Genomic DNA, 57,671 nt, shown 5'->3' with positions numbered 1-57,671 from the left:
TTGGCCTCCATCACCCACTGGAAACCCACCGGGTGCGCCTCGGCCATGTTCGAGCCCTGGATGACGATCACGTCGGAGTGCGCCAGGTCCTGCTGGTACTGGGTGGCGCCGCCGCGACCGAAGCTGGTCCCCAGACCGGGGACGGTGGCGGAGTGTCAAATACGGGCCTGGTTCTCGATCTGGAGTGCCCCCATCGCGGTGAACAACTTCTTGATGAGGTAGTTCTCCTCGTTGTCCAGCGTCGCCCCACCCAGGCTGGAGATACCCAGCGTCCGGTTCAGCGGCCGGCCCTGCGCGTCGACGTCCTCCCACGTCTCGTCCCGGGCCGCCAACACCCGGTCGGCGATCATGTTCATCGCCGTGTCGAGATCGAGGTCCTCCCACTCGGTGCCGTACGGCCGGCGGTAGCGGACCGTCGTCTGCCGCAGCGGGCTGTTCACGAGGCTCTTGCTGGCCGCGCCCTTCGGGCAGAGCCGACCCCGCGAGATCGGGCTGTCCGGGTCGCCCTCGATCTGGGTGACCTGGCCGTCCTTGACGAACACCCGCTGACCGCAACCCACCGCGCAGTACGGGCAGACGGACCGGGCCATCGAGTCGGCCGTCTCGGTGCGGGCGGTGAGTGACAGCGAGCCGGCGGACTTGGCCGCGGCACCCCGACCGAGCGGGTCGGTGCCGGTGAGCTGACGGTAGAGCGGCCAGCTTTCGACCCAGCGCCGCACCCCCATTGCCGCACCTTCCCGACGAAAGCGACTAAATGTGAACAGCCTGACACTAGACGAGGCGCCGTCCGGCCCGCAGCGGATCCCGCGGCAACCACGCGATCAAATCCGTTGCCGGCACCGAGGTCCCGGCCCTAGGTTCGTGGGGCACCTCCCGGTGCGCAGGCAACGGCTACTTCCGCTTCCAACGGGGAGACGTGGGTTCGAATCCCACCGCCACCTTCCCGGTGGCGTCGACCAGCGGCCCAGGTCACCTTGGCCCGCGAGGGCCGGTCGCCGTCGCCGCTCCGGCCTCGGGAGGTGCACTCACGCCGCACGCCCGGTGCGACGGACACGGCTACTTCTTGGTGAAGGCCCTGCAAGGGCCCCGCGGTTCGAGCCCGCAAAACGCCGTGTCCACTCTTGATCTCGGGTGTGCGGCGTGACGTGTCTCCTCCTGATCACGAGATCGCAAACTCCGTTGCCCGGCCGTCGCCGCCGCCGCTACGGTCGTGACCGCACTTCCCGGTGCGCAGGCGACGGTTACATCTGGAGGGGTTCACACCCCGGTGAAGGACCATCCGTCACCGACTCCGATCTCGGGAAGCGCGACCACGCCACACACCCGGTGCGCAGGCAACGGTTACTTCAGGGTTCCGCAGATGGGGGTTCGAGTCCCCCGACACCTCCGGGTGGATGGTTCAACGGACAGAACGGCGGACTAGTCCGTGTCCGATTCTGATCTCGGGTGTGTGGTGCGGTGGCGCCTTCCCGACCGACCGACGTGGGGGACGTCATGGCCAAGTTCAACCTCAAGCTCCGCAAGAGCCAGCGCCGACCGGTGACCGCCGAGGGCGCACCCGGCTTCGCGCGCGAGCCGCGCCTCGAGCTGTTCCTGCTGGGCGTGTCCACCATGGTCGGTGAGGACACCTTCTACGAGGGGGCCACCGACCGGGACGCGCGATTCCGGGACCTGGTCGCGGCCGTCGCCGTGGCCGACCCCGACTGGTTCGCCCGCTTCGTGCCGTGGCTACGGACCGGCGCGATGATGCGGTCGGCGTCCGTCGTCGCGGCGCTGGAGGGCGCCCGCGCCCAGGTTGCCGCGACGATTCCGGGGTCCCGGGCGGTCGTGGACGTCGCCCTGCAGCGTGCGGACGAGCCGGGCGAGGCTCTCGCGTACTGGCTGGGTCGCCATGGCCGGGCGCTGCCCAAGCCGGTGAAGCGGGGCATCGCCGACGCGGCCGTCCGGCTGTACACCGAGCGGAGCCTGCTCAAGTACGACTCCGTCGGGAGCCCGGTGCGGTTCGGCGACGTCATCGACCTGACCCATCCCACCGCGAAGGACGAGCGGCAGGGGGACCTGTTCCGGCACGCGCTGGATCGGCGGCACCAGCGGGACAACCCGCTGCCGGCCTCGCTCCGGATGCTGGCCGCGCGGGATGCGCTCATGGCGCTGCCGGTCGAGCAGCGGCGGGAGGTCACCGATCCGGCGGTGCTGAGTGCGGCCGGTATGACGTGGGAGGCCCTGGCCGGGTGGCGACAGAACGCGATGGACGCCGCGGCGTGGGAGTCGATCATCCCGACCATGGGCTATCTGGCGCTGCTGCGCAACCTACGCAACTTCGACCGTGCGGGAGTGAGCGACGCCGTCGCCGAGACGGTGGCCGCCCGGCTCTCCGACCCGGCGGAGGTCGCCACCTCGCGGGTGCTGCCGATGCGGTTCCTGTCGGCGTACAACGCGGCACCGAACCTGCGGTGGGCGTACCCCTTGGAAAGGGCGTTGCAGGCCGCCCTGGCGAACGTGCCGGTCCTGGACGGACGGACCCTGGTCCTCGTCGACACGTCCGGTTCGATGCAGAGTTCGTTCAGCAAGGACGGCTCGCTGCGCTGCTGGGACGCCGCCACGGTGTTCGGCCTCGCGCTGGCCGCCCGGGCACGGGCTGCCACGGTGGTGTCGTTCTCCAACGCCAGCCGGGTGTTCCCGGCGGTGGCGGGCGAGTCGGTCCTGGCGGCCGTGCGCCGGTTCAAGGACGGCGGCTACTTCTACGGCATGGGAACGGACACCGAGAAGGCGGTACGGGAGCACTACGACCGGCACGACCGGGTGGTCATCCTCACCGATGAGCAGGCCCACTGGCACGGCTCGGCGGACGTCGCCGCAGCGGTGCCCGCGGAGGTGCCGGTGTACACCTGGAACCTGGCCGGGTACCGGGTCGGCCACACGCCGACGGTTGCCAACCGGCACACCTTCGGTGGCCTGTCCGACGCCGCCTTCGCGATGATTCCGCTCATCGAGGCCGGATCCCACGACCGTTGGCCCTTCTGAGCGGCGGGGCACCGACGCACGCTGGTCCCGGTCGACGACGACCGGGACCGGCGGGTGGCGGTGTCAGGAGGCGGCGATGCCCGCGGCCTGCGGGTCAGGGTGGGTGCTACCGCTGCCAGGCGTCGATGGCCTGCACGCCGTCGCGCACGACCCGGTCCAGGATGGTGGGGTTGCCGCTGCTGCCCTCCCAGCCCTGGTCGTGGAAAACGGTCACGGCGTCGTCGACGCGCGCCACCGCGATCTGGCTGGACGCGTCGCGGCCGGTGCGTTCGCCGTTCAGGCTCTCCTCGGCCCACGTCCGGGTCAGCAGCAACGCCTCGTCGCCGACGCCCGGCAGGGCCCGGCTCTCGACCTTGACGGGGTCTCCACCCTGGTCCTTGTAGGACGGGCACCCCTGGACAGCACCCTGGAGTCGTCGCAGGTAGGCCGCCGCGCCGTCGCCGTCGAAGGTGAAGATCGTCTGGTGGATCATGCCCTGCGGGACGTTGCTGTCGGGATCCTCGGGCTTCTTGTAGGTGAGCGTCATCGCGGCGCTCGCGGTGACCTGTCGACCTCCGGTGCCGAACTCGTTGTCACACAGGGTCGGCAGGGCGTCCGCGACGGGCGTCGCCCGTCGCGGTGACTTGCGCAGCTCGGGCGGCAGGTCGACGAAGGCCGACGTCGGGATGGTCACCCGGGCGCTCGCGGTCGCGGACGGCTCGTTCACCTGAGGTGTCGGCGCGGGTGCGGTCGTCGGTGGGGTGGTCGACGGAGCCGGACCGGCCCCGTCCCCACCGGCGGTGCAGGCAGTCAGCGAGACGGTGCCGAGCAACGGCAGGATCAGTGCGAGCGCCGTTCGCACCCGGGCCGTCGGTAGTGGCGTGTGGTCGCTCATCATCACCTCTTCGCGTCCACCCCGAAGTGCCCTGCGACGCTCCGACCGAAACGAGCACCGCCGACGGACCTCAGGTCGCGTCCGGCAACCACGACCCGAGCACGGCGGGGTCGGCGACCGCGGCGAGCACCCGCGCACGCTCCTCCGCCGTCAGGGGCAACTGCTGGAGCCGGCTCCCCCAGTCCGGTACGCGCTCCGGCTCGTTCAGCGCGACCGACAGTTCGATCAGCCCGGCGAGCGCCAGTCCCTGTTCGATCGCCGGTGCGTCGTCGCCGTGCCGGCGCAACCCCGAGTTGAGGGCCCGGAAGGCCGCCCGGTCGTCCATCTTGAACTCGCGCAGGATCCGCGCGTTGTCGAGCACCCGGGCCAGCCCCTGCAGGTCCTTGGAACCGCCGTACTCCACCTCGGCCGGCTCGTCCCGCTGGATGAAGATGATGGTGTTGCCCGACGGGTCGACGATGCTGAACCGCGACGCACCGGCGCGGTAGCGAGTCATCCGGGGCAGTCCCTTGACGAGCACCTTGCCGTAGGTCCGGCGCATCGCCTCGGTGAACGCCGCGTGGTACGCCGCGACCGAGTCGACCATCACCAGGCACCCGCCGGTGGTCTCCGCCGACGGGTCCAGGCCCTTCGGCGCGCGGGCGTAGTGCAGGTCGAATCCACTCCAGTGGAAGGCCAGGTACACGTAGGGCCTGGTCTGCTCGTAGGTCACCGCGAAGCCCAGCGCACGCCAGAACGCCAGGGTCTCCTCCGGTGACACGCAGTGCAGCAGCGGCACGGTGGTCTCGTTCGGCAGGACACGGACCTCGTCGATCGTCATGGCCACTTCCGATCCCGTAGACAGGCCGGCCATTGTGCCAGCGTCCGCGACGGCCCACGACGAATTGTGTCTCCTACCAAGGGAGGAGGCCGGCTCCGACCGCGGGCCGCAAGCGGGGCTCCCGGTCGGACGCGGTCGGCGGACGTCGCCACCAGTGTCTAAGGCATGACTATCGCGCTGCGCCGGGCGGCACACTGGCACCGCCCACTCATGGTTTTCGTCGCCGCGATGGCGGTGCTCGCCGTCGTCGCCGCGGTCGGCATCGTCGTCGACTCGCGCGTCCTCACCGGATCGCCGATCTGGCTCAAGCCGCTCAAGTTCGCCGTGTCCTTCGTGGCGTACGGCACGACCCTCGCCTGGATGCTCTCCCTGCTGCCGCGCCGCAGCCAGATCGCCGAGTGGGCCGCAACGATCATCGTCGCGATGGCGGTCATCGAGATGACGGTTATCGTCGGACAGGTGATGCGCGGCACGACGAGCCACTTCAATGCGACCAGCCCGCTGAACGGCGCGCTCTTCACGGTGATGGGCGCGGCGATCATGGTGCTGTTCGTCGCGCACTTCGTCGTCGGGATCGTCGTGCTGCAACGGCGGATCCCCGATCGGGTCGCCGCCCGCGCGGTCGGCTGGGGGCTCGGCCTGTCCCTGCTGGGCATGCTGGCGGCGGTGCCGATGACGCTGCCCGGTCAGGACCCGGGGATCGAGGGGGTCAGCGGGGCGCACGCCGTCGGCGTACCCGACGGTGGGCCGGGGTTGCCACTGGTCGGCTGGAGCACCACCGGTGGGGATTTGCGGATCGGGCACTTCGTGGGGCTGCACGCCCTGCAGGCGCTGCCGATCCTGGCGATCCTGCTGACCCGGTTCCTCGGCACGCGGCTGGACGAGCGCACCCGGGCACGGCTGGTGGTCGTGGTGGGTGCGGCGTACGGCGTACTCACGGTGTTGTTGACCTGGCAGGCCCTGCGCGGGCAGCCGCTGCTGCGCCCGGACACGCTCACGCTGGCCGCCTTCGCGGCCCTGCTGGTCGCGACGGCGACCGCCGCCGGCCTGGTGGTGGCTCCCCGGCGCAGCCCGGACCTGGTGGTGGCCGCATGACGGCGACGCTGTTCACCCTGACGTTCGCGGTGGCCGCGCCGTTCTGGGCGCTGATGATCCTGCTGCCGAACTGGTCGTGGACCGCCCGGATCATCTCGTCTCCGCTGATCGTGCTGCCGGTCGTGCTGATCTATGCGCTGCTGGTGGTCCCGGCGTTCGGCGAGGTGCTGCCGGCCGTGGCATCGCCGACTCTGGAAGGCGTACGCGACCTGCTCGGCACGGCCGACGGCGCGGCGGCGGGCTGGGCACACATGATCGCGTTCGACCTGTTCGTCGGCCGGTGGGCGTGGCTCGACAGCCGGGAACGGGGGGTGCCGGCGCTGGTCATGGCTCCGGTGCTGGTGCTGACGATCCTGCTCGGACCGCTCGGCCTGGCCGCGTACCTCGGCGTCCGGGCCCGGTGGCCGCGGTCGGCGGTCGTCGCCCCCGAGCCGCAGCGCCTAGGCTGACCTCCGTGGGGTGGGCGGGGCGACTGTTCGACACGCGGGACACGCTCGTGCGGATGGTGCTGCTCGACCTCAGTGGTGTGGGCTACCTGGTCTTCGGGACCCAGGCCGGGCGCACGCCGACCGCCACGCAGTGGGTCCTCGCGGCCGTCGCATTCGCCCTTGCGCCGGTGTTCCACCGCCGGCCGCTGGTCAATTTCGTGGCGCAGGCCGGGCTGCTGGCGATCGCGATCCCCCTTGTCGAGGACATCACGATCAACCAGGTGGGCGCCAGCTGGGCGTTGCTGGAAGTGACCATGCGGGCGCGTCGAGGACGCACCATCGGGCTGGCCTGCGGGTTGCTGGCCGTGGTCGACCTGACCGACTCGATCGGCGACCCGGTCGGCCAGGTCGCCTCCGGCGTGTTCGGGCTGACCCTGGAGGTCGGCGTGCCGCTGCTGCTCGGCCTGGTCATCCGGACCAACCGGGAGCTCGGCCGGCAGGCCGTGGAGCGGGCGGCGGCGGAGCAGCGCCGCCGCGAGTCGGAGAGCCGCGCCGCGCGCGCCGACGAGCGCAGCGCCATCGCCCGCGAGCTGCACGACGTCGTCGCGCACCACGTGGCGTCGATGGTGCTGCGGGTCGGTGTGGCGCGACACGTGCTCACCGACCTGGACCCCCGGGTGGGCGAGGTGTTCGACGACGTGCACGACACGGGGACCGCCGCCCTGGCGGAGCTGCGCGGGCTGGTCGCGCTCCTACGCGACCCCGACGGGGTACGCCCCGACGCGGCGCTGACCGCCATCGAGCCGTCGGCGCTTCCGGCGGCGCTCGGTGCGACGGTCGACCGGGCCCGCCAGGCCGGTGTCACGGTGGACGCCGACATCGACCCGGCCGTCGGTGCGCTCGACGCGGTGCGCGGCCTGGCCGTCCTGCGACTGACCCAGGAGGCGCTGACCAACGTGGCCAAGCACGCCGGATCGTCCGCGCTGGCGCACCTCGTGGTCGCCGTCGAGGACGGGGCCGTCCACTGGGAGGTCTCGGACGACGGCGGCGGCGCGGTGTCGGCGGCGGTCCCGTCCGGCGGCGGTCACGGCATCACGGGCATGCGTGAGCGCGTCGACGTCCTCGGTGGCCGGTTGGAGGCCGGCCCCACCAGCACGGGGTGGCGGGTGCGTACGGTCCTCCCGGCCGTGCCCGCGCCGGCCGCATCGGTGCCCCGTGACCGCGAGGCCCCGGTCGGTTCGCCCGCGCCGGAGCGGGCATGATCCGCGTCCTGCTGGTCGACGACCAGCACCTCATCCGGGCGGGCCTGCGCATGCTCTGCGACGCCCAACCCGACATCGAGGTCGTCGGCGAGGCCGACAACGGCCGCGACGCCATCCCGCTCGCCGCGCGGCTCATCCCCGACGTCGTCGTCATGGACCTGCGCATGCCGGGCGTCGACGGGATCACCGCGACCAGCCGGATTCTCGCCGAGCGCCCCGCCACCCGCGTCCTGGTGCTGACCACCTTCGGCGACGACGACCATCTCTACCCCGCCCTGACCGCCGGCGCCTGCGGGTTCCTGCTGAAGGACGCACCGCCCACCGACCTGCTCGACGGCATCCGTCGGGCCGCCGTGGGTGACAGCCCGTTCAGTCCCGACGTGCTGCAACGCCTGGTCCAGCGCGCGGTGCACGCCCGCGCCGAGGCGCCACGGCCGGTGCGGGGGCTGACCGCCCGCGAGCAGGACGTGCTGAACCTGGTCGCCGAGGGCCTGTCCAACACCGAGATCGCCGACCGGCTGCACATCGGCGTCACCACGGTCAAGACGCACATCACCAGCCTGATGACCAAGACCGACAGCCCCAACCGCGTACGGCTGGCCCTGTTCGCGCGCGGTGGCTGACCGCCGGGGTTCGGTTACGCCCTCATCCGCCAGGACACGGCGATGACGAGCACGAGCGGCACGATCAGCAGCGCCGGAGCCAGGGCCGGCAGGTGCAGGGCGACCAGGGCGCCGACCGCCGCGCCGGTCATCAGCGCCAGCAGGACCTGGACCTTGGGCCGCAGGCTGCGCCACGGGCTGCGGGCCGCCACGCCGGCGATGAGGCTGGTCAGAGTGCCGGTCAGGTACGTGGAGGACAGGCCCGGTACGCCGAATCGTTGAATGGCGCTGCTCTGCACGCCCAGCGCCACGGCGGAGAGCATCAGGAGCGCGAGGTGGACATGCTCGTCGTGGGTGGGGAGGCTGATCTCCCAGACGACGAGGAACACGACGAACACCAGGAGTTCCAGGCCGAGCGCCCAGGTGACCCGCCGGGGCCAGACGGGATCGTCCGGCCGCGCCGAGCCGACGAGGCGGGCGCCCGCGAGGACGCCGACGATGAAGCTGATGATGGCGCAGCCCGACGTCAGGGCGAGGTCGGCCTCTCCCCTGCCCGCCGAGAGTCCGAGCAGGACCATGTTGCCGGTCATGACGCTGGCGAAGGCCCCGCCGAGGGCGAGGAAGCCGAGGGCGTCGGCGCTTCCGGTCAGGAAGGTGAGGACGACGACGAGGGCCTGCCGTCGCCGCAGGAGGTGTTCGCTCTGCTGCGTCGTGGTGTGGGGGCGAGTGACGCGGGGCACTGTGCTCGACACTGTCGGCCACCTCCATAGATTGTTCTTCGTATACACTTTGTCCGGACGGATCACGGAGAGGCGATCAGGTTGGCTGAAGACCTGCGGGACAAGCTCGGCGCTCAACACCTGCCGCTACGCGACCAGGTCCTCGCCGCACTGCGCACCGCCATCATCGACGGCGACTACCTCCCCGGAGAGCGGCTGACCGAGGACCGGTTGGCCGAAGACTTCGGCGTCTCCCGCAACCCCGTCCGGGAGGCGCTGCGCGTCGCGGAGGCCGAGGGCTTCGTCGTGATCCTCCCCCGCCGCGGCGCGGTCGTCGCCTCACCCAGCAGCGGGACCATCGCGGACATGTTCGCCGTCCGTGAGCGCCTGGAGGCGCTCGCCGCCCGGCTGGCGGCCGAGCGGGCGAGCGCGGCGGACGTGGCGGCCCTGCGCGCGCTGCTCGACCAGGGCCGGGAGGCCACGCAGCGGCAGGACCTGCCCCGGGTCGCCGAGCTGAACAGCGCCCTGCACCTGCGGATCCTCCAGATCAGCGGAAACCCCTGGCTGTCGTCGATCGCCAAGTCGCTGTACCTCCATGTCCAGTGGGTCTTCCGGCTGGGCGCCGCGGAACGCGCACCACACTCGTGGGCCGAGCACATCCAACTGGTCGACGCCATCGAGTCAGGTGACGGCGACCGCGCCGAACAGGCCGCACTCGCCCATCTCGACGCCGCGTCCGCGGCCGCGTACGAGAACGCCGAGGGTGGGTACGGGGCGGCCCACTAGCGACCGCACGCGTAGCCCTGCATGCCCCGTGGGTTCGCTCCGGCGGCCAGCACGCCCGTGCCCGGGTCGCGGGTCACCGCGCACAGCCGGCCAAGACTCCAGGCGTCGGAGACCCGCACCTCGTGCCCGTACGACCGCAGGGCCACCAGCGTGTCCTCGTCGAGCCGGTCCTCCACCACCAGGACACCGGGCTCCATGTCCCGCGGGTAGAACGAGCCCGGCAGGCTGACGGTGTGCCACGCGGGCGCGTCGATGGCCTCCTGCAGGGGCTGGCCGCCGACGAGATGGCGGAGCAGGAACGGCAGCTGCCACTGGTCCTGCTGGTCGCCGCCGGGTGTGCCGCACGCCAGCACCGGCTCGCCGTCGCGGTGCACCATGGTCGGGCTCAGCGTGGTACGCGGTCGCCGGCCCGGGGCCAGCGACGAGGCGAGCCCCTCCTCCAGCCAGAACATCTGCAACCGGCTGCCCAGCGGGAAGCCCAGCTCGGGAATGGTGGGCGAACTCTGCAACCAGCCGCCACTGGGCGTCGCGGAGATCATGTTGCCCCAGCGGTCGACCACGTCCACATGGCAGGTGTCACCGCGCGTCACCCCGTCCGACTGCACGGTCGGCTCCCCGGTCGTGGCATCCGTCGGGTCGGCGCGACGTCCCGCGCCCGGCTGGACGTGAGCCGGCAGTCGAGGCTCGGCCCCGTCGGGACGCCCCGGTCGCAGCTCCGCTGACGCCCGGTCGCCGATCAGGGCGGCCCGCTCCCGCGCGTACTCCCGGGAGAGCAGCGCCTTGGCGGGGACGTCGGCACCGTCGCCGTACCACGCCTCGCGGTCGGCGAAGGCGAGCTTGAGCGCCTCGACCTGGGCGTGGATGCCGGCCGCGGTCGCCGGGTCGTACGCGCCGGGGTCGTCGAGCGCGTCGAGGACGGCCAGCGACTCCAGCAGCACCGGGCCCTGGCCCCAGAAGCTCGTCTTCGCCACCGAGTAGCCACGCCAGTCGAGGGTGGCCGGGGCCTCCCAGGTCGCCGAGTAGGCGGCCAGGTCGTCGCCGGTGACGAGCCCGGCGTGCGGACGTCCGCTGGAGTCCTGGAACGGCCTCCTGCTGAACCGGTCGATCGCCTCGGCGACGAAACCCGTACTCCAGGCCCGGCGGGCCGCCTCGATCTGCGCCTCCCGGTCGGCGCCGGCGGCCCGCGCGGCCTCGACCAGTCCCCGCAGGGTCCGCGCGTACGCCGGGTTGGCGAACATCTCCCCCGCCGCCGGTGGCCTGCCGCCGCGCAGCCACAGCTCGGCGGAGGTGGGCCAGTGCTCCTGGAACAGGGACCGTACGGCGGCGACGGTGTCGCCGACCCTGCCCACCAGCGGGTGGCCGGCGGCGGCGTAGCCGATGGCCGGCTCCAGCACCTCCTCCAGCGAGAGCGTGCCGTGCTCGCGCAGCAGGAGGAGCCAGGCGTCCACGGCGCCGGGCACGGCGGCCGCGAGCGGGCCGGACCCGGGGATGAGATCCATCCCGAGGGACCGGAAGTGCGCGATGGTGGCGGCGGCCGGCGCCGGTCCCTGCCCGCACAGCACCTTTGGGGCCGGATCCTGGGCGGTCGCCACGATGGCCGGCACCTCACCGCCGGGGCCGTTGAGGTGTGGCTCGACGACGTGCAGCACGAACCCGGCGGTGACGGCGGCGTCGAAGGCGTTCCCACCGCGTTCGAGGATCCCCATGGCGGACTGGCTGGCGAGCCAGTGCGTCGAGGACACCATGCCGAAGGTGCCCTGGAGGGTCGGTCTGGTGGTGAACGTCATGACAACACCTCACTGGTATCTGCGGTCCGGACGTCGGGTCCGGTGCCGTCCGGCCGGACCAGGTGACACGCGGCCATGCCGTCGCCGATGGCGACCTGTGCCGGCACCTCCGTCGCGCACCGCTCGAAGGCGAGTGGGCACCGGGTGCGGAAGCGGCAGCCGGACGGCGGGTCGAGCGCCGACGGGAGGTCGTCGCCGAGCAGCACCAGCTGACGCTGCCGTTGGCGAACGGGGTCGGCCACCGGCGCGGCCGACAGCAGCGCCTGCGTGTAGGGATGGGCGGGCCGGGCGAAGATCCGCTCGCGTGAGCCCTTCTCGACGAGCTGGCCCAGGTACATGACGGCGATGTCGTCGGCCAGGTACTCGACCGCCGACAGGTCGTGGGTGATGAAGAGGCACGCGAAGCCGATGTCCCGTTGCAGGTCGGCGAGAAGGTTGAGCACCGACGCCTGCACGGACACGTCGAGCGCGCTGGTGGGTTCGTCCGCGATGAGCAGCCGGGGTTCGGAGATCAGCGCCCGGGCGATGCTGACCCGTTGGCGTTGACCGCCGGACAGCTCGTGCGGGTACCGGCGCGCGACCTCGGCGCGCAGGCCGACCCGTTCGAGTTCCGTGGCGACGCGGGCCTCCCGGTCGCGGCGCGGGACCCGCGTGCCGGACAGCCGCAGAGGTTCGGCCACGACCTCGCCCACCAGCATGCGCGGGTCCAGGGAGGCGGCGGGGTCCTGGAAGACGATCGACACCGCACTGCGGTGCGGGCGGAGCTGCCGCCGGGACAGGTGGGTGACGTCCGTTCCGGCGATCCTGACCACGCCGGCGGTCGGCTCGACGAGCCGCACCACACATCGCCCCACGGTCGACTTTCCGGAACCGCTCTCCCCCACCAGGGCCGTGACCCGGCCCTTCGGGATCGTGAGGGACACCCCGTCCACGGCGCGTACCGGGCCGAAGTGCATCACCAGGTCCTCGATCTCCAGGGCGTTCGGCTCCGGTGTCATCGGTTCACCTCCTCAATCTGGGACCGGGGCGACGGGCACGGGTGCCAACAGGCCGCGAGGTGGTCGCTGCCGCCGGCTCTCGCCACCTCCAGCGGCGGGAGGGAGTCGCGGCAGCGCGCGTCGGCGGCCGGGCAGCGGTCGGCGAACGTGCAGGCGTCGGGCTGGGTCGACAGGACGGGCACCAGGCCGGGAATCTCCTGCAGACGGTCGGTGCCGGCGTGTCGTCCCGGTGTCGGTGACGCCGACAGGAGCCCGGCGGTGTAGCGGTGGTACGGGTGCGCGAACAGGTCGTTGACCGGTGCCCGCTCCACCACCCGGCCGGCGTACATGACGACGACGCGGTCGGCGATGTCGGCGATCACGCCGAGGTCGTGCGTGATGATGAGGATGCTCGTGCCGAGCCGGTCACGCAGGTCCCGCAGCACCTGGAGGATGCCGGCCTGGACCGTGACGTCCAGCGCGGTGGTCGGTTCGTCGGCCACCAGCACCTTCGGACCGCAGGCCACCGCCATCGCGATCATCACGCGCTGGCGCATGCCTCCGGAGAGCTGGTGCGGATAGGTGTCGACCCGTTGCGCGGCGGACGGGATCCCGACGAGTGTCAGCAGCTCGACGGCGCGTGCCCGGGCGGCCCGTCGGGACATCCGCTCGTGGACCTGGAGCACCTCTCCGATCTGACGCCCGACGGTGAGCACGGGATTGAGGGACGTCATCGGCTCCTGGAAGATGTAGGCGATCTCCTTGCCGCGTACCCGCCGGAGCACCGACTCGCGGGTGCCCACCAGTTCGGTGCCGTCCAGCCGTACCGAGCCGGTGATCCGGGCGCTCGCCGGGAGCAGACCCGCGATGCTCATCGCGGTGACGCTCTTGCCGCACCCCGACTCGCCCACCATCCCGACGATCTCCCCCGAGGCCAGGTCCAGACTGACGCCGTCGACGGCCGAGACGGTGCCGGTCTCGGTCGGGAACGACACCGAGAGGTCACGGATCTCCAGGACGGGTGTGTCGACCGCGGCGGCCGCTCCGGCCCGCTCGACCGTGGTCATCGCCGGTCCCCCTTCGGGTCGAGGGCGTCGCGGAGGGCATCGCCGAAGACGTTGAACGCCAGCGCCAGGCCCATGATGACGACACCGGGAAGCACCGCGGCCCACGGGGCACGGGCCGCGAACTGCTGGGCGGTGGCCAGCATCGTGCCCAGGCTGGGGGCCGGGGGTTGGATGCCGAGGCCGAGGAACGAGAGCACCGCCTCGCCGAGGATCGCCGCCGGGATCGCGACCGTGGCCTGCACCAGGATCACCGACGTCGCGTTGGGCAGGATGTGCCGGGTGAGCACCCACAGGTCGCTGGCGCCGTCCACGACGGCCGCCGCGACGAAGTCCAGCGACTTGAGCCGCAGCGTGTCCGAGCGCACCACCCGGATCACCCCGGGGATCTGGGCGATGCCGATGGCCACGGCGGCGTTGCCGAGGCTGGCGCCCCGGATGGCCGCCAACCCGACCGCCATGATCAGGAACGGGAACGCGAGCAGCAGGTCGGTGAAGCGCGAGATCAGGGCGTCCCAGGCTCGAAAGTAGCCGGCGGCCAGCCCGAGCGGGACACCGATGACCAGCGAGGTGGCCACCGCCAGCAGTCCCACCTGGAGCGATGCCCGCGCCCCGAGCATGATCCGGGACAGGACGTCGCGACCCAGATCGTCGGTGCCGAGCACGTGCCCGGGAGTGCCGGGAGGCGCGAACGTGTGGGCGAAATCGGTCTGGTCGACGGAGTACGGGGCGAGCCACGGCGAGAGCACCGCGATGGCGCCCGCGAGGGCGAGCACGACGAAGCTCACGACGGCGAGGGGGTTGCGTCGCAACCGGCGCAGGACGCGGGTGCGCCGGGTGACGCCGGCGGAACCGGTCTCCGCCATGGGAACGGTGAGGACGGTCATGCCGGATCTCCCGTCACCCGGATGCGGGGGTCGATGACCGAGTAGAGCAGGTCCACAAGAAAGTTGATCACGATGTAGGCCGTCGCGGTGAGCAGGACGACGGCCTGGATCACCGGATAGTCCCGCTGGAACACCGCGTCGATGGTCATCTTGCCGAAGCCCGGGAGCCCGAAGATCTGTTCGGTGACGACCGCGCCCGAGATCAGACCGCCGAGCTGAAGGCCCACGACGGTCACCACCACGATCAGGCTGTTCCGCAGGGCGTGCTGGGTGATGACGGCCAGCGGCCGGAGACCCTTGGCCTTCGCCGTCCGTACGTAGTCCGACGAGAGCGAGTCCAGCATCGCCGAACGGGTCTGCCGCATGATGATGGCGGCGAGCCCGGTCCCGAGGATCACGGCCGGCAGGACGATGTGGTGCAGGTTGTCCACGGGGTCCTCCAGGAAGGGCACGAACCCGGAGGCGGGGAAGAGCCCGGTCGCCACGGACAGGTAGAGGATGGCGAGCAGCCCGAGCCAGAAGTGCGGCACCGACAGGCCGATCAGGGCCAGTGCGTTGGCCAACCACTCCGCCGGGCGCCCGCGGCGTACCGCCGCGAGCACCCCGGCGCCGACGCCGAGCGCCGTGGCGATGAGGATCGCCAGGACGGAGAGTTCGACGGTCACCGGCAGGGCGGTCGTGAGCATCGACGAGACCGGCGTACCGGTCCGGATCGACACTCCGAAGTCGCCCTGCGCCATGCGTTCCACGTACTGCGCGAACTGCAGTGGCAGCGGCTGGTCGAGCCCGTAGTGCCGGCGGATCGCCTCCAGTGCCTCCGGTGACCGGTCCTCCCCGGCCAGCGCGAGGGCCGGGTCACCGGGGAGCGCCCGTACACCGAAGAACACCACGATCGTCGACAACAGCAGCGTCAGCGCCGACTGCCAGGCGCGGGTGAGGAGATATCGGGCCACGGCGACCTACTTGGTGAAACCGGCGAAGGCCGCGCGGATCACGCCGTCCGGGAAGACCTGCAGGCCCTGGATCTGCTTGCTGACGGCGGTCAGGTTCCGCTGCCGGTAGAGGTAGATCAGCGCGTCGTCCTGCTGGAGCAGAGTGACCGCCTGCCCGTACAGCTTCTTGCGCGCCTCGATGTCGTTGGCCTGCCGGGCCTGGGTCAGCAGGTTGTCCAGCTGGGGGTTGCTGTAGCCGGAGACGTTCTGGCTGGCGCCGGTGCCGACGAAGTTCGTGATGTTGGCGTCCGGGTCGATCCGCCCGCTCCAACCGAGCTGCAGCAGCTCGAAGTTGCCGCGGTCCTGCTCGTCGAGGAGCGACGAGTACTCCACCGGGTTGATCTTCAGGTCGAACCCGCCGTCCTTCACCATCGACTGGAGCGCCTGCGCCAGGCGCAGCGTGTCGGGCGTGTTCGAGGCGAGCATCGTCACCGGGTACGGCGTCTGGACACCCGCCTCGGTGAGCAACTGCTTGGCCTTCTCGGGGTCGTGCGCCGGGCAGGTCTGCGCCTCGGGGGACGAGAACGGGCTCGCGGGCGAGATGGGCGAGCAGGCGACGGCGTGCAGACCGTTGAAGACCGCGTCGACCAGCGCCTTGCGGTCGATCGCGTGCTCGAAGGCCTGCCGCACCTTGGCGTTCTGGGCGAGGGGGCGGTTGATCGGCTTGGGCGCGGTGCCGACGCCGTCGACGTTGCCGGTGTTGATCGTCAGGCCCTGGTAGCCGAGGGACTGCGACTGCAGGACGGAGACCGCGGCCTCCTGGCGCAGGGAGGCGACGTCCTGCGTGGAGATGCTGTCGGCGACCTGGGCGTCGCCGGAGCGCAGGTTGGCGGCGCGGATGCTCGCATCGCTGAGAATCCGCCACGAGATGCCGTCGAGGTGGACCTTGTCGGCCTCGTAGTAGTTCGGGTCCCGGACCACGTCGATGGAGTTCTGCGGCACCCGCTTGGCGAACTTGAAGGGACCGACGCAGACCGGCGCGGAGGCGAAGTCGTCGCCCAGGCTCTGCAGGGCCTTGGCGCTCATGATCATGCCGGCCCGGTCGGCGAGGGCACCGAGCAGGGGCGCGAACGGCTGCTTGAGCCGGAGGACGACGGTGTGCGCGTCCGGGGTGTCGACGCCGTCGATGGGACCGAGTTCGCTCCTGCGTGCCGACCGGGCGTTGGTCAGGTGACGCTGGAGGGTGGCCTTCACCGCGGCGGAGTCGAACGCCGTCCCGTCGCCGAAGCGCACCCCCTGGCGCAACGTGATGGTCACCGTCCGGCCGTCGCCGCTCGTCGTGGGCAGGGCGGTCGCCAACTGGGGTACGACCTGGGCCTGCTCGTTCACGTCGTAGAGCTTCTGGCACATCGCCTGGAAGACGTAGCGGGAGTAGAGGCTGCGCGACAGCGTCGGGTCCAGCGCGTCGGGCTCGGCGGAGAGGGCGATGACCAGCTTGCCGCCCTGCTTGACGGCGGCGGCGTCCGCGGGCGTACCGAAGGAATCCTGGCCTGCCGACTGGTTGTCGCCGGACTGGGTGCCCCCGCTGTCCGACACCGGTGAGCAGGCAACGACCGTGCAGAAGACAGCGACCGCGGCCATCGCGGCCCGGAGCGGACGGCGGCGGGACTGGCTCGTTTCGCTGAAGGAGAGGTTCGTCATCGGGAGCTCCTCGAGTGGGCGATTCGGGGAGCGTATGTTGTATACGATGACCGCCGCAAGACCCGCGTGGATGGCTGCCGAGCACCACGAACGCCCGCGCATCGTGGACAAACCAGACTGGATCAGTCGGCGGGTCGCGGACGGGCGGGGCCACCCCTTACCAGGCTGAGCAGGACCACCAGCGCGAGCACCGCCACCGCCGCGCTGAAGATCTCCCCAGCGGTACGCAGACCGGTCACCTGGATCAGCAGACCGACCCCGACCGCCGGCACACCGAGCATGGTGAACAGGATGGCAAAGAACGTCGAGACCGCCTCGGCCCGGTGCTCCGGCGGGGCTTTCATCGTGATCGTGGCGATGCCGTCGCCGACCGCCACCCCGGCCGCGACACCGTTGATCGTCGCGCCGACGAGCAGGGTCGCCAGCAGCGCCATCCACATGCTGAGCGCGAGCAGGCCGGCCGACACGATCAGGCCGGCGCAGGCGCAGGCCAGCGCGGTACGCGAGGACAGGACGCGGGTCAGCAGCTGACCGAACGCGGCCCCGGTGAACGCCACGAAGACCACCAGCGCGGCCAGGGTGTGCGAGGTCTCGTGCAGGACCACGCCGAGAAACAGGCCGCTCACCGCCGTGAGCACTCCGAGTGCGGCGAAGCCCGTGCCGGCGGTGATCGCGGCGCGGACGAAGTCGCCGCGGATGGTCGGCGGTACGCGCAACCGCTGAGGTCGCACGGTCGGCGGGGACCGCTGCGCCACCGTCTCCGGCACTCCCAGCATCGCGATGATCCCGACCACCGCCAGGGTCAGCACGATGGCCCAGGGCAGCCGGAGCGGCTCGGGCGCCACGTCCGACACGACCCCGGCCAGCAGGGTGCCCGTGGCCAGGCCACCGAGGTTCGCGAAGATCGCCACAGTGGCGGCCCGCCGAGGGTGCCGCGGACTCCTCATCAGCTCTGCCAGGGCCGCGGTCGCCGCTCCGATGACCAGTGCGGCGGAGAAACCGGCGAGCAGCCGTCCCACCACGATCATCGCCAGGTCCACGGCAGCCAGGAACACCGCGTCGGCGGCGACGGAGAGGACCAGCGCGGTGAGGATGACCGGCCGGCGGCCGATCTGGTCGGAGAGCCGGCCGAGGACGACCAGACCGATGACCACGCCGAGCGCGTACACCGCGTAGACCACCGTCACGGTCAACGACGAGAAGCCGAACTCCATCTCGTAGAGGGGGTAGAGCGGGGTCGGCACGGTGGTTCCCACGAGCGTGATCCAGAACGCGAAGGCGACCCGGGCCGGGGCTGTTCTCGAACTGGACCGGGCCGTCCCGCCGTCGGCGCGGCTGACGTTGGACATGACCAGTCCCCCCGGGCTCGGACCCCTGCTGCGGGCGGTCGCCGCCCGCACCCTCCCGTCGCGGCTCCTGTCCCCCGTGCAGCATGGGGCGTGGCCCTCCGCCGAGGTGCGGTAACGGCCCTAAAAGCCCTCATCCGGTGGCGGGCAGGATCTGCCGGACCCGCTGAGCCGCACCGGTTGGCAGAGCGATCTCCTTCGTCACCCCGTGGGAGGCGGCCCTGGTGGCCGCCTCCCACCGCGAACTCCTAACTGCCGGCCGAGTTGTACGCCTGAGCCGTCACCCTGACCTGTCGGGCGAGACCCGGCCGTGCGGGCCAGGAGATCCGCACCTGACGCGTCTCTCCCGGCAGGAGCCAGAAGTAGTTGTCGTCGTAGCGGGCGGGCAGAACCCGGTCACCGTGCTGGTCGTGCACGGCCAGCCGGACCAGCGCGGCCACGGTGCGACCCTGGTTGCGGACCGTCGTGGTGACCGTGCACCGGCCGTCGACGACGCGTACGACACCGGTCGACGTGGAGAGCCGGGTGCTCGGCAGGTCGTTGAGCGCCCGCATCTGCTCGGCCTGGTCGTACCGCCAGTAGGTGTTCTCCGCCAGCAGCCGGTCGCGGTTGTCCCGCAGCTCCAGCCGGACCAGGTGCAGCCCACCGCCCTCGGGCGCGGCGAGCGGGAACGCGGCCGTCGTCGACGAGCGGGCGACGTCCACCCGCTGACGCTGGGGCGTGCCCAGGGACCGGCCGCTCAGGTCGTAGCGGCGGGCGGTGACGGTGGCGCCGCTGAGCGCCGTGGTGGTGTGGTTGACCGCCCGCACCTGCCAGGTGCCCGGATCGGCCTGGACGTGCAGCGGCTCGCAGCCCTTGCGGGCTCCGTAGTAGGCGCCGTTCACGTCCAGGTCGTAGTCGTAGGTCTGCCAGACCGTGCTGTGCCAGGCGGGGTGCGACATCCACAGCAGCAGGCCGGTGGCGTCCTGCCACAGGTTGGCGTTCCACGCCTCGAACATGGCGCGGTGGCTCTCGTAGTTGACGAACTGGGCCCGCACGGCGAACTCGTCGAGCGAGTCGGACTCGCCGAGCCGCGCGTCGATCGCGGCCTGGTACGTGCCGACGCGCTGGTTGCCGATCGTCGACCAGTCGTGGTAGTTCCACACCTCGCCGATCGGCCATGCCGGTGCGTCGCCGACGAGGTTGCGCATGCTCTCCACGACCGGGATCACCGGCATGCCGATCTCGGTGTGGAAACCGAAGGCACCGGTGTCGTACGTGTTTTTGTTGTTGTACGTCCCCGGCTCCACCCAGTGGTACGGGCCGTGGCCGCTGACGATGCCGCCGGCGGAGTTGGGGATGTAGAGGATCTCCGGGTGCTCGGTGGCGGCCGCGTGCTTGAGCCCGGCGTCGACGATCGGCGGCGGGTCGCCCTCGTTGGCGCCGCACCAGACCACGATGCTCGGGTGGTGGCGGAACCGCCGGATGGTGTCGGCGGCGATGTCCACGTAGCCGGGTGGGTTGGGCAGGAACTGCCCTGCCTGCCAGAAGTCGTTCCACACCAGGATGCCCTGCTCGTCGCAGGCCTGGTAGAGCTCCTCGCGGTTGCTGCTGCCGAGCCAGTTGCGGATCATCGTGAAGTTCATGTCGCGGTGCATCTCGACCGTGTCGGCCAGCCGGTCGGGCAGCACCCGACGCAGCAGCTCGTCCCAACCCCAGTTGCCGCCCCGGGCGAACACCGGCACCCCGTTCACGCTGATCTTGAGCTGGGTGACAGCGTTGCTGACCGCCTTCACGTCGGTCCACCGCTGCCCGTCGTCGGAGACCTGGATGACGAAGTCGCGGGCGTACGCCTGCTCCCAGACGATCGTGACCTGGTCGAAGCTGACCGGTGCACCGAGGTCGACCTGAATCCACTGGTTGTCCTCGAACTTCGAGGACCATCGGGTACGCGGGTTGCCGTCGACGGCCCGGTCCGGGCCGTTCGAGTCGCTGTCGGAGGACGACGCCGTGGCCGTTGCGCCCAGGGCCAGGTCAACGTCCGGCTCGGCCTGTCGCTGCACGGAGAGCGCCCACATGGAGACGCCCCACGAGGTCACCCGGGCGCCGGTCTGGATGCGCAGGTGCTGGGCGGTCCGGGTGGGGAAGGTCTCGACCTGCGTGGCCCGGCTGCCGAGCGGCGTCTCGTTGCTGACCGACGTCACGTCGGTCCAGGAGTCCCCGTCGGCGGACACCTGGACGCGGTAGTCCAACGCGTACGCCTGCTCCCAGACGATCGTGACCCGGTCGAAGTCGACAGCCGCGCCGAGGTCGACCGCGATCCACTGGTTGTCCTCCGACCTGGAGGCCCAGCGGGTCGCCCGGTCGCCGTCGACGGCCCTGCCCGCCACGTTGGTGTCGTTCTCCGCCGACGACGCCGTCGCGTCCCGGTGCAGGGCGAGGTCCGGCCCGGTGCCGTCGGCCACCGACAGCGAGAACATCGAGATGCCCCAGCCGGTGGCGCGCTGACCGGCCTGGATACGCACGTGCCGCGCGTGCTGCCGGTCGAACGTGACCGTCTGGGTGGCGGCGCCGTCGACGAACTCCAGCGCCGGCGCGGCGGGCGGTGAGATCACGACCGGCTGGTGCCAGTCGTAGCCGAACTCGCGGACGCCGAAGCGGAGCTTCCGCTGGTCGCTGACCGAGCGGCGGACGGTCGCCGTGACCGTGAGGTCGTACAGGTCGGGGTCGCCGTAGCCGTTGGGCCACCAGAGCCGGGGTTTACGCAGTCGCAGCGCACCGAAGCGCTCCGGCGCGAAGGTGACCGTGGTGTCCCCGCCCGCCGGCACGGTCACCGTCGACTCGACGCGTACCTTGTCGAACTCCGCCCGCACGGTGACCGTGGTGGGGGTGTCGGCCGCGTTGCGCACCGGCACCCTGATGGTGACCTCGGCGGTGTCCGTTCCCGGCAGGTCGGGCAGCGTGGTCATGACGTGCGGGTCGCCGACGACCACGGCACCGGTGCTGCGCAGCCGGACGTGGTCCCACAGGCCCGTGACGCGGTCCCGGACTGCGGGCATCCAGTCCCATCCGGACACCGCCAGGTAGGTCGGCGCGTCCAGGTAGTGGTGGGCGGACTGGAGGAAGGTCCGGCCGTCGGGGCCCTTGTCACCGGGGGTGCCCGGGTGCGGCATCGGGGTGACCCGGACGGCGAGGACGTGCTCGCCGCGGCGGCCGGCCAGGGCGTCGGTGATGTCGAAGTCCGCCCGGGCGAACGGGTGCGCGACGCTGCCGACCTGCACACCGTTGACCCACGCCGTGGCCTCGTGGTTGATGCCGTCGAACTCGAGCCAGATCCGGCGACCGGCCGAGGTGTCCAGGTCGCGCGGCAGGCGCAGCGCGCGCCGGTACCACCACGTGTGCCGGGACAGCGCCTCCGGGATGCGCATGTTGTTGAAGCCGGAGACGGGGTCGGGCAGGTGGCCCTGGTCGACCAGGGTGCCCAGCACGGTGCCGGGCACGGTCGCGGGCAGCCAGGACCGGACGTCGACGCCGGGGCTGGACAGCGCGGCGCCGTCGGCGGTGCCCGCGAAGTCGTCCATCGTCAACGACCAGCCGGACTCCAGCGGCACCGTGCCGTCGGCTGCCACCGTGAGTTCGGGCGCCGAGCCGGTGTTGCCACCTTCCCAACTGGTCCACCCCTCGGCCTTCGGCCGGCCCGCCAGGGGGACGCCGTAGACCTGGAAGCCGTTGAGGCCCACCGGGTTGCCGTTCGAGCGCCGGGTCGACGTCATCCGGATCCAGCGTGCGGTGACCGGCTCGGGCAGCTTGATGGCCTGGACGCCGCCCTGGCCCTCGCTGGTCTCGTACACCGGCCGCCAGTCCCGGCCGTCGGCGGAGACCTCGATCCGGTACGCCGTCGCGGCGCTGGAGAGGATCTCGTCGCCGTCGGTGTCGGTGTAGTTGCCGTCGAACGGCCCGTCGGCGAGCGTGGCCTCGAAGACCAGGGTGACCGCCTCGATCCGGCACGGCGCCTGCAGGTCGACGGAGATCCACTGCGGATCGCCGGCGGCAGCACGCCATCCGCTGCCCCGCACGCCGACCTGCGGCAGACCGTCCACGGCGAACGTGCCGGGCGTCGGCGCGTAGTCCGTCGAGGAGACCGTCACCGGGCGGTACAGGGCGAGGTCGGTGGCCGTCGGCGTCGCGGGCGCGGCGGACGCGAGGGCGTCCGGCAGCACCGCGGTGACCCCGACCGACGCGAGCAGCGTGGTTCCGGCGGAGAGGAACGTGCGCCGCGACATGGGCGATAGCTCGGACATCTTGCCTCCAGACATGACAACGTTGTCGGATCGGATCCAAGACAACGTTGTCAGATCGTGGCGGCATGTTTCACGAGAGTCAAGACCCCGAGTCCATCGTGATTCCGCGAACACGGTGCGCAGTTGGTCCACTTCCGACGGCAGGTCACAGTCGGGCCGCTGAGGTGACTCCGGCTACGTCCGGGAGCCCTCCAGAGCGCCCTGGCCTGCGGGGCGGCAGGGGTTGGCGCGCTGCCTTTGGAGCTGATGTCGTAAACGATTCAGACCGGCTCGCTGACGCCTCCCGCCCGGAGCCCGCAGCCCGCACTCGCGCCCGGAGCCGCAGCCCGGAGCCCCGCAGCCTGCGACGCGGTCCGTGATGTCGTGAACGACTCAGCTCCAAAGGCACCGACCAGCACATCCCACCGATGCGACACCGACGCGGATCAGTCAGGGCAGACACAGATCCATCAGTGGAAAGAGGGTGCGGGCGGCAGGTCGCCGCCCGCACCCGAGGGCATCACTCCGGGTACGAGGGCCCCGGCTCGGTACGCAGCATCCGCTTGAGCATGCGGTTCGCCGCCCGCATGTCGTCGCTGATCAATTGGGTCCGCACAGTCCCCTTGCCGGTCAGCTTGCCACCCACCTCGAACACCGCCGTCTCGCCCGGCAGCGGCACCGCCTGGCATCCGGTGTACGTCTCGGAGGGAAGGCGGCCGTCCAGCAGGTAGGCGTACACCGGGTCGTCCACACACGTCGTGTAGTACGGGAAGACACCGTGGCTACCCTCGTTGTCGACGCTGATCATCGACGCGCCGGGAAGCTTCTTCGACGCCGTCAGCGCGCCCTCGTACGCCGTCGCGACGTCGAGTTCGTCCTGCAGCATCAGCACCTTGGGGAACGTCTTCCGGTCGAACGTCGGCATCTGGTTGCTCGTCGGCCAGTACGCACAGGCCGGCGGGTTCTGCAGGTACGGGGCCACCAGCGGGGCGTCGCGGGTCAGTCGCCGGCTGAAGGCGTTCCAGTACGCGACGCTGTCGTTCCACTGCCCGTCCTGGCAGCGGATCACCTCGAAGACGTAGTCGATGTCGTACGTGTACTCACCCGCACCCTGGGCCAGGGTGAACTGGTCACGTTGGGCCTTCAACGCCGCCTCGGCGTTGACCCGCGACCGCTGGATGTACGCCCGGTCGTCGGCGGTGATCCCCGGCGCGGCGAGCAGCTTCGTGGTGGCCGCCGCGAGGATCTGCTCCGGCGTCCAGCCGTTCCACTCCTCGTAGTACTGGATCACCGTGTTGACCGCCGCCGCCGCGGTCGGGTAGTTCTGCGTGTCGTAGAGGGCGCCGAGGATGAACCAGCCGAACATGAACGGCCCCATCCCGACCCGGGTGCCGCCGGCCCGCTCGAACATCTGCCGGATCGCCATCGGGTCGGTGCCCCGACCGTACAGATCGTCGTGCCGGGCCATGTACGGCAGAAGCTGCTCCTGGAACGCCCGGTCACGGGTGAACGGCTGCAGGTCCCAGGTCTCCTGCAGCGTCGGCGAGCCGACCGCGGCCACCGAGTCGAGCACCATCCGGCCGGTGCGGCTCCCGAACGTGGCGGCGTACCAGGTGCCCAGCCAGGTTCCGTACGAGTAGCCCAGGTAGTTCAGCTTCCGCTCACCCAGCAGCACCCGGATGAAGTCCATGTCGTACGCGGTCTGCTCGGTGGTGATGTACTTCGTCAGCTCGGTGTTGCGGCAACCGGCCACATTGGCCCGGGTGATCAGGTCGTTGGTCACGTCGGTGTCCCGGTAGGTGACCGTGCAGAGCAGCGGCGTGCTCTGGCCGACGCCGCGCGGGTCGAAGCCGATCACGTCGTAGTGCTCGGCGAGCTCGGGCGCGGATAGCGCCACGTACGGTGCCAGCGACAGGCCACTGCCGCCCGGGCCACCCGGGTTGACCAGCAGGACACCCTTGCGGTCCTCGCCGGAGGCGATGGTACGGCTGATGCGGACCTGGATCGTCCTGCCGTCACCGGGGTTGTGCCAGTCGCGCGGCACGGTCACCGTCGCGCAGGACAGCCGCAGCTTCGCCTCGTCCTCGGCGCTGGTGTCGGGCAGCCCGCACGGCTCCCAGGTCGGCCGCTGGGCGGTGAGGGAGCCGGCCAGGGCGGCGGTGTCGGGCTCGGCAGCCGTGGCAGCAGCAGCCGTGGACACGGCCGTACCGCTGCTCAGGACGGCAGCGGCCAGGGCCGTGGCGAGGATGGCGGCCGGCCGGCGCGCGCGGCGCAGGCCGGTCGAGGGGTGAGGCATCGTCCCGTCCTCTCATGGAGCAGATGATCGAATGGCCTCCACCCTGGCCCAGGTGTGTTTCGGTGCTTCGATCCCGCCCTGACGAAGACCGGCCATGGCGTGATCTCGCCAGTCACAACCAGCCACGCCGGCTGGCCTGCACGCCGAGCTGGAACCGGCTGCGCGCGCCGAGCAGCTCCTGCAACCGGCTGACCCGACGGTGCACGGTGCGTTTGCTGATGCCGAGGTCGCGGGCGATGGACTCGTCGGTGAGGCCCGCGGTGAGCAGCGCGAGCAGCCGCTGTGTTTCGGCGGAGGGCTCGTCATCGGGCTGGGCGGCGTCGGCGGTGGCGTGGATCGGCGCACCGAGCCGCCAGAACACCTCGAACAGCTCCGAGAGCCCGTCCAACAGGCGGGACCGGTGCACGAGCACCGCGTCGGCGTCGTCCCCGCTGCCGCGCGGCAGGATGATGAGGCCACGGTCGGCGTCGGTCAGCATCATCTTCAGCGGAAGTTCGGGGAAGACGCGGGCCTGCTCGCCCGCCGCGACGGCGGCGCGCACCGCGGCCAGCATCGCCTCGTCGTGCAGCAACTCCCCCTCGTAGACGCACCGGTAGCGCAGGCCGCGCCGCAGCGCGTCGTACTGGACCTCCTCCGGCACCCGTGTGGTGTCGCGCAGGTACGGCCCGCGCTCCAGCCCTCGTACCTGCGTGCGGGCGCCGGCCTGCAACTGGCGAAACAGCTCCCGGGCGGCCTGCTTGCCCTCGATGACCTCGACGAACGCCGCACCGGTGCCGTGGACCGCGGTGTACAGCCCGGACAGTGTCTCCGCCGTGGCGCGGGCCCGGGCGGCCTCCATCTCCCGCTGCGCCGCCCAGCTCTCCAGCGCGGTGCGCGGCGGGCGGACGTGCAGGACACCGGCGGCGTCGCGGTGCACCGCCCCGCTCTTGACCAGCCCGGCGAGTGCCCGGGTGGCCTGCGGTGGCGCGGTGGACAGGAACTCCCGCTGCGCTACGGGAGCGACCGTCAGCAGCTCGCGGTAGACGTCCGCGACATCCGACGCGAGTGGGAGCGATCCCAGCTCAGGGACTGGGGGTACGCCGGAGGGGTCGGTCGGCATGCCGGCGATCGTACAAGCGCCCGGGCGGACGGCCGAAGGCGCCGGCTACGGCCCGATAGACGGTTGTGAAGGCCGGCGTCGCCCAGCATGATCGTTCTGTGGCGCGGTGGGCACCGGGTCGCCGGGAGAGTCGGGCAGCCCACTCGGGGTACTGCTGTGGTGACGACCCAGTGAGGAGGTGACGGGCCGATCTCATGCAAGGGGAGCTGCAACGCCTCGTCGACGCACTCGCCGCGTACACGGGCCGCCCGGCGCTGATTGAGGACCGGCGTCAGCGGGTGGTGGTCTACAGCGAGCACACCGGGTTGATGGACGACGTGCGCAAGGCGTCCATCCTGCGCCGGCAGAACACCCCGGAGGTGATGGCGTGGTTCCGGGACCTCGGCATCATGGACGCCCGTACCGTGGTGCGCACGCAGGCGTCGCGAGAGCTCGACCTGCTGCCTCGGGTCTGTGTGCCGATCCGTCACCAGGACCTGCTGCTGGGGTTCGTGTGGTTCATCGACCCGGACGGCACGATGGCCGACGCGGACATCACCGCCACCGGCCTGATGAGCGAGCTGTCGCTGGCGCTGTACCGGGAGAACCTCCTCGGTGAGCTGGCGTCCCAACGGGAAACCGAGGCGGCGCGGACCCTGCTCTCCGACAGCGACGCCAGCCGGGACCAGTCGCTGCGGACCCTGCGCGAGACCGGCCTGATCGCCGGGGATGGGCCGGCCACCGCGCTTGTCGCGCAGATGGTGCCGCCGCACGGCGAGCCGCCCGACGAGGTTGCCCGGCTGGCGCTGGAGCAGGCGCTGGTCACCACCCGGCGGTGGATCGGCACCCGGGAGGCGCTGCACCTGGTCCGCGACGACCACGGGGTGCTGCTGCTCTGCGGCGAGCGCGGTGCCGGGCGCCACTCCCCCGAGGTCGTCGCGAAGCTGCTCGACGACAACCTGCGGCAGGCGACCCGCGGGCTCGGCTCCGTGGCGCGCGTCGTGGTCGGGGTCGGTCAGCCGCGGCCCCGGCTGACCGAGGCGATCGCGTCGTACGGGGAGGCGCTGCAGTCGGCCCGGGTGGGCGTGCGGTTGCCGGCGCTCGGACCGGTGGTGTCGTGGGCTGGGCTGGGCATCTACCGGGTGCTGTCGCGGATGGAGGGTCGGAACCTGGACATCGCCGACGTGCACCCCGGGCTTGAACGGTTGCTGCGGGAGCAGCCGAACCCGGTGTTGCTGCAGACCCTGGAGCGCTATCTGGATCTGGCCGGCAACGCGCACGCCACGGCCGAGCAGCTGCGCCTGCACCGCACCACCCTCTACTACCGGCTGCAGCGGATCGAGGAGCTGGCCGACACCGACCTGAAGAACGGAAACGAGCGGCTCTGTCTGCACCTGGCGCTGAAGCTGGGCCGGTTGACCGGCGCGTACCGACCGCTGGAGTGACACCGGTGGGCGGGGCTACCGTCCCGCCCACCGGGTCCCCGGCTACAGGCCCGCGGCCACGGCCGCCGAGCGGCCACCGACGATCGGTAGCTCGATCCGGCTGCGGTCGAAGTGGACGGTGATGTCGGCCTGGTTCTGCTTCGCCCGGCTGCTGTAGCCGGAGTACGAGCCGAGTAGCACCACGCCGACCTGGTTGCCGGCCGCGAAGACGTAGTCCTCGGGGAGCAGCGGCACGTCGACGGAGTTCTTCCTGCCCGGCACCAGCGGCGTCGTCACGGACGGCGACTTCAGGTTGAGGCCGTCCAGGATGCCCTTGGTCACCAGCTCCTGCGGATCGGTGGCGACGGTCTTCTCGGTCTGCCGGTAGCAGGCGTCCTCGGTGCGTCCGCCCCAGGTGGCCGATTCACCCCAGCAGTCCTCGGTGGTCAGCGTCCGGATGCCGTCGCCGGAGGTGCTGAACCGCGGCCGGGTGCCGTAGTCGACCAGCAGGCCGGCGAAGCTGGTGTCCTCGCCGTTCACCGATGCGTTGATCTTGACGATCGGGGTGCCGGAGATGTGCAGCGGCTGGCGCAGCGGTTGGGAGAGGAAGACCAGGCGGTTCTCCGTGTTCGCCGCCGGGTCCGACGGGTGCCGGATCGCGTTGGTCTGGCTCATCGACGGGGTGTCCTGGAACGTCCGGGACGCCTTACCCGGCTGCGGGCGGACCGACAGCCCGCCGGCCGCCCCCTCGTCGCCGGGGCGCAGGAACACCTGGGTGCTCCGGGCGGCCGGGACCGGCCAGGTGCGGTGGGTCTCCCAGACGTCCGGAGCCCGTTCGATGTCGGCCATCGGCTCGGCCATGATGCCGTTCTGCACCCCGTGCAGCCAGAAGTCGAACCACCGGTGCAGGGTGTCCACCCACTCGCCCCGGCGGAAGTCGAACGGGTCGATGTGACCGGTGCCGGTCAGCCAGAGCTTGCGGGGCACGTTCTCCTCGGCCAACGCGTCCCACCACTTGCTGAAGTGGTCCGCGCGGACGTTGTTGTCGTTGATGCCGTGGACGACGAACACGCTCGCCCGCACCCGGTCCGCGTGCGGGACGTAGTCCCGCTCGGCCCAGAAGGCGTTGTAGTCGCCGGTGGCGTCGTCGCTGTCGACGCCGAGCTGGGCCCGCACCGGCGCACAGTGCTCCCGCCGGTCCGGGTTGGTGACCGTGTTGGAGAGGCTGCCGGAGTAGTTGTTCGCCCGGGTGACCAGGCCGTTGCTGCGCGAGTAGTCGTACCAGCTGGAGATCGCCGAGATCGGCACGATGGTGGTGAGCCCGCGCACGCCGCTGGCAGCGGCCGCGTTGGCCAGCGTCCCGTCGTACGACTTGCCGATCATGCCGGTCCTGCCGTTGTGCCAGTCGGCGACGACCCGCTTGCCGGCCGCGTCGGTGCCGGCCCGACGACCGTTGAGCCAGTCGATCGCGGTCGGCGCGCTGATGTTGTCGGCGCGACCACCGGTGACCGGACAGCCGGTCGCGTTGTTGGTGCCGATCATGTCGAGCAGGACCACGGCGTAGCCGCGCGGGACGAAGTAGTTGTCGTAGAAGAGCGGCCACTGGTCGTTGAGGCCGTCGCCGTCGACGTCAGCTTTGCACTCGCTCTCGTTGCCCCGGCACACGGTGGAGTAGTAGGGGCTGGCATCCATGATCACCGGCACCCGCAGACCGGCCTGGCTGGCCTTGGGCCGGATGATGTCCATCGCCACGACGTCGCGGGCGCCGTCGCCGTCGGTGTCGACGTCGGAGGTGACGAATACCCGCTCGCGGATCGCGTCGGCATACCCGAACACCGGCTGGGTGACTCCGTGCTGAATGACCGGCCTGACCCGGCCCGCCGTCGGGTTCGCTGTCGCGGTTGCCGCCGGCAGGCCGACGGCGATGGCCGCAACGACCACCACCGACGCTCGCCACCAGCTCCTTGTGGTTCGCATCGTGTTCCTCCCCATCTCCGGCACCGGCCGTGACCCGGTCGTCCCGGGCGAGGACGACGTGCCGGCGGTGCGGCAGTTCCTCGCACCCTAGAAACCGATTCACGGATGGTCATCGGACAGATGCGGGAGGTGATCGGCGTCCGGTCCTACGTCTGTCGCATCTCGACAGGCGTAGGACGGGACAGCGGGTGATTCCAACAGGTGCCCGATGACGCGCCGGCCGCCCGGCCATAGGTTCGCCGCACCACCTCCGCCGGTCGACCCGACCGTCACCCAGCGTCACCGGCGGAGCCCATCGGCGGCATCGGAGACGAGCGCGTCAACCGGTTGACGGGCGACGGGAAGGGCGGGATGTGCGGTTCTCGGGCCCAGCCGTGATCCCGCGGTTCATCGGGCGGTTCCTGGTGCCGGCGGCGTTCGCGGCGCTCTTCGCCGCACCACTGTGGTTCATGGTGGTCGGCTCGCTACGACCCGCCGGCCTGCCCCCGCCCCGCACCGTCGAGGTACTCCCGCCCGAGCCGACCATGGCCGCGTACGCCCGGCTGCCTGAGCTGATCCCGCTGTTCCGGTACCTGGCCAACTCGGCGCTGGTCGTCGCGGTCGCCGTGCCGCTGACCGTCGTCGTCGCCTCACTGACCGGCTTCGGGCTGCGGCTGTTGACGCCGGTGGCCCGCCGCCGGGCGGTCCTGGGCCTGCTGGCGGTGCTCATGGTGCCGGTCACCGCGGTGTGGGCCACCCGGTTCGAGCTGTTCCGGCTGGCCGGCGTGGTCGACACGTACGTCCCGTTGCTGGCCCCGGCGCTGCTCGCCGGCAGCCCTTTCCTGGTGCTGCTCTACGCGTGGAGCTTCGGCGGCGTGCCGGACACCCAGCTCGGGGCGGCCCGGCTGGAGGGCGCCGGATGGTTGACGATCTGGCGCCGGGTGGCGCTGCCGCAAGTGCGCCCGGCGACGCTGGCCGTCGGCGTGCTCGCCTTCACGCTGCACTGGTCCAACCTGATCGACCCGCTGCTCTACCTGCAGAGCGGTGACCGCTACACCTACCCGCTCGGCCTGCAGTTCCTGCGGCTGCTGAACCCGACGGACTGGCCGCTGCTGATGGCCGCCTGCGTCGTCGCGACAGCGCCGTGCGTGGTGGTGTTCCTGCTCGCCCAGCGAATCCTGCTCAACGACGATCCGCTGGCGGCACTGAGATCTGGAGGTCGTAGGTGAGCACGTTCCGCGCTCGACGATGGGGTGCCCTGATCACCGCCGCGCTGCTGCTCGGCTACGCGGCCGGCTGCGGCGCCGGCGACGGCGCGCCCGACCGGCCAGGAATCACCGTCGTGCTCTTCGGTGACGCGGAGGAGATCGCCGGCTACCGCAGCCTGGTCACCGCCTTCGAGCAGGCCCACCCGGACGTGTCCGTCAACCTCTCTCCCGTCGCCACCCAGGATGACCTGATGGCCCGGCTGACCACCTCGTTCGCCGGCGGGCAGCCACCCGACGTGTTCCTGCTCAACTACCGCCGCTACGGCCAGTTCGCCGCCCAGCAGGCGATCGAGCCGGCGCAGGCGTACCTCGACCGCAGCGAGGCGCTGAACGAAAGCGACTTCTCCCCGCGAGCACTGGACGCCTTCCGGTTCGACGGCAAGACGTTGACCTGCCTGCCGCAGAACATGTCGTCCCTGGTCGTCTACTACAACGCCGACCTGTTCGCGGCGGCCGGCGTGCCACTGCCGAAGGCCGGCTGGACCTGGGACGACTTCCTGGCCGCCGGGCGGGCCCTGACCGGCGACGGGAGGTACGGCGTGGGCGTGGAGCCGTCCCTGCCGCGGCTCGCCCCGTTCGTCTGGTCCAACCGGGGTGAGCTGGTCGACCACCCGGACAAGCCGACCACCCTGACCCTCACCGGCGACCCGGCCACCCGCGCCGCCGTCGACTGGTTCCTCGACCTGCAACTGAAGCACCACGTCGTGCCCCCGGACGCCGAGGAGCAGAGCGAGTCGAGTGAGGCCCGGTTCCTGCGCGGCACGCTCGGCATGTACCTCAACAGCCGGGTCGCCGTGCCGACGCTGCGCACGATCGACGGCTTCACCTGGGACGCGGCGCCGCTGCCGGTCGCGCCGGGCGGCGTACCCGCGTCGATCCTGCACAGCGACGCCTACTGCATGAGCGCCGGCCTGCCCGACCACGACCAGGCCTGGCGGTTCATCGAGTTCGCGATGGGCGGGCAGGGCCAACGGATCCTCGCCGCGTCGGGCCGCACGGTGCCGTCCCGGCTCGACGTGGCCAACTCCCCCGACTTCCTCGACCCGCAGAAGCCGCCCCGGTCGTCGCGGGTCTACCTCGACGCCGAGCCGCACCTGCGTGCCACCCCGCGCACCGGCACCTGGTCGCGGGTGGAGCGCGAGGCCGGCGGCCTGCTCGAGGAGGTCTTCTACGGCCGGATCGGACGCGAGGAGGGGCTGCGACAACTGGAGGAGAAGCTCCGGCCGCTCTTCGCGCTCCCGGTGGGCGCCGGTGGCTGAGCGGGGCGTGATCCGGCTCGAATCGCTGACCAAGTCGTACGGGAAGGTCGTCGCCCTCGACGGCGTCGACCTGGCGGTGGGCGCCGGCGAGATGGTCACCCTGGTCGGCCCGTCCGGCTCCGGCAAGTCGACGATCCTGCGGCTGATCGCCGGCCTGGACCGGCCGGACCGTGGTCGCGTCGTCGTCGACGGGCAGGACGTGGCCCGGGTGCCACCGCACCGCCGCGCGGTGGCGATGGTCTTCCAGGACTACGCGCTCTACCCCCACCTCACCGTCCGCGGCAACCTGCTGTTCGGGCTGCGGGTCCGCCGCGTCCGGCGCGCGGAGGCCGAAGAGCGGGCCCGGGCGGCGGCCGACCGGCTCGGCATCGCGGACCTGCTCGACCGCTACCCCGACGAGACCTCCGGCGGGCAGCGCCAGCGCATCGCCCTCGCCCGCGCGCTGCTGCGCGAGCCGACCGTCTACCTGCTCGACGAGCCGCTGGCCAGCCTGGACGCGCCGCTGCGCTTCGCCACCCGCGCCGACCTGCTCACCCTGCACCGGGAGCTGGGCACCACCACCATCCACGTCACCCACGACCAGGCCGAGGCGATGACGCTCGGCGACCGGGTCGTCGTCCTCGACCACGGTCGGGTCCGCCAGATCGGCCCGCCGCAGAAGGTCTACGACGAACCCGCGGACACCTTCGTGGCCGGCTTCCTGGGCAGCCCGCCGATGAACCTGGTGCCCGGCGGCGGCGTGCTGGGCGGCGCCACCCACCTGACCCTCGGCGTACGCCCGGAGGATCTGAGCCTCGACCCCGACGGGCCGGTGGCGGCGACCGTGGAGGCGGTGGAGGCGCTCGGCAGCGAGGCCATCCTGCTGACCCGCTGCGACGACGGCACGCGGTTGACCGTCCGCACCGGCCCCCGCCCCGGCGTGTGGCCGGGCGACCAGGTACGACTGCGCGCCGACCCGGGTCGGATCCACCGCTTCGACGCCGACACCGGGCGACGTCGGTGAGCACCGGCCGGGCCAGCCGACCGCTGACCGCGTGGGCGTTCCTCGCGCCGTACGCGGTGGCGGTCGCGCTGCTGATCGCGCTGCCCGCCCTGCTCAACCTCGGCTACGCGTTCACCGACCACACCGGGCTGACCCGGGACCCGCGCTTCACCGGCCTCGCCAACGTCCGCCGGCTGCTCGCCGACGACTTCCTCGTCGACAGCGTCCGAGCCTCCGCGGTCCACGTGGCGCTGGCCGTACCGCTGCGGTTGCTGGCCGCCATCGGGCTCGGGCTGCTGCTGGCCGCGCCCCGCCCCGGCGGCCGCTGGTTCCGGGTCGCGGTCTACCTGCCGACCGTCGTACCCGACGTGGCCCTGGCGGTGCTCTTCCTGTGGGTGCTCAACCCGCTCTACGGCCCGCTCAACCAACTGCTCGGGCTCGTCGGCCACCCGGGCATGAACTGGCTCGCCGAGCCCGGCTCCGCACGGGTGGCGGTGGCGCTGATGCTCGCGTTCCCGATCGGTGAGGGTTTCATCGTCGTGCTCGCCGCCCGCCGGATGCTCGACGGCCGGCTGTACGAGGCGGCGGCGCTGGAGGGCTGCGGCCCGTTCGGCCAGTTGCGCCGGCTCACGCTGCCGCTGCTCGCGCCGGTGCTGGTGCTGCTCGCCGTCCGCGACACGATCCTCACCCTGCAGGTCAACTTCGTGCCGGCGTACGTCCTCACCGACGGCCGGCCGGCGAACGCCACGCTCTACCTGCCGGTCTACATCTTCGACCAGGTCTTCGAGTTCTCCGGCTTCGCCTACGGAGCCATGATCACGAGCGTCCTCATGGTGGTCACCGGGGTCATCATCACCGCGCTGCTGCTGATGGTCCGACGCTGGCGGGTGCTGCGCTGAGCGTGACATCCTGCTGCGGTGAGACTCCGGATGTTCGCCGTCGTCGTCACCGTTCCGCTGCTCGTCGCCTGCGGCGGCACGGACGCCGCGCGGCCCACCGACCGGGGAGCGGGGATGCTCGCGAACCTGCCCAGCTGCGACCGGGTGCCGCTGGACGCCGACGCCGAGGTCGACACCCGGGTCACCGGCCTGCTGCTGCCCGACGGCGCACGGGTCACCTCGGTGGTCGAGCAGGGCGCCCTGACCACGGTCGCGGCCACCATCCGGATGACCCCGCTGGACGTCCGCGCCCACTACGAGAGCCGTGGCGACATCGACCTGCTGCGCGCCGAGGACGAGGTGTTCGAGGCCGAGGTGCTGATGCGGGCACAGGAACGACGGACGTATCTGCGGGCCACCGCGCTCTGCGCGGACGGGACGACGCTGACCGCGGTGGTCGGGCCGGACTCGGACGAGGCCGGCCTGCCCGAGTTCCAGAGCAACTGACCACCGAACCGGCTCGACAGATGTCCTAATCAGGCAGGTCGAATCGCAACAGATGCTCGGTGACGTCGGTCACTCCACTGTCTAGCGTGCGCACTGGACCACTTTCCGGTCGCCATGGCGCGTGGACAGGGAGACTGCATGAGACTCACGCTCGCCCGAAGGTACCGCGGCCTCGCGATGACAACGAGTCTGGGGCTGGTCGTCGCGCTCGCTCTGACCGCCTCGTCCGCGCCACGGCCGGTGCAGGAGTCGCTGGCCACCAACTCGCCCACCGGCCCGATGGAAATCCCCGACGAGTGGATGACCGCCCAGCGGATGAGCGACGGCAGCCGGGACCTCTCGGTGGCCAAGTACGCGAAGGCCCGCGGCGAGGCCCACGATCTCAACCTGCGCACCCGCCTCCTCTACCGCGACCTGGCGCAGCGGAAGTGGAACTTCTTCGGGCCAAGCAACATCGGCGGCCGGGTCGTGGACATCGCCGTCGACCCGAAGGTCCCCGACCAGATCTTCATCGCCGCCGCCTCCGGCGGCGTCTGGAAGTCCGACGACGCCGGCGCCACGTTCGAGACGGCCTGGCCGGACAACTGGACGCAGAGCATGGGCGCGGTCGCGATGACCAGCGACGGCGTCCTCTTCGCCGGCACCGGCGAGGCCCAGCCGGGTGGCGGCTCGATCACCTTCGGCGGCGACGGCATCTACCGCTCGAAGGACCGAGGCAAGACCTGGCGGCACGTCGGCCTGAAGGACAGCCACGCCATCGGCCGCTTCGCCATCGACCCGAGCAACGAGGACCGGATCTTCGCCGCCGCCAGCGGCAACCTCTTCGTACCGGGTGGCCAGCGCGGCGTCTACCTCTCCGAGAACGGTGGGACCAGCTGGAGGCAGGTGCTCGCGCCGCCGAACGCCACCACCGGCGCCACCGAGGTCGTCATCGACCCGAGCAACCCGCGCCGCATGTACGCGGCCATGTGGGACCACCTGCGCGAACCGCATCAGCGCACCTACGGCGGGCCCGGCTCCAGCCTCTGGCGCTCCGACGACGCCGGCCGCACCTGGTCGCGGATGACCAACGGCCTGCCCACCGACGCCGACCAGGGCCGCTGGGGCATCGCGGTCGCCCCGGACAACCCCCAGCGGCTGTACGCGTACGTCGGCACCGCACTCGGCCCGTTCCGCGCCTTCTACCGCTCCGACGACGGCGGCGACAGCTGGACGCAGACCCCGGTCACCGCCGGTCAGGCATCCCAGTCCACGTTCAGCTGGTGGTTCGGCAAGCTCTTCGTCGACCCCGGCAACGCCGACCACGTCTTCCTCACCGGGGTCAACCTGATGCGCTCGACGAACGGCGCGCAGAGCTTCTCGTCGGTGAGCGGCGTGCACGCCGATCAGCACGCGATGCGCTGGGACCCCAAGGTGCCCGGCCGGGTCTACCTGGGCAACGACGGCGGCCTCTACCGCTCCGAGGCGAACGGCGCGAGCGGCTGGGTCAAGGCGACCTACGAGCCGTACACCCAGTTCTACACGGTGGACGTGGCGCAGACCGATCCGGTGCTGAAGGTCGGTGGCGCGCAGGACAACGGCTGCAACCGCGGCTACAACGGCGTCGGCGGCCCGTGGAACGCCATCGGCTGCGGTGACGGCCTCCAGGTGGTCATCCACCCGGAAGCCTCGAACATCGTCTTCGGGTGCAGCCAGTACGGCTCCTGCTACCGGTCGGAGAACTCCGGCGGCACCCCCCGCCAGACCATCGGCACCGGCCAGACGACCTCGGAGCGCCGCAACTGGCTGACCCCGCTGCAGTTCGACCCGAGCGACCCGAACGTCATGTACTACGCCGGGAACATCCTCAACCGCTCGACGGACAACGGCCGCACCTGGACGCCGATCAGCCCGGACCTCACCGGCGGCGGCCCCAACGACCCGAACGGCTACCCGTGGGGCACGATCACCACCGTCGCCGCCGCGCCCACCGACGGCAACAAGCTCTACGTCGGCACCGACGACGGGAGGCTGTGGTGGACCGACGACCTCGGGCAGAACTGGCAGCAGGTCAACCCGGGGCAACTGCCCGGCACCTGGGTCACCCGGGTGGCGGTGAACCCCGCCGACAAGAACATCGCGTACGCCACCTTCTCCGCCTTCCGGTCCGGTAGCGACCGGTCGCACGTGATGATGACCCGCGACGGCGGTCGTACCTGGAGCAACATCGGCCAGGGCCTTCCGGACGCGCCGGTGAACTTCGTCGTCCCGACCGCCGACGGCCTGCTGCTGGTCGGCACCGACGTCGGGGTGTTCATGTCGGCGTGGAACGGTGGCGAGTGGGCGGCGCTGGGCACCAACCTGCCGCAGGCGGCTGTCATGTACCTGCGTTACCACGAGCCGAGCCGGCAGCTCACCGCGGCGACCTTCGGGCGGGGCGTCCACGACCTCGCGGTGCCCCGCTGCCCGGCAGCGTCGACCAGGCTGCCGCTCAAGCCGACCGGTGTCGGCGTGATCGGCGTGCTCGCCTCCTGCCGAGCGGGCTGATCAACCGGTAGTTCATCGCATCTGACGCAGCTCGCAGGCCACCTCCCGGACCGGGAGGTGGCCTGCCCGTTGAGGCGCAACGGTCATCTGCGCAGCCGGCGGGCGCAGGCGCCGTCGTGGCCGTCGCGGAGCAGGCAGCGCCGACCGCCAGACAGCCGCAGGTCGCAGAAGACCCGGTGGCGGAGGAACTGCCGGTCCTCCTCGGAGACGGTGGTCTCCCCCGGATCAGCCATCGGCAGCACCAGCATCCACCGGCCGATGACCCGGGCCAGGCGCTGCGCGGCGGGCAGATCGTTGGCAACGACGGGCAGGTGGATGACGTACCGCTGGCTCATTGAAGCTGGTCCCGCTCGTTGCGAGCGCGGGCCTGGTCGGTCTGCCAGCGACGCAGCCCGGCCTTGATCCGGGCAGTCTCGCGGCGGCTCTCGGCGAGAGCGGCGTAGATGGCGGCCATGTCGACGGCGACCCGGTCGAGGAAGGCGTACACGTCGTCGGGGTTCAGACCGCGACGCCCGAGCCCGGTCGGCGCGAAGCGGCGCTCGCGCACCTGCCACGGCAGCAGGCCGGTGTACGCGGTGGAGTGATACGTCGTGCCACCGCTCGGCGGTCCTGGTCGCTGGTTTCTGGCGTTCATGTCTGCCTGCCTTCCTGATGCGGAGGGGCGAGGGACGTTCGTGCTGTGATCAGCCTGCGACAGTCCGCAATGGAAACGCAACGTTCTAAACCGCGTTTTCCCTGTTGTGCATTGACTCTCTTTGCTGGAACGCGTAGGAGTTGCAGAAGCAGGTCACGCAGTGTTGCGTGATGCAACCAGGGAGTGTGCGGATGCCCGACGACATCGGATCGACCGTGCCGCGCCGGCAACTCGGCCGGCTGCTGCGACAGTTCCGCAACGAGGCCGGGGTGACGCTCGATGCCGCCGCCGAGGCCCTCGAATACAGCCGGCAGAAGATCTGGCGCCTCGAATGCGGCATGGGCTCGGTCCGGGTGCTCGACGTCAAGGCGATGTGCGAGCTGTACGGGGTGTCGCCCGAGATGACCGAGGCGATGCGCGGGCTCGCCGCCGAGACGAAGTCGAAGGGGTGGTGGCACGCGTACGGGGATGCGGTGCCGAACTGGTTCGAGCTGTACGTGGGGCTGGAGTCCGCCGCCGCTCACCTACGGGAGTACGAGGAAACGCTGATCCCTGGTCTGTTGCAGACACGGGAGTATGCCCTCGGCCTCGCTCGGCTGGACCAACCGTCTATCGGTGAAGAGGATCGCGAGCGGTCGGTGGAAGTGCGGCTACAACGGCAGGGGTTGCTGACCCGGCGGCTACCGCAGCCGCCCCGGTTGGACGCCGTGCTCTCGGAGACGGTGCTGCGTCGGGCCGTCGGCAGCAGGAACGTCATGGTCGAGCAGCTCACCCGTCTCCTGGACGCCGGAGAGATGCGGAACGTGTCCGTGCGGGTGCTGCCCTTCGCCGCCGGACCGCACTCCGGCGCGGTCGCGGGCTCGTTCGTGATCCTCGACTTCCCGGCGACCAACGGCGGGCGAACCGCGCCAGAGCCGTCGGTGGCGTACAGCGAATCGTTGACCGGGGCGCTCTACCTCGACAAGCCTGACGAACTGGCTGCCTACCGGGACGTATGGCGTGGTCTGGAGCGGCTGGCTCTTGATGAGGCACAATCGACGGACATGATCAAGAGCGTCATAGCGGAGATGCGACATGACTGACCTGACCGGCGCCGTTTGGCGCAAGAGCACCCGCAGCGGCGGCAACGGCGGTAACTGCGTCGAGGTCGCCATCAACCTTCCCGGCGTTGTCGCCGTACGCGACTCCAAGAGCCCTGAGGGGCCGGTACTCCGCTTCGAACCGGACACCTGGCTATTGTTCGCAGCCGCCGTGAAGCGTCCGGGTCTCCCCCGCATCTGAGGGAACCACATCCGACCGGCGTCGCCGCTGCGTGCGGACACGCAGCACCTGCGATGCTCCCTGGCATGGATGATTTGACGGGCCGCGTGCGGGCGTTCGCGGAGGAGCGGGACTGGCAACAGTTCCACACGCCCAAGAACCTCGCCATGGCCCTCGCCGGTGAGGTCGGCGAACTGATCGCCGAGTTCCAGTGGCTGACACCCGAGCAGTCCGCGACGGTCATGTCCGACCGCGACGCCGGTGCCCGGGTGAAGGCCGAGATCGGCGACGTGATGATCTACCTGACTCGGCTCGCCGACGTACTCGGCGTCGACCTGGCGGAGGCAGCTCTGACCAAGCTGGAGGATTCAGCCCTCCGCTACCCGGCAGACCAGGCTCGCGGCTCGGCAGCGAAGCGGTAGCCCCGCAACGCCAGCGTGGCGCTGAGTTGATCTCTTCGCTACAGTCCATGACGTAGGAGCGCGTCACGACGGGCTTCCGGCGACTGCCGGACACGCCCCCCATGCGCACGATCACTTCGTGCTGCCCGGGGGCAAGTGTTGTCAGCGTTTCGCACGTCCGCCGATGGTCTGCTGCGCCTGGTTGGCGGCGGCACGCTCGCCGAGCGGATCGTGGAGCAGATCGGTCGCAACGTGAGCCCGGCGGAGCGCCGTGCCTGGTCACGCAGCCTTGAGGTGCTGGGGCAGGATCTCGCCGACGCGGGCCTGGGCCAGGTTGAAATGCTGGTCGAGTACCAGTTGCCGCTGACCAGCAAGCGGGTCGACGTGGTGCTCGCCGGCGTGGACCCTAGGACGTCCGACGATTCATACGTGGTCGTGGAGCTGAAGCAGTGGTCCTACGCCGAGTCCTACGAGGGTTCTGACACCCTTGTGGCAGTGCAACACGCGCACGGCCCGCGGCTGCATCCCGGCGTCCAGGTTGAGCTGTACTGCGAGTATCTGACGGACTTTCTCGGCATCCTCGCTGGGCACCAGAATCCGGTGCGGGGGGCGGCGTACCTGCACAATGCGGTCGACCGCGACATCAGTGACCTGTTCGATCGCCCGGCTACCGAGCAGAGCCGGATCTTCACCAAGCAGCGGCGGGGCCAGTTCCTCGACTACCTGCGCGCCCATCTCGCCCCGACGTCAGGCGCTGGCGCCGCTGACCGCTTCCTCGCCAGCTCTGTTCGGCCCAGCCGCCACCTACTGAGGTACGCCGCGCAGGAGTTGAAGGATCGGTCGCACTTCACGTTGCTCGATCAGCAGCGCGTCGCGTACGAGCTGGTGCTGCACGCCGTGGAGCGAGCCCGATCCGCAGACCGCAAGTCGGTCGTTGTCGTGTCCGGCGGACCGGGCAGCGGCAAGAGCGTGATCGCGCTGTCGGTGCTTGGCGAGTTGGCACGCCAGAACCGTGCCGTCATGCACGCCACGGGCTCACGGTCGTTCACCCAGACGTTGCGCCGGTACGCCGGCAAGGGCTCGACCCGGTTGAAAAACCTGTTCGGCTACTTCAACAGCTTCATGTCCGCCGAGCGCAACGGTCTGGACGTGCTGATCTGCGACGAGGCGCACCGCATCCGGGAGACCTCCGTCAACCGGTTCACGTCGAAGGCCAAGCGGGACAAAGCTCGTTCGCAGATCGACGAGCTGATCGCCGCCGCCCGGGTGCCGGTCTTCCTGCTCGACGAGCACCAGGTGGTGAAGCCAGGCGAGTTGGGCAACGTCGAGGTCATCTCGTCGTACGCGAAGCAGCTCAACCTCGAGGTGGAGGTGGTGTCGCTACACAGCCAGTTCCGTTGCGGCGGCAGCGAGGCGTACGAGCGATGGGTCGTTGATCTACTCGGTCTCGACGACGACGAGCCGTCGGTCTGGACCGGTGACGGAAGGGTCGACCTGCGTCTCGCGGAGTCGCCGGAGGAGTTGGAAGCCTTTCTCTCCACGAAGCAGGCGGCCGGCGTGACCGCCCGAATGTCCGCCGGGTACTGCTGGCCCTGGAGCGACCCGCGCCCCGACGACAGCCTGGTGCCGGACGTACAGGTCGGCGGCTGGTCCCGACCGTGGAACGTCAAGAGTGAGCGCAGCGTCGGCGAGGCACCAGGCAGCGCGTTCTGGGCGACCGACCCGCACGGTTTCGGCCAGGTGGGCTGCGTCTATACGGCGCAGGGCTTCGAGTACGACTGGTCGGGCGTGATCATCGGGCCGGACCTGGTGGCTCGGGACGGCCGTCTGGTGACGCGACGCGAGGAGTCGAAGGACCCGGCGTTCCGCAGTCGCAAGACGGTCAGCGACGCCGAAGCCGATCTGCTGATCCGCAACACCTACAAGGTCCTGCTCACCCGAGGGATGCAGGGCACGATCGTCTACTCCACCGATCCCGAGACGCGGGAGTATCTCGCCTCGCTGGTCAAGGTGATCTGGCCGGTCGAGAGGGTGTACGAGCCGGCCGGCGAGAGCGACCTCGGCTAATCGACCGGTTGGGCTCAGCACGCAGCTCGCGCCGGTAGGGTCCAGTCACGGTCGACGAAAGGCAGCTCAACCATGACGATTCCCCACCTGACGGCCGCCGACGGCACCGCGTTGCCGGCGATCGGGCTCGGCACGTACCGACTGAACGGCTCGGCGGGTGTCGACGCGATCGGTCAGGCGATAAGGGCGGGCTACCGGTTGCTCGACTCGGCGGTGAACTACGAGAACGAGGGCGCGGTGGGTCGGGCCGCCCGCTCGGCGGGCGACGTGAGGGACGAGCTGGTCGTCACCTCGAAGTTGCCCGGACGGCACCACCGCTTTGACGAGGCGCTGACCACCATCGAGGAGAGTGTGTTCCGCACCGGCCTCGACCGGGTCGACCTGTACCTGATCCACTGGCCGAACCCGAAGGTCGACCTGTACGTGCAGGCGTGGCGGGCACTGATCGAGGCCCGCGAGCGCGGTCTGGTCAGGCACATCGGTCTCTCCAACTTCCTGCCCGAGCACATCGACCGGCTGGTGGCCGAGACCGGCGTCGCGCCGGTGGTCAACCAGATCGAGGTGCATCCGTACTTCCCGCAGCAGGAGGCGATCGACTACCACCGGGAGCACGGGATCCTCGTGCAGGGCTGGAGCCCGCTCGGCCGTGGCAACGACCTGCAGCAGCACCCGGTCGTGGTGGAGATCGCGACCGCCCACGGCATCAGCCCGGCGCAGGCCATCCTCGCCTGGCACGTGGCCCGCCAGGTGATCCCGCTGCCCAAGGCCGCCTCCCCGCAGCGGCAGGTCGAGAACCTGGACGTCTTCGACGTCAAGCTCACCGACACGGAGGTCGAGGCCATCACCGCGCTGGGCCGCCCGGACGGGCGCCTCGCGGACCAGGACCCCGCGGTGTACGAGGAGTTCTGACCGCCCCGACGTCCTGACCGGAGGGAGCCGGGGGTGGATGGCGGCGCCACCCACCCCCGTTCCGGTCAGAGCTGGCCGAGCACCGCGAACGGGTCCGCGCCGGCACCGCTGTCGACGGCCACGATCCGGCGCCGCAGCGTGAACGTCGCGCCCGGCGCCAGGGTCACCTGACGCTGGCTCATCACCCAGTTGTACGCGGCGTACGCGACGAAGCCGTTGTCCTCGTAGAGCAGGCCGTAGGTCTGCCGGTCCGACCCGGTCATGCCGATCCACGGCGCGGTGGGCGGGTAGTCGGCCGGGGTGCTGCTGGTGATGGTGCCGTGCCCGGCGACCCCGCTGCGCTGGCCGGCGCCGTCGTGGTCGAGCGCGTCGCCGGTCCAGAAGGTGCGCGACGCCGTACCGACGTTGGTGAAGACGCTCTCCGCCAGCACCCACGGCTCGTTCGGCCGGATGGTGTACGTCGTGACGACCTGGAGGTCGGCGACCGCCGTGCTGACGCCGGTGGCGCGGACGGACGCCAGTGGGCCGGTCGCGGAGAGCACCTCGACGGCACTGGAGCGGACGGTCCGCTGCTGCCACGCGTTGGTGCCGCGGGGCTGCGTCGCCGAGGCGTACGGCAGGTTGATCCAGTCGAGCTGGTCGAGGCGTCCGACCGCGGCCAGGTCCAGGGGCTTGCCGACGGTGACCCCGGACAGTTGCGGGTCGTCGGTGCCCGCCGAGACGGCCAGGGCCAGCAGGTCGTTGCCGAGCACCAGGTCGGACGCCTTCGCCTCGGCCTGCGGGCCGGGGATGACCCGACCAGCGCCGGCCGTGGTCGCCGCCCGGGTCAGCCGCAGGTCGAGCTTCGTCGGCGCGCCCTGGACGACCGCCGCCGGACGGCTCACCGGCTCGTAGCCGACCCCGTTCACGGTGACGGTGTAGCTGCCGGGCGGCGCGAAGGCGAGAACCTCCCCCGACGGGTCGGTGGTGCTCGCCACGAGTCGGCTGCCGTCCTCCCGGAGCACGGTCACCTGCACGTTCGGCAGGGCGGCGCCGGTGGCCGCGTCGGTGACCCGCCCGACGATGCCGTCGCCGGCGTCGATCCGGTACGCCCCCGGCACGCCGTCGCGCACCTCGAACGCCGCGATCGTGTACGCCGGTGACAGGGCGTCCCGGGCGTCCAGCACGATCCGCAGGTCGGCACGCCAGCGCCGCTCGGTGACGTCGCAGACCACGTACCCGCGGTAACTGCCGTTGTAGAACTTGACGTGCGGGTTGGCCGCGAGGCCGGCCCGGACGTCGGCGTCCCACCCGGCGCCGGAGGAGATCGACGTGCCGACGAACTCGGTGGCGACCGTCTTCGCGGCGGGATCGGTGAAGTCGGTCTTCAGGTCGTTCACCCAGTGGGTGTGCCAGTCTCCACCGAGCACGACGGGGTTCGACACCCGGTGCGTGGCGATGAAGTCGAGGATCCGGGAGCGGGCCGGCGGGTACCCGTCCCACTGGTCGAGGTTGACGATCTGCCCCGGCCCCAGGTCGTAGTCGAACGCCGCCATGATGGTCTGCTGGGCGATGACGTTCCAGCGCGCCTTCGACCGGCCCAGCCCGTCGAGCAGCCAGCGCTCCTGCTCGGGGCCGGTCATCGTGCGGGTCGGGTCGAAGACCTCGCCGGTCGGTTCCTTCCGCCCGTCGCCGAGCGCCTGGTCGCTGCGGTACTGCCGGGTGTCGAGCACGCTGAACTGGGCCAGCCGGCCGAAGTCGACCCGCCGGTACATGAGCATGTCCGGCCCATCGGGGCGTTGCTCGGGCCGCAGCGGAAGGTGCTCGTAGTAGGCCTGGTAGCCGTTGGCGCGGCGCTCCAGGAAGGGCCGGCCGTCGCCCGCGCCGGCCGGGACCGCGCCGGCGTAGTTGTTCTGCACCTCGTGGTCGTCCCACGTCATGATGAACGGGAACCGGGCGTGCGCGGCCCGCAGGTCGGGCGAGGTCTTGTAGAGCGCGTGCAGCCGGCGGAACTCGGTCAGGCTGCCGTTGGTGGTCTCGTAGATGTAGTCGCCCAGGTGCACGACGAAGTCGAGGTCCTGCTCGGCCAGGTCCCGGTAGGCGGGGTAGGGGCCGCCGGCCCAGGACTGGCAGGAGACGAACGCGAACCGCATGTGGTCGGCCTTCGCGCCGGGCGGCGGCATGGTGCGGGTACGCCCGGTGCGGCTGGACACCCCGTCGGCGGAGAAGCGGTACCAGTACCAGCGGTCGGGGGCCAGGTCGTCCACGAGCACGTGCACGGTGTGCGCCGCCGTCGGCGTGGCCGTCACCTCGCCGGACCGGACGACGTGGCGGAACTGCGGGTCGCGGGCCACCTCCCACCGGACGGGGACGGGCTCCGGCGGCATGCCGCCGTCCGCCGCGTTGAGCGGGTCGCGGGCCAGCCGCGTCCACAGCACGACGCTGGTGTGGTCCGGCTCGCCGGAGGCGACGCCGAGGGTGAACGGCGCCGGGTCCAGTTCGTCGGCGTACGCGGCGGGGAGTTCGGCAACCAGCTGGCTCACCGCGATCACGCCGGCGGTACCGCCCGCGATGGTCAGGAACCGCCGACGGCTGATGGTGGATGGGTCCGGCACTGCCACACCTGCCTTGATCGAGACGAAGTCGTCCCGACAGCCTCGACAGCCCGTCCGCCCGACCACTGAAGATCATGTGAAGGGCGGAGGTACGGCGGTGGAACGCTGCCACTCGACGTTCGGGCGGGGTCGAAGGACGGACGCCGTCCTTCGACCCCGGAACCGCCTAGACGAGCCCGCCGAGGGACGGGTCGCTGATGCTGTCCTTGCCGTTCTCGACGTGGCCGGCGTAGCGGTACTCGAAGCCGGCGTCACCCGCGACGGTGACGGTCAGGTCGTACCAGCCGCGCGTGCGGGAGAGGGTCCACTGTGCGCGCTCCGACTCGCCGGGACGCAGCGACAGCTTCACCGGACGGGAGTTGTACCCGTCCCGGACGGTCACCTCGACCCGCTTCGACCCACGGTTCCTGAGCGCCAGGACCACCTTGTAGTCCCGCTCGTCGTACGAGGGGGTGACGTCGAGGTTCGACTGGCCGCTCGTGAACCGGCGGAAGAACCCGTTCGGGCCGTGCACCGACAGGTCGTACCCGGACTCGGCCGCCCACGTGTCCGACAGGTGCTTGCCCGGCTCGACGGTGTAGCTGCGCGGGGCGGCGGTGCTGCCCGCCTCGCGGACCTGGAACACCGCACCCGCCCCGCCGGAGTTGCGGAAGTCGATCCGGAACGAGCCGTCGCCGGCGTGGCCGTCGGCGTGCAGGGTGTACGGGATCGCCCGCGCCGGGCGTACCCCGTGTTCCTGCTTCGGCAGCCGCTGGTCTGCCGGCGGGACCGGCACCTCGTCGGGGTGCCGGACCAGCTCATCGGGCTTGAAGTCGTCGGTGTCCGGCAGGGTGGGGTGCTGTGACCGGTTCGGGTGCCGGAAGTCGAAGGCCGTGGTCAGGTCACCGACGACGGCGCGCCGCCACGGGGTGATGTTGGATTCGATCAGGTCCTTGCGGCCATGGCCGAACCGCGCCTCCAGGAACTTGATCAGCGAGGTGTGGTCGAACACCTGCGAGTTGACGTAGCCGCCGCGCGTCCACGGCGAGACGATGACCATCGGCACGCGGATCCCGAGCCCGTACGGACCGGCCGGGTGGCCGGCGTCACCGGGGAAGATCTCGTTGGTGGTGGGCACGGTCGACAGCCCGTGCTCACGTGTCTGCGGAGGCGTCGGCGGGACGACGTGGTCGAAGAAGCCGCCCTCCTCGTCGTAGGTGATGAAGAGCGCCATCTTGCTCCACACCTCGGGGTTGGACGCGAGGATGTCGATGACCTGCGAGATGTACCAGGCGCCGTACGCGGGCTCCCAGTTCGGGTGCTCGGTGTACGCCTCGGGGGCGGTGATCCACGAGACCTCGGGCAGGCGTCCGTTCTCGACGTCGGCCCGGAAGTCGGCGAGCAGCGCCTCCGGGCTGCGGCCCTGTGTCCTGATCTCGGTGCCGGTCTTGGCCCTGTCCGCCAGCGGCGTTCCCGGCGTGGCGTTCTGGTACTGGTGGAAGTAGAGCAGCGAGTTGTCGCCGTAGTTGCCGATGTACGGGTCGTTCGTCCAGCCCCAGGAGCCGGCGGCGTCGAGGCCGGTCCCGACGTCCTGGTAGATCTTCCAGGAGATGCCGTTGCGCTCCAGCCGCTCCGGGTAGGTCGACCAGTCGTAGCCGGCCTCGGCGTTGGTGATGACCGGGCCGCCGCCCTTGCCGTCGTTGCCGACCCAGCCGCTCCACATGTGGTAGCGGTTGGGGTCCGTGGGCCCCATCAGCGAGCAGTGGTAGTTGTCGCAGACCGTGAAGGCGTCGGCGAGCGCGAAGTGGTAGGGCAGGTCCTGGCGGGTGTGGTAGGTCATCGCCGTGACGCCCTTGTTCGGCACCCACTGGTCGAACCGGCCGTCGTTCCAGGCGGCGTGCCCGTCGTTCCAGCCGTGCGGCGGGTCCGGCAGGAAGGTCTGGCCGAGATCCTTCACCTCGGGCCGGAACGGCAGCAGCTCCTCGGCGCCGTCGGGCTGGTGCCACACGTCCTTGCCGGACGGCAGCGTCGCCGGGTGCGGGTCCCCGAAGCCGCGGACGCCGCGCATCGTGCCGAAGTAGTGGTCGAACGAGCGGTTCTCCTGCACGAGGATGATGACGTGCTCGACGTCATTGATCGAGCCGGTCCGGTTGTTCGCCGGGATGGCGAGCGCCTTGCTGAGGTCCAACGGAAGCGCCGCGCCGATCGCGGGAACCCCCATCGCCTTGAGGAACGTACGGCGATCCACCGTGCTCATAGCCCACCCTTTTTGTGCGGTGTGTTCGAGAAACTGGCGACCGGACGCTACCGACGACGGGTTGACGGCAGATGGCCGTCGTTGGTTGGTTCTGCGACCTCTCGACGACCGGCGCCGAGCCCTGGACCCGAACGGTTCTCGCGGTGAGGTTGAGCATCATGTTCACCGGCGGCGGCATGAGAGCGGCGTTACAGGTGATCTGCCGGCACACGGGGAGCACCCCGACGTACCGTGAGATCGTGCCGACGACAGACGTACTCACCAGCGCTGACCTCGCCGAACTTCGCCGCTCGGCGCTCGGGATGGCCGACCCCCTCGGTGTCGCCGCCGACCTGGCCGACGCGGTGGAGCAGGGCAGACTGGCCGACCCGGACGACGCCGGTGATGCGCTGACCCTGGCCGCCGAGATCGCCGAGATCCGGGGGAAGCCGGACGCCGCGCTGCGGTACGCGGAGCGCGCCGTGGTGGCGTACCCGGGCGAGGACGACCCCCGGGCCGGGTTCGCGCGAGCGCTGCGGGCCCGGGCCCTGTTCCAGGCCGGCGGCCGTGACGACGAGGCGATGGCGGAGCTGACCGCGCTGCGACCGTTGCTTCTCGTACAGCCCGACGCCCCCGCCTACGTGAGCGCCGCGCTCGACGCCGCCGGTCGCTCGGCGATCGCCGAGAAGTGGCTGAGCGAGGCGGTCGACACCCTGCTGGGCGAGCGCGCGGGCGGAGCGTCGACGCAGGCCATCACCGCTGTCGAGCCCGTGGTGGACGTCGGTTCCCCGGAGGCGCCGGGCGTCCTCTTCCTGCTGTTGCAGCAGCGGCACCGGGTGCGCCGGGATCTCAACCTGACGCATGACCGGCACGACGATCTGGCCGACCGCCTGGAGAACCAGCTCGTCCGGCGGGCGGCGCAGCGGCAGGGCGGCGAGACGGATCTGCTCTTCTGGCCGCGGGCCGAGTTCGACCGCCTCCTGTCCGAGCACTCCGCGCTGGCCGAGGTGTACGGGCCGGACTGGGACGCGCACCGTGCCCGGCTGGAGAAGGAGCTGGTACGACTGGCGAACACCGGGAAGACCGGGCTGGGCGTGTTCGCCGCGACGGTCGCGGACCTGGACGCGTACGCCCGCCGGCGCAACGGCGACGCGGCCGACCAGGAGACCCGGGCCGGCTACGCCGCCGAGGTCGCGGCCCGTCCCGCAGCGCGGATTCCCTGGCCACCGGAGCGCAACGACGCCTGCTGGTGCGGCTCGGGCCTGAAGTACAAGAAGGACTGTCTGCCGCGCTCCCGTAGCTGAGCACCGCCGCGGGCGCCGCCGACTCTAGGCCGAAGCACTGAGCAGAATCAATACTTGAAGAAGTTAAATATTCGCCTTAGATTTCGTCCATGTTTCCTGCGGGCGAGGTCGAGCCGGTTGCCGGGCCACCGGCGGCACCGGCCGCGACGGCGGTGTTCACGGCGGTGCTGACGGAGGGGCCCGTCAGTCGCGTGGCGCTCGCGCGCCGACTCGGGCTCTCCTCCGCCGCTGTCACCAAGGCCGCCCGCCCGCTCATCGACCGGGGCTACCTGCACGAACTGGCCGCCACCGAGCGCACCGGGCCCGGTGCCGGGCGCCCGGCCAGCCCGCTGGCCGTCCGGGCCGACCGCGAGTTCTTCCTCGGGGTGAAGATCACCGCCGACGAACTGATCGGCGTCGTGTGCGACCTCCGCGCGCAGGTACGGGCCACCGCCCGCCGGCCGCTGACCGACCCCGGCGTCGAGGCCGTCCTCACCGAGGTCAACCGGCTCGCCGACGACCTGCTCGACGGGTTCGCCGGCGACCGGACCCGGGTCCGTCGCCTCGGGCTGGCCCTGTCCGGCGACATCGATCGCACCACCGGCCTGGTCCGCTACTCGCCGTTCCTGCACTGGCGCGACGTGTCCCTGGGCCGGCTCGCCGCCCAGCGCACCGGCTTCACCGTGACAGTGGAGAACGACGTCAAGGCGCTCACCGCAGCCGAACACTGGTTCGGCGAAGGGGTGGGCGCCGAATCGTTCGCCCTGGTCACCGTGGGCACCGGCATCGGTTGTGGCCTGGTCGTCAACGGCCGCCTCGTCTCCGGCTCGTACGGCGTGGCCGGCGAGATCGGCCACCTCACCGTCGACGCCACCGGCCCCGACTGCCACTGCGGCGGCCGTGGCTGCGTCGAGTCGATCGCCGGCACCGACGCCATCGTGGCCCAGGCCCGCGAGAGCACCGGCCGCCCCGACCTCACCATCGGCGAGGCCGTGGCCCTGGCGCGGGGTGGCCACGAGCAGGTCCGCGCCGTCTTCACCCGCGCCGGCAGCGCGATCGGCTGTGGCATCGCGGCCGTCGCGAACCTGGTCGGCCCCACCCGGATCGTCGTGTCCGGCGAAGGTCTGGCCGCCTACGACCTCTTCGACAGCCACATCCGCGCGAGCTTCGAACGCCAGGCCTTCGGTGCCGCCGCGCGGTGCCCGCTCTCCATCCGTCCGTTGCCCTTCGAGGAGTGGGCCCGCGGCGCGGCCGCGGTCAGCATCCAATCGCTCGTCCTGCCCTGACCCACGGCGTCAACCCGGCCGTCGGCCGACCGTACCGAGCCCGAGACGACCCCCACCGTGCCACCAGGAGGTTGACCATGCAGTCACCGACGACACCCCTCATCGGCGCCGGCCGGCGCCGATCCCGAACGCCCGCAGGCCTCGCCGCCGCGGCGCTAGCCGTGCTCCTCGGCGCGGTCGCCGTCCCGGCCCAGGCCGCCCCGGCGGAACCTGCGGTGTCGAACGACACCGTGCAGGCGGCGACCACCACCGCCGGCGTCGCGGAGCGCCCCTTCATGGGCTGGACCAGTTGGACCATGCAGTCCTCCAAGTACCCGGGTCTCAACCCCGACGGCGACTACAGCTACCTCACCGAGGCGAACGTGCTGAAGCAGGCCGACGCCCTCGCCGCCAAGCTGAAGCCGTACGGCTACGAGTACGTCAACATCGACGCCGGCTGGTGGCGCGACAACGCCTGGGCGCCGACGTTCGACCAGTACGCCCGGCAGACCCCCGACCCGGTGCGCTTTCCCCGTGGCATGAAGCCGGTCGCCGACCACATCCACGCCAAGGGCCTGAAGGCGGGCATCTACCTGCCCGTCGGGTTGGAGAAGGAGGCGTACGCCAACGGCGCGGCGCCGATCTGGAACGCACCCGGCTGCACCACCGCCGACATCGTCTACCCGGACCTGCGCACCACCAACGGCTGGGACAGCGCCTACAAGCTGAACTTCGACAACCCCTGCGCCCAGAGGTACATCGACTCGCAGGCCCAGATGTTCGCCGACTGGGGATACGACTTCCTCAAGCTCGACGGCGTCGGCCCGGGCTCGTTCAAGTCCGGTGACAACTACAACAACGTCGCCGACGTGGCCGCCTGGCAGAAGGCCATCGCCACCGCCGGCCGCCCGATCCACCTGGAACTGTCCTGGTCGCTCGACATCAACCACGCCGCCGACTGGAAGCGCTACTCCAACGGATGGCGGATCGACACCGACGTCGAGTGCTACTGCAACACGCTGGTCAGCTGGGAGAACTCGGTCGACGACCGGTTCGACGACGCGCCCGCCTGGAGCCGCAAGGCCGGCCCTGGCGGCTGGAACGACCTCGACTCCCTCAACGTGGGCAACGGCGAGATGGACGGCCTCACCAGGGCGGAGCGACAGTCGTACGCGACCCTGTGGGCGATCTCGAAGTCGCCGCTGTACACCGGGGACGACCTGACCCGCCTCGACGACTACGGGCTGTCCCTGCTGACCAACCGCGAGGTCATCGCCATCGACCAGAATGGCGCCGCGCCCGCCCGGCCGGTCACGCCGGTCGGCGACCAGCAGGTCTGGGGCTCGAAGAACCCCGACGGCAGCTACACGGTGGCGCTGTTCAACCTCGGCGACGCGCCGGCCTCCGTCACCGCCCACTGGGCGTCGTTCGGGTTCACCGGCACCGCGTCGGTCCGTGACGTGTGGAACAGCCGGAACCTCGGAACGCAGAGGGACCGGATCACCTCGACGCTGCCGGCGCACGGCTCACGACTGTTCACCGTCCGGCCCGGCACCGCCCTGGTCTCGACGAGCTACGAGGCCGAGGCCGCGACCAACACCCTGAGCGGCAACGCCTCCGTCGGCGGGTGCGACGCCTGCTCGGGTGGCCAGAAGGTCGGCAACCTCTACCTCGGCGGCAAGGTGCAGTTCAACGACGTCCGGGTGAAGAAGGACGGCATCTACACCGTCAATGTCGCCTACGTCAGCGGCGACCCGCGCTCGGTCACCGTCTCGTCCAACAGCGGCAACGGCACCAGCCTGAAGTTCCCCTCGACCGGGGACTGGGGCACGGCCGAGACCGTCAGCGTCCAGTTGGCGCTGAAGGCGGGCGCCAACACCATCACGTTCGACAGCGGGACCTGGTACTCCCCCGACATCGACAGGATCGACGTACCGCAGAGCCTCTGAGTCCCGGCGCGGCCCGGCGTCAGCGCCGGGCCGCGCCATCTCGCGCAACCGCCGTTGGCCCAGGTTGGAGTACCGACATGGATTTCCGGAAGACCGAATCGCGCGCCATCCGCCCCAGCCGCCGAGGTTTCCTCACGCTGGCCGCCGCCACCGGCGCGGCCACCGCCCTCGGCGGCCTGCCCACCTTCGCCGCCTCGGCGGCCCCCCGGCGGCCCACCGAGTCTCCCCTGCTCGCCGCGGACGCCGCGGCGAAGAACCAGCTCTGGTGGCAGGCCCCCGGCTCCGCCAACTCGATGATCGAGCAGGGACTGCCGGTCGGCAACGGGCGCCTGGGGGCGCTCGCTAGCAACGACCCCGCCCGGGAACTTCTGATGGTCACCGACGCCACACTGTGGACCGGTGGTCGCAACGACACGCTCGACGGCGACGGCCAGTTCCCCTACGGCCGTGACGACTTCGGCTCGCTGACCATGCTGGCCACGCTCACCGTCGACATCCCCGGGCACGACCTCGGCGCCGTGGACAACTACCGCCGTACCCTCGACCTGGCGCAGGGCCTGGTCACCACGACGTACGACATCGCCGGTGTCAGCTACCAACGGCAGGTCTTCGCCAGCCGCCCCGACGACGTCATCGTCGTGCACTTCTCGCAGCTGGGCCGCGGCGCCTACACCGGCACCGTCACCCTGGCCGGTACCCACGGGGAGCCCACCACCGCCGACCGCGCGGGCCGGTACGCGTCGTTCGGCGCCTCCTTCGCCAACGGGCTGCGCTACGGCGCCGCCGTCACCGCGTACAGCGGCACCGGGAAGATCGCGGTCAACGGCACGTCGATCTCCTTCACCGGCTGCCGGGACCTCACCGTCGTCCTCAGCGGCGGCACCAACTACGCCCCCGACGCCGCCGCCGGTTTCCGCGACCCGTCGGTAAACCCCGAGCGCCTCGCCCGTGACAAGGTCCTGGCCGCGGCGCGCGAGTCCGCGCGCGACCTGCTGCACACCCACGTCGCGGATTTCCGCCCGGTGTTCGAGCAGTTCGCCATCGACCTCGGCAGGTCGTCCGCCGCGCAGCGCGAGCTGGACACCTGGGAACGGACGCAGGCGCGCTGGCGGGACAACGTCCCCGACCCGGAGTTGGAGGCCGCGTACCTGCAGTTCGGCCGCTACCTGATGATCTCCGGGTCGCGGGGCAGCCTGCCCATCGGCCTGCAGGGCCCGTGGCTGGACGGAAACGACCCCGACTGGATGGGCGACTACCACACCGACGTCAACGTCCAGATGAGCTACTGGCTGGCCGACCGGGCCGGCCTGTCCGACACCTTCGACGCCTACGCGGACTACTGCGTCGCGCAACTGCCGGTCTGGACCGAGGTCACCCAGCGGCTGTTCAACACCTCGACCAACAGGTTCCGCAACTCCAGCGGCAGGATCGCCGGATGGGCCGTGGCCTACTCCACCAACCCGTACGGCGGGAGCGGCTGGTGGTGGCACCCGAGCGGCAACGCGTGGCTCTGCCAGAACCTGTTCGAGCACTACGAGTACACCCAGGACCGCGCCTACCTGGCGAAGGTCTACCCGGTCATCAAGGGCGCCGTGGAGTTCTGGGAGACCCGACTCGTCACCACGACCGTCACCGACGCGTCCGGCGCCTCGCGGGAGGTCCTGGTCGCCGACCGCGACTGGTCGGCCGAGCACGGGCCGCAGGACACCAGGGGCAACACCTACTCGCAGGAGTTGGTGTGGAACCTCTTCGAGAACTACCGCACCGCGACCGAGGTGCTCGGCCGGGACGCCGGCTACGCCCGGACCATCGACGACCTCCGCAAGCGCCTCTACCTGCCCGAGGTGAGCCCCACGACCGGCTGGCTACAGGAGTGGATGTCACCGGACAACCTCGGTGAGACCACCCACCGGCACCTCTCCCCGCTGATCGGCCTCTTCCCCGGCGACCGGATCCGCCCGGACGCCTCCACGCCCAAGGAGATCATCGACGGCGCGACGGCCCTGCTGACCGCGCGCGGCATGAACAGCTTCGGCTGGGCCAACGCGTGGCGGAGCCTGTGCTGGGCGCGGCTCAAGGACGCGGAGAAGGCCTACCAGCTCATCGTCAACAACCTGAGGCCGTCGACGGGCGGCAGCAACGGCACCGCGATGAACCTCTTCGACATCTACGAGACGAACCCCGGCCGTGGCATCTTCCAGATCGACGCCAACCTCGGTACGCCGTCCGCGATCGTCGAGATGCTGGTCTACTCCCGGCCGGGCCACGTCGAGCTGCTGCCCGCGCTGCCCGCGGCCTGGGCGGCCGCCGGGTCGGTCACCGGAGTGGGCGTACGCGGTGGCTTCACCGTGGACCTCAGCTGGCGCGACGGCACCGTCACCCAGGTGAGGCTGACCAGCGTCGGTGGCCGCAGCACGACCCTGGTCGTCGGCGGCACCGCGCGCCCGATCACCCTCAAGCCCGGTGAGTCCGTCACCCTGCGGGACCTCTGATGCGCCCCGGGCACCACCTGCGGCGCGTGTCGGCGGTCGTCGTGGCGACCCTGGTCACGGCGGTCTGCGTACCCCCGGCGGCGTCGGTCCAGGCGGCCTCGGCCGGGGCGCAGCAGGCCCCGGCGGGTCGGGACCGGCACTTCGCGGTCACCTGGGCCGCCAGCGCCGACCGGCAGGGCGCCGGACCCGCCGAGCGCAGCTACCGGCTGGTCGTACGCACCAGCGTCGGCGGAAACGCCCTGCGCATCCGCCTCACCAACGCCTTCGGCGACCACCCGGTCACCTTCGCCAGCGCCTACGCCGGGCTGCAACGCCAGGGCGCGGAGCTGATCGGTGGCAGCAACCGGCGGCTGACGTTCGGCGGACAGCCGTCGGCCACCGTGCCGGCCGGCGAGACCGTGCTCAGCGACCCGCTGCCCGGGAAGGTGACCGCCCAGAGCAACCTGGTCGTCAGTCTCTACGTCACCGGCGCCCAGGGGCCGACGACCGGTCACGGCATGGCCATGCAGACGTCCTACGCGACGGCCGGTGACCACGCCGCCGAGGAGGCGGCGACCAGCTGGACCGATCCGATCAGCTCCTGGTACTGGCTGGACGCCGTCAGCGTGGAGACGTCCACGACGATCAGCTCGGTGGTGACCCTCGGTGACTCCATCACCGACGGCTGGGCCTCCACCTCGGATGCGAACCGGCGCTGGCCCTGCTATCTCTCCCGGCGGCTCCAGGCCGCGCCCGACAGCTCGGTAAAGGGAGTGGCCAACGCCGGCATCTCGGGCAACAAGGTGCTCGCCGACGGCGCCGGGCAGGCCGCCCTGCGCCGCCTGGACCGCGACGTGCTCTCCCATCCGGGTGTCCGCACGGTGTTCGTCCTCGAGGGCATCAACGACATCAAGGCCCACACGGGCGTCACGGTCGACGACCTGGTCGCCGGCTACCGGGAGGTGATCGACCGGGTGCACGCGGCGGGCCGGTGCGTCGTCGGCGCCACGGTCCTGCCGTACAAGGGCTGGTCCGAGTACGACGCCGCCGGCGAGGCGGTGCGCCAGGGCGTCAACGATTGGATCAGGCACGGCGGGGCGTTCGACGCCGTGGTCGACCTCGACCGGATCACCCGCAGCCCGTACGACCCGCAGGCGATCCTGCCCTTCTTCGACGGCGGGGACCACCTCCATCCGAACGACAAGGGCATGCAGGCGATGGCCGACGCCGTCGACCTGTCCGTCCTGGGCTGCGACCGCTGAGCCGCACGTCGTCCGGCCGGCCACCGTGGGTGGCTGGCCGGACGGCCCGTCACCGGTCGATCCCGGCGAGGCCGGACAGGTCGGCTATCTCGTACGCGATCGGGGCGTCGTGCGGCGCGACCTGCCCTCGGCGGTTGACCCACACGGCTCGGATGCCCGCCGCGTGCGCCCCGGCCACGTCGTTGGTGAGCGAGTCACCGACGTGCAGCACCTCGTGCGCCCCCAGCCCCAGCGCGGCGAGAGCCCGGGTGAACATGGCCCGGTCCGGCTTGTACGCGCCGACGGCCTCGCTGCTCACCACGGCCGTGAAGGCGAGGCCGTGGTGGGCCATCGCCGCCTCCAGGTCCGCCGTGTCCACATCGGACACGAGGCAGATCGGCACGGTCACGCGGGACAGGAGGTGACGGGTGCCGGGCCGCAGCGGTGGTGACCGCCAGTACCTGAACTGCTCCGCGCACAGGGCGGCCGCGTCGCCGGCACACCCGACGTCGGCCATCACCGACGCCAGGCTCGACATCGCGCTGTCCCGCAACGTCCGGAACCTCGGCCCGGACGCGACCGCCTCGAACTCCCGTCCCCACGCCGCCGCGACGTCGTGCCCGGAGACGGGCACCGACGCTCGGGCGGCCACCTGCTCGGCGATCTCGGCCATGACGGCGTCGTCGTCCTCGACGACGGTGCCGTAGAAGTCGAGCAGCAGTCCCCTCAGCACGGTGGCAGCCTAGCCGGCGGCGTGCCCGGGCGCGGTGCCCGCGATCGTGGGGGCTGACACGCCCGGCCCGTACCGATACCGTCCATGCCTGGACGATCCACGTCCGCCCGTCAGCTCCGGAGGAGACCGATGTTCGAGGAGTTCATGGGCATCCCCGCCCACCCTCTCGTGCTGCACGCCGCGGTCGTGTTCGTGCCGCTGCTGGGGCTCCTGACGATCGGGTACGCGCTCGTCTCCCCGATCCGGCCACACACCCGCTGGGTGCTGGGGCTGCTCGCGGTTGGCGCACCGCTCTCCGCGCTGCTGGCCAAGCTCTCCGGTGACGCCTTCTTCGACCGCATGCGGGCCGCCAACCGGGTCACCCCGGAGTTCGTCCCGACGATCGAGGCCCACCAGCAGTTCGGCGACTTCACGCTCTGGGCCACCATCGGGCTGGCGGTCGTGGCGCTGGCACTGGTCTGGTTCGTTCCGCCCCGCACCGCCGACGGGAGCGCCACCGGCGGCACCAGCCGGGCGCTGACCCTGACGTTGCAGGTGCTGTCGGTGGTGGCCGCGGGCATCGCTGTGTACTACGTGGTTCGCACCGGCGACTCGGGCGCGAAGGCGGTTTGGACGGGACAGTGACCCGACCAGGCAGTACGGGGTCAGCGTCGGCTGGCCCGGTCGACGCCACGGTGCACCCGCGCGGTGCGGTCGATCAGCTCACGTAGCGCGCCCTCGTCGACGGTGTCGAGCCGCTTCAGGTAGAGGCAGCCCTTCCCGGCGCGGTGTGGGCCGAGCCGTTCGAGGATCTGGCCGTACCGATCCTCGAAACCACCCACCAGGTAGACGACGAGATGCTGTTTGCGCGGCGAGAAGCCCACCAGCGGCGCGTCGCCCGTACGCCCGCTGTCGTAGGTGTAGCGGTAGCTGCCGAAGCCGACGATGCTGGGGGCCCACATCACCGCCGGCTCGCCGGTCACCTCGCCCATGATGGTGCGGAGCCGCCCCGCGTCGGCCCGCCTACGCTCATCGGGAACCGCGGCCAGGAAACCGTCGACGCCGACGTCGGTCGGCACCGTCACCTGCTCTTTCGATGTCGCCATTGCGGGATGCTCTCACGCCGGTACGACCAGGAGCCGCCACGCCGGTCCCGCCTCGGTCAGTCCGTCTCCTCGCGCGCTCGCCAGGAGACGGCGACGAGCCACCCCGAGATGATCACCGCTCCGACGGCGAACCGGATGCTCGCGCTCTCCTCGCTCCACGGCAGGGCGGTGAGCACGAAGGCGACGACGCCACTGGCGGCGCTGTATACCGCCCAGCCCCGTCGCCGCTGCCCGGCGAAACGGCGGGCGAACAGCAGACCGGCCGCGATCAGCGACAGGAACGCCGCCGCACCGCAGACCGTGTGCAGGATGCTGCCCGTGCTGGCCTGCTCGGGGAGCCCCGCCGGGGCGCCCGGTGGCCAGCCGAGCGCGGGATCGGGGACGAAGATGCCGCCACCCACCATCGCCACGCCGTAGACGCCGACCAGCAGCGGCCCCAGCGTGCCGGCCCGGCCCGGACGCAACGCCCGCCACAGGCCCACCGCGAACGCGACGGCCAGCAGGCCGGTGCCCACGAACGCGACGACCTGTAGCCAACCGAGGTCACCGAGGGTGAGCGAGCTCAGCGCGTGCCGGCGCAGGTCGAACCCGGACCGCGTGAGGGCCTGCCCGAATGACAGCGCCGGGAAGAGGAGTCCGGCTATCGTGCCGCAACCCAGGAGAGCGCGGGTCGGGCGGGGTCCGGCTGAACGTTCTCCGGCAGGGATGGTCAGGGACGTCATGGGCGTACCTCTCGTGTCGGTGTCAAGTGCTGCCGTCCCGACGAACGAGACCCGGCCGGATCGACACCTTCCGAGAAGAATCTGAGTCCTGGTGCGGTGCCGGGG

Annotated in this window: 45 protein-coding genes, 1 tRNA gene and 1 pseudogene (1 of these 47 running past the window's edge); 25 read left to right on the top strand and 22 right to left on the bottom strand. The window is 71.2% G+C overall.

Annotated features, from left to right (window positions below; genetic code table 11):
* A pseudogene (fdh, locus tag ACTWLT_RS10125) lies at positions 1-725 on the bottom strand (formate dehydrogenase); its annotated part reaches 2,524 nt to the left of the window's first position; the annotation flags it as partial.
* 150 nt (positions 726-875) lie between these two features.
* Here fdh and ACTWLT_RS10120 point away from each other — a divergent pair.
* Positions 876-938 (top strand) — tRNA-OTHER (locus tag ACTWLT_RS10120).
* Positions 939-1,494: 556 nt separating this feature from the next.
* Complete coding sequence (locus ACTWLT_RS10115; RefSeq protein WP_445318091.1) at positions 1,495-3,024, top strand: TROVE domain-containing protein; 1,530 nt, start codon at positions 1,495-1,497, stop codon at positions 3,022-3,024.
* A 106-nt stretch (positions 3,025-3,130) separates the two neighbouring features.
* Here ACTWLT_RS10115 and ACTWLT_RS10110 read toward each other — a convergent pair whose 3' ends face one another.
* Both ACTWLT_RS10110 and ACTWLT_RS10105 read right to left on the bottom strand, forming a co-directional pair.
* Positions 3,131-3,898: a hypothetical protein gene (locus tag ACTWLT_RS10110; protein WP_445318090.1), complete on the bottom strand. Its 768-nt coding sequence runs from the start codon at positions 3,896-3,898 to the stop codon at positions 3,131-3,133.
* Positions 3,899-3,968: 70 nt separating this feature from the next.
* The gene (locus ACTWLT_RS10105) at positions 3,969-4,718 is read right to left on the bottom strand and encodes a DUF8817 family protein (protein WP_445318089.1); all 750 of its coding nucleotides are present in this window, start codon (positions 4,716-4,718) and stop codon (positions 3,969-3,971) included.
* A 165-nt stretch (positions 4,719-4,883) separates the two neighbouring features.
* Here ACTWLT_RS10105 and ACTWLT_RS10100 point away from each other — a divergent pair, with 165 nt between their 5' ends.
* Genes ACTWLT_RS10100 through ACTWLT_RS10085 form a run of 4 tightly spaced genes read left to right on the top strand, consistent with a single transcriptional unit; the run spans position 4,884 to position 8,126 of the window.
* Positions 4,884-5,813: a hypothetical protein gene (locus ACTWLT_RS10100; protein ID WP_445318088.1), complete on the top strand. Its 930-nt coding sequence runs from the start codon at positions 4,884-4,886 to the stop codon at positions 5,811-5,813.
* Positions 5,810-6,262 (top strand): ABA4-like family protein, encoded by a 453-nt coding sequence (locus ACTWLT_RS10095; protein ID WP_445318087.1) that lies wholly within the window; start codon positions 5,810-5,812, stop codon positions 6,260-6,262. Before ACTWLT_RS10100 ends, ACTWLT_RS10095 begins: the two co-directional genes overlap by 4 nt.
* A 5-nt stretch (positions 6,263-6,267) precedes the next feature.
* Positions 6,268-7,503: a sensor histidine kinase gene (locus tag ACTWLT_RS10090; protein WP_445318086.1), complete on the top strand. Its 1,236-nt coding sequence runs from the start codon at positions 6,268-6,270 to the stop codon at positions 7,501-7,503.
* Positions 7,500-8,126 carry a response regulator transcription factor gene (locus ACTWLT_RS10085; protein ID WP_445318085.1) on the top strand — a complete coding sequence of 209 codons (627 nt, stop codon included), beginning with the start codon at positions 7,500-7,502 and terminating at the stop codon, positions 8,124-8,126. The genes ACTWLT_RS10090 and ACTWLT_RS10085 overlap by 4 nt, the downstream gene beginning before the upstream one ends.
* Before the next feature lie 14 nt (positions 8,127-8,140).
* On the opposite strand, the gene ACTWLT_RS10080 is transcribed toward ACTWLT_RS10085, so the two are convergent.
* The gene (locus tag ACTWLT_RS10080) at positions 8,141-8,857 is read right to left on the bottom strand and encodes a YoaK family protein (protein ID WP_445318084.1); all 717 of its coding nucleotides are present in this window, start codon (positions 8,855-8,857) and stop codon (positions 8,141-8,143) included.
* Positions 8,858-8,926: 69 nt separating this feature from the next.
* Between ACTWLT_RS10080 and ACTWLT_RS10075 the strand changes: the two genes are divergently transcribed.
* Positions 8,927-9,610, top strand: coding sequence for a GntR family transcriptional regulator (locus ACTWLT_RS10075; protein ID WP_252415278.1), 684 nt, complete (start codon positions 8,927-8,929; stop codon positions 9,608-9,610).
* Here ACTWLT_RS10075 and ACTWLT_RS10070 read toward each other — a convergent pair.
* From ACTWLT_RS10070 to ACTWLT_RS10025, 10 genes are all read right to left on the bottom strand, one after another.
* On the bottom strand, positions 9,607-11,397 hold the full coding sequence (locus ACTWLT_RS10070; RefSeq protein ID WP_445318083.1) for a gamma-glutamyltransferase family protein: 1,791 nt from the start codon (positions 11,395-11,397) through the stop codon (positions 9,607-9,609). The genes ACTWLT_RS10075 and ACTWLT_RS10070 overlap by 4 nt on opposite strands.
* Positions 11,394-12,395, bottom strand: a complete 1,002-nt coding sequence (locus ACTWLT_RS10065) for an ABC transporter ATP-binding protein (protein ID WP_445318082.1) — start codon at positions 12,393-12,395, stop codon at positions 11,394-11,396. The genes ACTWLT_RS10070 and ACTWLT_RS10065 overlap by 4 nt, the downstream gene beginning before the upstream one ends.
* Positions 12,392-13,441: an ABC transporter ATP-binding protein gene (locus ACTWLT_RS10060; RefSeq protein WP_445318081.1), complete on the bottom strand. Its 1,050-nt coding sequence runs from the start codon at positions 13,439-13,441 to the stop codon at positions 12,392-12,394. Before ACTWLT_RS10060 ends, ACTWLT_RS10065 begins: the two co-directional genes overlap by 4 nt.
* Positions 13,438-14,325, bottom strand: a complete 888-nt coding sequence (locus ACTWLT_RS10055; protein WP_445318080.1) for an ABC transporter permease — start codon at positions 14,323-14,325, stop codon at positions 13,438-13,440. Before ACTWLT_RS10055 ends, ACTWLT_RS10060 begins: the two co-directional genes overlap by 4 nt.
* Positions 14,322-15,278 (bottom strand): ABC transporter permease, encoded by a 957-nt coding sequence (locus ACTWLT_RS10050; protein ID WP_445318079.1) that lies wholly within the window; start codon positions 15,276-15,278, stop codon positions 14,322-14,324. The genes ACTWLT_RS10055 and ACTWLT_RS10050 overlap by 4 nt, the downstream gene beginning before the upstream one ends.
* A gap of 6 nt (positions 15,279-15,284) precedes the next feature.
* Positions 15,285-16,958: an ABC transporter substrate-binding protein gene (locus ACTWLT_RS10045; protein WP_445318078.1), complete on the bottom strand. Its 1,674-nt coding sequence runs from the start codon at positions 16,956-16,958 to the stop codon at positions 15,285-15,287.
* A gap of 122 nt (positions 16,959-17,080) precedes the next feature.
* The gene (locus ACTWLT_RS10040; protein WP_445318077.1) at positions 17,081-18,307 is read right to left on the bottom strand and encodes an MFS transporter; all 1,227 of its coding nucleotides are present in this window, start codon (positions 18,305-18,307) and stop codon (positions 17,081-17,083) included.
* 245 nt (positions 18,308-18,552) lie between these two features.
* The gene (locus tag ACTWLT_RS10035; protein WP_445318076.1) at positions 18,553-22,584 is read right to left on the bottom strand and encodes a discoidin domain-containing protein; all 4,032 of its coding nucleotides are present in this window, start codon (positions 22,582-22,584) and stop codon (positions 18,553-18,555) included.
* A gap of 499 nt (positions 22,585-23,083) precedes the next feature.
* Positions 23,084-24,859 (bottom strand): alpha/beta hydrolase, encoded by a 1,776-nt coding sequence (locus ACTWLT_RS10030; RefSeq protein ID WP_445318075.1) that lies wholly within the window; start codon positions 24,857-24,859, stop codon positions 23,084-23,086.
* Positions 24,860-24,971: 112 nt separating this feature from the next.
* Positions 24,972-25,958, bottom strand: coding sequence for a LuxR C-terminal-related transcriptional regulator (locus ACTWLT_RS10025; RefSeq protein ID WP_445318074.1), 987 nt, complete (start codon positions 25,956-25,958; stop codon positions 24,972-24,974).
* A 194-nt stretch (positions 25,959-26,152) separates the two neighbouring features.
* Between ACTWLT_RS10025 and ACTWLT_RS10020 the strand changes: the two genes are divergently transcribed.
* On the top strand, positions 26,153-27,382 hold the full coding sequence (locus ACTWLT_RS10020) for a PucR family transcriptional regulator (protein ID WP_445318073.1): 1,230 nt from the start codon (positions 26,153-26,155) through the stop codon (positions 27,380-27,382).
* Between the two features lie 42 nt (positions 27,383-27,424).
* On the opposite strand, the gene ACTWLT_RS10015 is transcribed toward ACTWLT_RS10020, so the two are convergent.
* Positions 27,425-29,338, bottom strand: coding sequence for a Xaa-Pro dipeptidyl-peptidase (locus tag ACTWLT_RS10015; RefSeq protein WP_445318072.1), 1,914 nt, complete (start codon positions 29,336-29,338; stop codon positions 27,425-27,427).
* 374 nt (positions 29,339-29,712) lie between these two features.
* Here ACTWLT_RS10015 and ACTWLT_RS10010 point away from each other — a divergent pair, with 374 nt between their 5' ends.
* From ACTWLT_RS10010 to ACTWLT_RS09985, 6 genes are all read left to right on the top strand, one after another.
* On the top strand, positions 29,713-30,546 hold the full coding sequence (locus tag ACTWLT_RS10010) for a carbohydrate ABC transporter permease (protein WP_445318071.1): 834 nt from the start codon (positions 29,713-29,715) through the stop codon (positions 30,544-30,546).
* A complete protein-coding gene (locus tag ACTWLT_RS10005) occupies positions 30,543-31,844 on the top strand; it encodes an ABC transporter substrate-binding protein (RefSeq protein WP_445318070.1) in 1,302 nt (433 codons plus the stop codon). The genes ACTWLT_RS10010 and ACTWLT_RS10005 overlap by 4 nt, the downstream gene beginning before the upstream one ends.
* Entirely contained in the window at positions 31,837-32,847 is a 1,011-nt protein-coding gene (locus ACTWLT_RS10000; protein ID WP_445318069.1) for an ABC transporter ATP-binding protein, read from the top strand. The genes ACTWLT_RS10005 and ACTWLT_RS10000 overlap by 8 nt, the downstream gene beginning before the upstream one ends.
* Positions 32,844-33,725: a carbohydrate ABC transporter permease gene (locus ACTWLT_RS09995; protein WP_445318068.1), complete on the top strand. Its 882-nt coding sequence runs from the start codon at positions 32,844-32,846 to the stop codon at positions 33,723-33,725. Before ACTWLT_RS10000 ends, ACTWLT_RS09995 begins: the two co-directional genes overlap by 4 nt.
* Positions 33,726-33,743: 18 nt before the next feature.
* Positions 33,744-34,211, top strand: a complete 468-nt coding sequence (locus tag ACTWLT_RS09990; protein ID WP_445318067.1) for a hypothetical protein — start codon at positions 33,744-33,746, stop codon at positions 34,209-34,211.
* Between the two features lie 177 nt (positions 34,212-34,388).
* Positions 34,389-36,737 (top strand): WD40/YVTN/BNR-like repeat-containing protein, encoded by a 2,349-nt coding sequence (locus ACTWLT_RS09985; RefSeq protein WP_445318066.1) that lies wholly within the window; start codon positions 34,389-34,391, stop codon positions 36,735-36,737.
* 83 nt (positions 36,738-36,820) lie between these two features.
* Here ACTWLT_RS09985 and ACTWLT_RS09980 read toward each other — a convergent pair whose 3' ends face one another.
* Both ACTWLT_RS09980 and ACTWLT_RS09975 read right to left on the bottom strand, forming a co-directional pair.
* Positions 36,821-37,072 (bottom strand): hypothetical protein, encoded by a 252-nt coding sequence (locus ACTWLT_RS09980; protein ID WP_445318065.1) that lies wholly within the window; start codon positions 37,070-37,072, stop codon positions 36,821-36,823.
* On the bottom strand, positions 37,069-37,371 hold the full coding sequence (locus tag ACTWLT_RS09975) for a DivIVA domain-containing protein (protein WP_445318064.1): 303 nt from the start codon (positions 37,369-37,371) through the stop codon (positions 37,069-37,071). The genes ACTWLT_RS09980 and ACTWLT_RS09975 overlap by 4 nt, the downstream gene beginning before the upstream one ends.
* Positions 37,372-37,562: 191 nt before the next feature.
* On the opposite strand from ACTWLT_RS09975, the gene ACTWLT_RS09970 reads away from it, so the two are divergent.
* From ACTWLT_RS09970 to ACTWLT_RS09950, 5 genes are all read left to right on the top strand, one after another.
* Positions 37,563-38,453, top strand: a complete 891-nt coding sequence (locus ACTWLT_RS09970; protein WP_445318063.1) for a helix-turn-helix domain-containing protein — start codon at positions 37,563-37,565, stop codon at positions 38,451-38,453.
* Positions 38,446-38,652 (top strand): DUF397 domain-containing protein, encoded by a 207-nt coding sequence (locus tag ACTWLT_RS09965; protein ID WP_445318062.1) that lies wholly within the window; start codon positions 38,446-38,448, stop codon positions 38,650-38,652. The genes ACTWLT_RS09970 and ACTWLT_RS09965 overlap by 8 nt, the downstream gene beginning before the upstream one ends.
* 65 nt (positions 38,653-38,717) lie before the next feature.
* Positions 38,718-39,053 (top strand): nucleotide pyrophosphohydrolase, encoded by a 336-nt coding sequence (locus ACTWLT_RS09960; RefSeq protein WP_445318061.1) that lies wholly within the window; start codon positions 38,718-38,720, stop codon positions 39,051-39,053.
* Between the two features lie 138 nt (positions 39,054-39,191).
* Entirely contained in the window at positions 39,192-41,099 is a 1,908-nt protein-coding gene (locus ACTWLT_RS09955) for a DNA/RNA helicase domain-containing protein (RefSeq protein ID WP_445318060.1), read from the top strand.
* 72 nt (positions 41,100-41,171) lie between these two features.
* A complete protein-coding gene (locus tag ACTWLT_RS09950) occupies positions 41,172-42,008 on the top strand; it encodes an aldo/keto reductase (protein ID WP_445318059.1) in 837 nt (278 codons plus the stop codon).
* A gap of 65 nt (positions 42,009-42,073) precedes the next feature.
* Here the strand turns inward: ACTWLT_RS09950 and ACTWLT_RS09945 are convergent, their stop codons facing one another.
* Positions 42,074-44,602: an alkaline phosphatase D family protein gene (locus ACTWLT_RS09945; RefSeq protein ID WP_445318058.1), complete on the bottom strand. Its 2,529-nt coding sequence runs from the start codon at positions 44,600-44,602 to the stop codon at positions 42,074-42,076.
* A 166-nt stretch (positions 44,603-44,768) separates the two neighbouring features.
* Positions 44,769-46,838 (bottom strand): phosphocholine-specific phospholipase C, encoded by a 2,070-nt coding sequence (locus tag ACTWLT_RS09940; RefSeq protein ID WP_445318057.1) that lies wholly within the window; start codon positions 46,836-46,838, stop codon positions 44,769-44,771.
* A gap of 239 nt (positions 46,839-47,077) precedes the next feature.
* Between ACTWLT_RS09940 and ACTWLT_RS09935 the strand changes: the two genes are divergently transcribed.
* The 5 genes from ACTWLT_RS09935 (at position 47,078) to ACTWLT_RS09915 (ending at position 55,047) form a co-directional block, all read left to right on the top strand.
* The gene (locus ACTWLT_RS09935) at positions 47,078-48,121 is read left to right on the top strand and encodes an SEC-C metal-binding domain-containing protein (RefSeq protein WP_445318056.1); all 1,044 of its coding nucleotides are present in this window, start codon (positions 47,078-47,080) and stop codon (positions 48,119-48,121) included.
* A gap of 89 nt (positions 48,122-48,210) precedes the next feature.
* Positions 48,211-49,386 carry an ROK family protein gene (locus tag ACTWLT_RS09930; RefSeq protein ID WP_445318055.1) on the top strand — a complete coding sequence of 392 codons (1,176 nt, stop codon included), beginning with the start codon at positions 48,211-48,213 and terminating at the stop codon, positions 49,384-49,386.
* A gap of 77 nt (positions 49,387-49,463) precedes the next feature.
* Complete coding sequence (locus ACTWLT_RS09925) at positions 49,464-51,314, top strand: alpha-galactosidase D (RefSeq protein ID WP_445318054.1); 1,851 nt, start codon at positions 49,464-49,466, stop codon at positions 51,312-51,314.
* A 77-nt stretch (positions 51,315-51,391) separates the two neighbouring features.
* Positions 51,392-53,806: a glycosyl hydrolase family 95 catalytic domain-containing protein gene (locus ACTWLT_RS09920; RefSeq protein WP_445318053.1), complete on the top strand. Its 2,415-nt coding sequence runs from the start codon at positions 51,392-51,394 to the stop codon at positions 53,804-53,806.
* Positions 53,806-55,047, top strand: a complete 1,242-nt coding sequence (locus ACTWLT_RS09915) for an SGNH/GDSL hydrolase family protein (protein ID WP_445318052.1) — start codon at positions 53,806-53,808, stop codon at positions 55,045-55,047. Before ACTWLT_RS09920 ends, ACTWLT_RS09915 begins: the two co-directional genes overlap by 1 nt.
* A 49-nt stretch (positions 55,048-55,096) precedes the next feature.
* On the opposite strand, the gene ACTWLT_RS09910 is transcribed toward ACTWLT_RS09915, so the two are convergent.
* Positions 55,097-55,759: an HAD family hydrolase gene (locus tag ACTWLT_RS09910; RefSeq protein WP_445318051.1), complete on the bottom strand. Its 663-nt coding sequence runs from the start codon at positions 55,757-55,759 to the stop codon at positions 55,097-55,099.
* A gap of 129 nt (positions 55,760-55,888) precedes the next feature.
* Between ACTWLT_RS09910 and ACTWLT_RS09905 the strand changes: the two genes are divergently transcribed.
* A complete protein-coding gene (locus tag ACTWLT_RS09905; RefSeq protein ID WP_445318050.1) occupies positions 55,889-56,383 on the top strand; it encodes a DUF2231 domain-containing protein in 495 nt (164 codons plus the stop codon).
* Positions 56,384-56,403: 20 nt separating this feature from the next.
* Here the strand turns inward: ACTWLT_RS09905 and ACTWLT_RS09900 are convergent, their stop codons facing one another.
* Together ACTWLT_RS09900 and ACTWLT_RS09895 are read right to left on the bottom strand one after the other, a co-directional pair.
* Positions 56,404-56,844 carry a DUF1801 domain-containing protein gene (locus tag ACTWLT_RS09900; RefSeq protein ID WP_445318049.1) on the bottom strand — a complete coding sequence of 147 codons (441 nt, stop codon included), beginning with the start codon at positions 56,842-56,844 and terminating at the stop codon, positions 56,404-56,406.
* Positions 56,845-56,900: 56 nt separating this feature from the next.
* On the bottom strand, positions 56,901-57,566 hold the full coding sequence (locus ACTWLT_RS09895; RefSeq protein WP_445318048.1) for a DUF998 domain-containing protein: 666 nt from the start codon (positions 57,564-57,566) through the stop codon (positions 56,901-56,903).
* Positions 57,567-57,671: the final 105 nt, after the last annotated feature.

This window comes from Micromonospora yongxingensis (assembly GCF_052601155.1).
The sequence above is the reverse complement of the archived record's forward strand: the minus strand, read 5'-3'. Positions and strand labels throughout refer to the sequence as shown.

Excerpts from the sequence above, each read along its gene's own strand:
- ACTWLT_RS10015 (WP_445318072.1), bottom strand. The coding sequence starts at position 29,338 with ATGCGAACCACAAGGAGCTGGTGGCGAGCGTCGGTGGTGGTCGTTGCG.
- ACTWLT_RS09965 (WP_445318062.1), top strand. The coding sequence starts at position 38,446 with ATGACTGACCTGACCGGCGCCGTTTGGCGCAAGAGCACCCGCAGCGGC.
- ACTWLT_RS09985 (WP_445318066.1), top strand. The coding sequence starts at position 34,389 with ATGACAACGAGTCTGGGGCTGGTCGTCGCGCTCGCTCTGACCGCCTCG.
- ACTWLT_RS09900 (WP_445318049.1), bottom strand. The coding sequence starts at position 56,844 with ATGGCGACATCGAAAGAGCAGGTGACGGTGCCGACCGACGTCGGCGTC.
- ACTWLT_RS09925 (WP_445318054.1), top strand. The coding sequence starts at position 49,464 with ATGCAGTCACCGACGACACCCCTCATCGGCGCCGGCCGGCGCCGATCC.
- ACTWLT_RS10030 (WP_445318075.1), bottom strand. The coding sequence starts at position 24,859 with ATGCCTCACCCCTCGACCGGCCTGCGCCGCGCGCGCCGGCCGGCCGCC.
- ACTWLT_RS09895 (WP_445318048.1), bottom strand. The coding sequence starts at position 57,566 with ATGACGTCCCTGACCATCCCTGCCGGAGAACGTTCAGCCGGACCCCGC.
- ACTWLT_RS09950 (WP_445318059.1), top strand. The coding sequence starts at position 41,172 with ATGACGATTCCCCACCTGACGGCCGCCGACGGCACCGCGTTGCCGGCG.
- ACTWLT_RS09915 (WP_445318052.1), top strand. The coding sequence starts at position 53,806 with ATGCGCCCCGGGCACCACCTGCGGCGCGTGTCGGCGGTCGTCGTGGCG.
- ACTWLT_RS10105 (WP_445318089.1), bottom strand. The coding sequence starts at position 4,718 with ATGACGATCGACGAGGTCCGTGTCCTGCCGAACGAGACCACCGTGCCG.
- ACTWLT_RS09975 (WP_445318064.1), bottom strand. The coding sequence starts at position 37,371 with ATGAACGCCAGAAACCAGCGACCAGGACCGCCGAGCGGTGGCACGACG.
- ACTWLT_RS09920 (WP_445318053.1), top strand. The coding sequence starts at position 51,392 with ATGGATTTCCGGAAGACCGAATCGCGCGCCATCCGCCCCAGCCGCCGA.
- ACTWLT_RS10065 (WP_445318082.1), bottom strand. The coding sequence starts at position 12,395 with ATGACACCGGAGCCGAACGCCCTGGAGATCGAGGACCTGGTGATGCAC.
- ACTWLT_RS10020 (WP_445318073.1), top strand. The coding sequence starts at position 26,153 with ATGCAAGGGGAGCTGCAACGCCTCGTCGACGCACTCGCCGCGTACACG.
- ACTWLT_RS10035 (WP_445318076.1), bottom strand. The coding sequence starts at position 22,584 with ATGTCCGAGCTATCGCCCATGTCGCGGCGCACGTTCCTCTCCGCCGGA.
- ACTWLT_RS10100 (WP_445318088.1), top strand. The coding sequence starts at position 4,884 with ATGACTATCGCGCTGCGCCGGGCGGCACACTGGCACCGCCCACTCATG.
- ACTWLT_RS09905 (WP_445318050.1), top strand. The coding sequence starts at position 55,889 with ATGTTCGAGGAGTTCATGGGCATCCCCGCCCACCCTCTCGTGCTGCAC.
- ACTWLT_RS09960 (WP_445318061.1), top strand. The coding sequence starts at position 38,718 with ATGGATGATTTGACGGGCCGCGTGCGGGCGTTCGCGGAGGAGCGGGAC.
- ACTWLT_RS10025 (WP_445318074.1), bottom strand. The coding sequence starts at position 25,958 with ATGCCGACCGACCCCTCCGGCGTACCCCCAGTCCCTGAGCTGGGATCG.
- ACTWLT_RS09980 (WP_445318065.1), bottom strand. The coding sequence starts at position 37,072 with ATGAGCCAGCGGTACGTCATCCACCTGCCCGTCGTTGCCAACGATCTG.
- ACTWLT_RS10095 (WP_445318087.1), top strand. The coding sequence starts at position 5,810 with ATGACGGCGACGCTGTTCACCCTGACGTTCGCGGTGGCCGCGCCGTTC.
- ACTWLT_RS10060 (WP_445318081.1), bottom strand. The coding sequence starts at position 13,441 with ATGACCACGGTCGAGCGGGCCGGAGCGGCCGCCGCGGTCGACACACCC.
- ACTWLT_RS10045 (WP_445318078.1), bottom strand. The coding sequence starts at position 16,958 with ATGACGAACCTCTCCTTCAGCGAAACGAGCCAGTCCCGCCGCCGTCCG.
- ACTWLT_RS10110 (WP_445318090.1), bottom strand. The coding sequence starts at position 3,898 with ATGAGCGACCACACGCCACTACCGACGGCCCGGGTGCGAACGGCGCTC.
- ACTWLT_RS09970 (WP_445318063.1), top strand. The coding sequence starts at position 37,563 with ATGCCCGACGACATCGGATCGACCGTGCCGCGCCGGCAACTCGGCCGG.
- ACTWLT_RS10070 (WP_445318083.1), bottom strand. The coding sequence starts at position 11,397 with ATGACGTTCACCACCAGACCGACCCTCCAGGGCACCTTCGGCATGGTG.
- ACTWLT_RS10085 (WP_445318085.1), top strand. The coding sequence starts at position 7,500 with ATGATCCGCGTCCTGCTGGTCGACGACCAGCACCTCATCCGGGCGGGC.
- ACTWLT_RS10055 (WP_445318080.1), bottom strand. The coding sequence starts at position 14,325 with ATGACCGTCCTCACCGTTCCCATGGCGGAGACCGGTTCCGCCGGCGTC.
- ACTWLT_RS09930 (WP_445318055.1), top strand. The coding sequence starts at position 48,211 with ATGTTTCCTGCGGGCGAGGTCGAGCCGGTTGCCGGGCCACCGGCGGCA.
- ACTWLT_RS10115 (WP_445318091.1), top strand. The coding sequence starts at position 1,495 with ATGGCCAAGTTCAACCTCAAGCTCCGCAAGAGCCAGCGCCGACCGGTG.
- ACTWLT_RS10040 (WP_445318077.1), bottom strand. The coding sequence starts at position 18,307 with ATGTCCAACGTCAGCCGCGCCGACGGCGGGACGGCCCGGTCCAGTTCG.
- ACTWLT_RS09940 (WP_445318057.1), bottom strand. The coding sequence starts at position 46,838 with ATGAGCACGGTGGATCGCCGTACGTTCCTCAAGGCGATGGGGGTTCCC.